61 protein-coding genes (1 of these 61 cut by a window edge) are annotated in these 55,496 nt (G+C 70.5%); 50 read left to right on the top strand and 11 right to left on the bottom strand.

The window, feature by feature from the left end; genetic code table 11:
• The first annotated feature begins 130 nt into the window (after positions 1-130).
• Both ABZ906_RS43115 and ABZ906_RS43110 read left to right on the top strand, forming a co-directional pair.
• Positions 131-751 carry a hypothetical protein gene (locus ABZ906_RS43115; protein ID WP_361392439.1) on the top strand — a complete coding sequence of 207 codons (621 nt, stop codon included), beginning with the start codon at positions 131-133 and terminating at the stop codon, positions 749-751.
• 208 nt (positions 752-959) lie between these two features.
• The gene (locus tag ABZ906_RS43110; protein WP_361392436.1) at positions 960-1,886 is read left to right on the top strand and encodes a DNA-3-methyladenine glycosylase 2 family protein; all 927 of its coding nucleotides are present in this window, start codon (positions 960-962) and stop codon (positions 1,884-1,886) included.
• Between the two features lie 133 nt (positions 1,887-2,019).
• Here the strand turns inward: ABZ906_RS43110 and ABZ906_RS43105 are convergent, their stop codons facing one another.
• Positions 2,020-2,253 carry a hypothetical protein gene (locus tag ABZ906_RS43105; protein WP_361392433.1) on the bottom strand — a complete coding sequence of 78 codons (234 nt, stop codon included), beginning with the start codon at positions 2,251-2,253 and terminating at the stop codon, positions 2,020-2,022.
• Positions 2,254-2,511: 258 nt separating this feature from the next.
• Here ABZ906_RS43105 and dnaE point away from each other — a divergent pair, with 258 nt between their 5' ends.
• The 5 genes from dnaE (at position 2,512) to ABZ906_RS43080 (ending at position 8,948) form a co-directional block, all read left to right on the top strand.
• Positions 2,512-6,003 (top strand): DNA polymerase III subunit alpha, encoded by a 3,492-nt coding sequence (gene dnaE, locus ABZ906_RS43100; protein ID WP_361392430.1) that lies wholly within the window; start codon positions 2,512-2,514, stop codon positions 6,001-6,003.
• A gap of 5 nt (positions 6,004-6,008) precedes the next feature.
• A complete protein-coding gene (locus ABZ906_RS43095) occupies positions 6,009-7,046 on the top strand; it encodes a hypothetical protein (protein ID WP_361392427.1) in 1,038 nt (345 codons plus the stop codon).
• 1,140 nt (positions 7,047-8,186) lie between these two features.
• Positions 8,187-8,354 (top strand): hypothetical protein, encoded by a 168-nt coding sequence (locus ABZ906_RS43090; protein WP_361392424.1) that lies wholly within the window; start codon positions 8,187-8,189, stop codon positions 8,352-8,354.
• 38 nt (positions 8,355-8,392) lie between these two features.
• Positions 8,393-8,578, top strand: a complete 186-nt coding sequence (locus tag ABZ906_RS43085; RefSeq protein ID WP_361392421.1) for a hypothetical protein — start codon at positions 8,393-8,395, stop codon at positions 8,576-8,578.
• Positions 8,579-8,660: 82 nt separating this feature from the next.
• A complete protein-coding gene (locus tag ABZ906_RS43080; protein ID WP_361392418.1) occupies positions 8,661-8,948 on the top strand; it encodes a hypothetical protein in 288 nt (95 codons plus the stop codon).
• 40 nt (positions 8,949-8,988) lie between these two features.
• On the opposite strand, the gene ABZ906_RS43075 is transcribed toward ABZ906_RS43080, so the two are convergent.
• Positions 8,989-9,642, bottom strand: coding sequence for a hypothetical protein (locus ABZ906_RS43075; RefSeq protein WP_361392415.1), 654 nt, complete (start codon positions 9,640-9,642; stop codon positions 8,989-8,991).
• Positions 9,643-9,735: 93 nt separating this feature from the next.
• Here ABZ906_RS43075 and lexA point away from each other — a divergent pair, with 93 nt between their 5' ends.
• Entirely contained in the window at positions 9,736-10,395 is a 660-nt protein-coding gene (lexA, locus tag ABZ906_RS43070; RefSeq protein ID WP_361392412.1) for a transcriptional repressor LexA, read from the top strand.
• A gap of 98 nt (positions 10,396-10,493) precedes the next feature.
• A complete protein-coding gene (locus ABZ906_RS43065) occupies positions 10,494-11,579 on the top strand; it encodes a hypothetical protein (protein ID WP_361392409.1) in 1,086 nt (361 codons plus the stop codon).
• 209 nt (positions 11,580-11,788) lie between these two features.
• Here the strand turns inward: ABZ906_RS43065 and ABZ906_RS43060 are convergent, their stop codons facing one another.
• Positions 11,789-12,028: a hypothetical protein gene (locus tag ABZ906_RS43060; RefSeq protein ID WP_361392406.1), complete on the bottom strand. Its 240-nt coding sequence runs from the start codon at positions 12,026-12,028 to the stop codon at positions 11,789-11,791.
• A gap of 927 nt (positions 12,029-12,955) precedes the next feature.
• On the opposite strand from ABZ906_RS43060, the gene ABZ906_RS43055 reads away from it, so the two are divergent.
• The 4 genes from ABZ906_RS43055 (at position 12,956) to ABZ906_RS43040 (ending at position 17,567) form a co-directional block, all read left to right on the top strand.
• Complete coding sequence (locus ABZ906_RS43055; protein WP_361392403.1) at positions 12,956-13,138, top strand: hypothetical protein; 183 nt, start codon at positions 12,956-12,958, stop codon at positions 13,136-13,138.
• Between the two features lie 387 nt (positions 13,139-13,525).
• Positions 13,526-14,155, top strand: a complete 630-nt coding sequence (locus ABZ906_RS43050; RefSeq protein ID WP_361392400.1) for a hypothetical protein — start codon at positions 13,526-13,528, stop codon at positions 14,153-14,155.
• 78 nt (positions 14,156-14,233) lie between these two features.
• Complete coding sequence (locus ABZ906_RS43045; RefSeq protein WP_361392397.1) at positions 14,234-14,761, top strand: hypothetical protein; 528 nt, start codon at positions 14,234-14,236, stop codon at positions 14,759-14,761.
• A 274-nt stretch (positions 14,762-15,035) separates the two neighbouring features.
• Positions 15,036-17,567 (top strand): Helicase associated domain protein, encoded by a 2,532-nt coding sequence (locus ABZ906_RS43040; RefSeq protein WP_361392394.1) that lies wholly within the window; start codon positions 15,036-15,038, stop codon positions 17,565-17,567.
• A 231-nt stretch (positions 17,568-17,798) separates the two neighbouring features.
• Here the strand turns inward: ABZ906_RS43040 and ABZ906_RS43035 are convergent, their stop codons facing one another.
• Complete coding sequence (locus ABZ906_RS43035) at positions 17,799-18,059, bottom strand: hypothetical protein (protein ID WP_361392391.1); 261 nt, start codon at positions 18,057-18,059, stop codon at positions 17,799-17,801.
• Between ABZ906_RS43035 and ABZ906_RS43030 the strand changes: the two genes are divergently transcribed.
• From ABZ906_RS43030 to ABZ906_RS43015, 4 genes are read left to right on the top strand one after another with little or no spacing between them, the layout of a single operon-like run.
• Positions 18,058-18,276 (top strand): hypothetical protein, encoded by a 219-nt coding sequence (locus ABZ906_RS43030; RefSeq protein ID WP_361392388.1) that lies wholly within the window; start codon positions 18,058-18,060, stop codon positions 18,274-18,276. The genes ABZ906_RS43035 and ABZ906_RS43030 overlap by 2 nt on opposite strands.
• 26 nt (positions 18,277-18,302) lie before the next feature.
• A complete protein-coding gene (locus ABZ906_RS43025; RefSeq protein WP_361392385.1) occupies positions 18,303-18,650 on the top strand; it encodes a hypothetical protein in 348 nt (115 codons plus the stop codon).
• 34 nt (positions 18,651-18,684) lie between these two features.
• A complete protein-coding gene (locus ABZ906_RS43020; RefSeq protein WP_361392382.1) occupies positions 18,685-18,873 on the top strand; it encodes a hypothetical protein in 189 nt (62 codons plus the stop codon).
• A gap of 27 nt (positions 18,874-18,900) precedes the next feature.
• Positions 18,901-19,290, top strand: coding sequence for a hypothetical protein (locus ABZ906_RS43015; protein WP_361392379.1), 390 nt, complete (start codon positions 18,901-18,903; stop codon positions 19,288-19,290).
• 189 nt (positions 19,291-19,479) lie between these two features.
• Here the strand turns inward: ABZ906_RS43015 and ABZ906_RS43010 are convergent, their stop codons facing one another.
• Together ABZ906_RS43010 and ABZ906_RS43005 are read right to left on the bottom strand one after the other, a co-directional pair.
• On the bottom strand, positions 19,480-20,925 hold the full coding sequence (locus tag ABZ906_RS43010) for a transcriptional regulator (protein ID WP_361392376.1): 1,446 nt from the start codon (positions 20,923-20,925) through the stop codon (positions 19,480-19,482).
• Between the two features lie 591 nt (positions 20,926-21,516).
• A complete protein-coding gene (locus ABZ906_RS43005) occupies positions 21,517-21,813 on the bottom strand; it encodes a helix-turn-helix transcriptional regulator (RefSeq protein WP_361392373.1) in 297 nt (98 codons plus the stop codon).
• A gap of 114 nt (positions 21,814-21,927) precedes the next feature.
• Between ABZ906_RS43005 and ABZ906_RS43000 the strand changes: the two genes are divergently transcribed.
• Positions 21,928-22,575 carry an HAD family hydrolase gene (locus ABZ906_RS43000; RefSeq protein ID WP_361392370.1) on the top strand — a complete coding sequence of 216 codons (648 nt, stop codon included), beginning with the start codon at positions 21,928-21,930 and terminating at the stop codon, positions 22,573-22,575.
• Positions 22,576-22,579: 4 nt separating this feature from the next.
• The gene (locus ABZ906_RS42995) at positions 22,580-23,419 is read left to right on the top strand and encodes a DUF1932 domain-containing protein (protein ID WP_361392367.1); all 840 of its coding nucleotides are present in this window, start codon (positions 22,580-22,582) and stop codon (positions 23,417-23,419) included.
• 7 nt (positions 23,420-23,426) lie between these two features.
• Here the strand turns inward: ABZ906_RS42995 and ABZ906_RS42990 are convergent, their stop codons facing one another.
• The 3 genes from ABZ906_RS42990 to ABZ906_RS42980 all read right to left on the bottom strand — a co-directional run bounded on the left by ABZ906_RS42990 (position 23,427) and on the right by ABZ906_RS42980 (position 25,966).
• Entirely contained in the window at positions 23,427-23,996 is a 570-nt protein-coding gene (locus ABZ906_RS42990; RefSeq protein ID WP_361392364.1) for a guanylate kinase, read from the bottom strand.
• Positions 23,993-25,033 (bottom strand): AAA family ATPase, encoded by a 1,041-nt coding sequence (locus ABZ906_RS42985; RefSeq protein WP_361392361.1) that lies wholly within the window; start codon positions 25,031-25,033, stop codon positions 23,993-23,995. The genes ABZ906_RS42990 and ABZ906_RS42985 overlap by 4 nt, the downstream gene beginning before the upstream one ends.
• 180 nt (positions 25,034-25,213) lie before the next feature.
• The gene (locus ABZ906_RS42980) at positions 25,214-25,966 is read right to left on the bottom strand and encodes a GntR family transcriptional regulator (RefSeq protein ID WP_361392358.1); all 753 of its coding nucleotides are present in this window, start codon (positions 25,964-25,966) and stop codon (positions 25,214-25,216) included.
• A 264-nt stretch (positions 25,967-26,230) separates the two neighbouring features.
• Here ABZ906_RS42980 and ABZ906_RS42975 point away from each other — a divergent pair, with 264 nt between their 5' ends.
• The 27 genes from ABZ906_RS42975 (at position 26,231) to ABZ906_RS42845 (ending at position 45,211) form a co-directional block, all read left to right on the top strand.
• Complete coding sequence (locus tag ABZ906_RS42975) at positions 26,231-26,608, top strand: hypothetical protein (protein WP_361392355.1); 378 nt, start codon at positions 26,231-26,233, stop codon at positions 26,606-26,608.
• Positions 26,609-27,959: 1,351 nt separating this feature from the next.
• Positions 27,960-28,166 (top strand): hypothetical protein, encoded by a 207-nt coding sequence (locus ABZ906_RS42970; protein ID WP_361392352.1) that lies wholly within the window; start codon positions 27,960-27,962, stop codon positions 28,164-28,166.
• Between the two features lie 107 nt (positions 28,167-28,273).
• Entirely contained in the window at positions 28,274-28,738 is a 465-nt protein-coding gene (locus tag ABZ906_RS42965) for a hypothetical protein (RefSeq protein ID WP_361392350.1), read from the top strand.
• On the top strand, positions 28,738-30,870 hold the full coding sequence (locus ABZ906_RS42960) for a hypothetical protein (protein WP_361392346.1): 2,133 nt from the start codon (positions 28,738-28,740) through the stop codon (positions 30,868-30,870). Before ABZ906_RS42965 ends, ABZ906_RS42960 begins: the two co-directional genes overlap by 1 nt.
• Before the next feature lie 170 nt (positions 30,871-31,040).
• Positions 31,041-32,519 carry a hypothetical protein gene (locus ABZ906_RS42955; RefSeq protein ID WP_361392343.1) on the top strand — a complete coding sequence of 493 codons (1,479 nt, stop codon included), beginning with the start codon at positions 31,041-31,043 and terminating at the stop codon, positions 32,517-32,519.
• On the top strand, positions 32,516-32,707 hold the full coding sequence (locus ABZ906_RS42950; protein WP_361392340.1) for a hypothetical protein: 192 nt from the start codon (positions 32,516-32,518) through the stop codon (positions 32,705-32,707). Before ABZ906_RS42955 ends, ABZ906_RS42950 begins: the two co-directional genes overlap by 4 nt.
• Before the next feature lie 145 nt (positions 32,708-32,852).
• Complete coding sequence (locus ABZ906_RS42945) at positions 32,853-33,353, top strand: hypothetical protein (RefSeq protein WP_361392337.1); 501 nt, start codon at positions 32,853-32,855, stop codon at positions 33,351-33,353.
• Entirely contained in the window at positions 33,337-33,756 is a 420-nt protein-coding gene (locus tag ABZ906_RS42940) for an RRQRL motif-containing zinc-binding protein (RefSeq protein WP_361392334.1), read from the top strand. Before ABZ906_RS42945 ends, ABZ906_RS42940 begins: the two co-directional genes overlap by 17 nt.
• Before the next feature lie 145 nt (positions 33,757-33,901).
• Positions 33,902-34,471: a hypothetical protein gene (locus tag ABZ906_RS42935; protein ID WP_361392331.1), complete on the top strand. Its 570-nt coding sequence runs from the start codon at positions 33,902-33,904 to the stop codon at positions 34,469-34,471.
• Positions 34,472-34,537: 66 nt separating this feature from the next.
• Positions 34,538-34,747 (top strand): hypothetical protein, encoded by a 210-nt coding sequence (locus ABZ906_RS42930; protein ID WP_361392328.1) that lies wholly within the window; start codon positions 34,538-34,540, stop codon positions 34,745-34,747.
• A gap of 107 nt (positions 34,748-34,854) precedes the next feature.
• Complete coding sequence (locus ABZ906_RS42925; RefSeq protein ID WP_361392325.1) at positions 34,855-35,433, top strand: hypothetical protein; 579 nt, start codon at positions 34,855-34,857, stop codon at positions 35,431-35,433.
• A gap of 107 nt (positions 35,434-35,540) precedes the next feature.
• A complete protein-coding gene (locus ABZ906_RS42920; RefSeq protein ID WP_361392322.1) occupies positions 35,541-35,921 on the top strand; it encodes a hypothetical protein in 381 nt (126 codons plus the stop codon).
• A 96-nt stretch (positions 35,922-36,017) separates the two neighbouring features.
• A complete protein-coding gene (locus ABZ906_RS42915; protein ID WP_361392319.1) occupies positions 36,018-36,722 on the top strand; it encodes a hypothetical protein in 705 nt (234 codons plus the stop codon).
• A gap of 88 nt (positions 36,723-36,810) precedes the next feature.
• A complete protein-coding gene (locus tag ABZ906_RS42910) occupies positions 36,811-37,446 on the top strand; it encodes a hypothetical protein (RefSeq protein ID WP_361392316.1) in 636 nt (211 codons plus the stop codon).
• Between the two features lie 87 nt (positions 37,447-37,533).
• On the top strand, positions 37,534-38,103 hold the full coding sequence (locus tag ABZ906_RS42905) for a hypothetical protein (protein WP_361392313.1): 570 nt from the start codon (positions 37,534-37,536) through the stop codon (positions 38,101-38,103).
• Positions 38,103-38,603, top strand: coding sequence for an AAA family ATPase (locus tag ABZ906_RS42900; RefSeq protein WP_361392310.1), 501 nt, complete (start codon positions 38,103-38,105; stop codon positions 38,601-38,603). The genes ABZ906_RS42905 and ABZ906_RS42900 overlap by 1 nt, the downstream gene beginning before the upstream one ends.
• Positions 38,604-38,642: 39 nt before the next feature.
• Positions 38,643-39,440 carry a hypothetical protein gene (locus tag ABZ906_RS42895; RefSeq protein WP_361392307.1) on the top strand — a complete coding sequence of 266 codons (798 nt, stop codon included), beginning with the start codon at positions 38,643-38,645 and terminating at the stop codon, positions 39,438-39,440.
• 87 nt (positions 39,441-39,527) lie between these two features.
• Positions 39,528-39,953 (top strand): NUDIX hydrolase, encoded by a 426-nt coding sequence (locus tag ABZ906_RS42890; protein WP_361392304.1) that lies wholly within the window; start codon positions 39,528-39,530, stop codon positions 39,951-39,953.
• A gap of 94 nt (positions 39,954-40,047) precedes the next feature.
• Positions 40,048-40,347: a hypothetical protein gene (locus ABZ906_RS42885; RefSeq protein WP_361392302.1), complete on the top strand. Its 300-nt coding sequence runs from the start codon at positions 40,048-40,050 to the stop codon at positions 40,345-40,347.
• A gap of 88 nt (positions 40,348-40,435) precedes the next feature.
• Positions 40,436-41,116, top strand: coding sequence for a GGDEF domain-containing protein (locus tag ABZ906_RS42880; protein ID WP_361392299.1), 681 nt, complete (start codon positions 40,436-40,438; stop codon positions 41,114-41,116).
• On the top strand, positions 41,113-41,574 hold the full coding sequence (locus tag ABZ906_RS42875) for a hypothetical protein (RefSeq protein ID WP_361392296.1): 462 nt from the start codon (positions 41,113-41,115) through the stop codon (positions 41,572-41,574). Before ABZ906_RS42880 ends, ABZ906_RS42875 begins: the two co-directional genes overlap by 4 nt.
• Positions 41,571-42,131: a WhiB family transcriptional regulator gene (locus ABZ906_RS42870; RefSeq protein ID WP_361392293.1), complete on the top strand. Its 561-nt coding sequence runs from the start codon at positions 41,571-41,573 to the stop codon at positions 42,129-42,131. Before ABZ906_RS42875 ends, ABZ906_RS42870 begins: the two co-directional genes overlap by 4 nt.
• 2 nt (positions 42,132-42,133) lie before the next feature.
• Positions 42,134-42,967, top strand: coding sequence for a histone-like nucleoid-structuring protein Lsr2 (locus ABZ906_RS42865; RefSeq protein WP_361392290.1), 834 nt, complete (start codon positions 42,134-42,136; stop codon positions 42,965-42,967).
• 1 nt (position 42,968) lies between these two features.
• On the top strand, positions 42,969-43,457 hold the full coding sequence (locus ABZ906_RS42860; RefSeq protein ID WP_361392287.1) for a hypothetical protein: 489 nt from the start codon (positions 42,969-42,971) through the stop codon (positions 43,455-43,457).
• Between the two features lie 10 nt (positions 43,458-43,467).
• Complete coding sequence (locus ABZ906_RS42855; protein WP_361392284.1) at positions 43,468-44,184, top strand: hypothetical protein; 717 nt, start codon at positions 43,468-43,470, stop codon at positions 44,182-44,184.
• Positions 44,185-44,246: 62 nt separating this feature from the next.
• A complete protein-coding gene (locus ABZ906_RS42850) occupies positions 44,247-44,846 on the top strand; it encodes a hypothetical protein (RefSeq protein WP_361392281.1) in 600 nt (199 codons plus the stop codon).
• Positions 44,816-45,211 (top strand): hypothetical protein, encoded by a 396-nt coding sequence (locus ABZ906_RS42845; RefSeq protein ID WP_361392278.1) that lies wholly within the window; start codon positions 44,816-44,818, stop codon positions 45,209-45,211. Before ABZ906_RS42850 ends, ABZ906_RS42845 begins: the two co-directional genes overlap by 31 nt.
• Positions 45,212-45,902: 691 nt before the next feature.
• Here the strand turns inward: ABZ906_RS42845 and ABZ906_RS42840 are convergent.
• Positions 45,903-46,523 carry a hypothetical protein gene (locus ABZ906_RS42840; protein ID WP_361392275.1) on the bottom strand — a complete coding sequence of 207 codons (621 nt, stop codon included), beginning with the start codon at positions 46,521-46,523 and terminating at the stop codon, positions 45,903-45,905.
• Positions 46,524-46,742: 219 nt separating this feature from the next.
• Between ABZ906_RS42840 and ABZ906_RS42835 the strand changes: the two genes are divergently transcribed.
• The 4 genes from ABZ906_RS42835 to ABZ906_RS42820 all read left to right on the top strand — a co-directional run bounded on the left by ABZ906_RS42835 (position 46,743) and on the right by ABZ906_RS42820 (position 51,732).
• On the top strand, positions 46,743-48,020 hold the full coding sequence (locus tag ABZ906_RS42835) for a ParA family protein (RefSeq protein ID WP_361392272.1): 1,278 nt from the start codon (positions 46,743-46,745) through the stop codon (positions 48,018-48,020).
• Complete coding sequence (locus ABZ906_RS42830) at positions 48,017-49,084, top strand: ParB/RepB/Spo0J family partition protein (RefSeq protein WP_361392269.1); 1,068 nt, start codon at positions 48,017-48,019, stop codon at positions 49,082-49,084. Before ABZ906_RS42835 ends, ABZ906_RS42830 begins: the two co-directional genes overlap by 4 nt.
• A 261-nt stretch (positions 49,085-49,345) precedes the next feature.
• On the top strand, positions 49,346-51,166 hold the full coding sequence (locus ABZ906_RS42825; protein WP_361392266.1) for a DUF2637 domain-containing protein: 1,821 nt from the start codon (positions 49,346-49,348) through the stop codon (positions 51,164-51,166).
• Positions 51,167-51,279: 113 nt separating this feature from the next.
• A complete protein-coding gene (locus ABZ906_RS42820) occupies positions 51,280-51,732 on the top strand; it encodes a hypothetical protein (protein ID WP_361392263.1) in 453 nt (150 codons plus the stop codon).
• Between the two features lie 379 nt (positions 51,733-52,111).
• Here ABZ906_RS42820 and ABZ906_RS42815 read toward each other — a convergent pair whose 3' ends face one another.
• Positions 52,112-55,496 carry the 3' portion of a LysM peptidoglycan-binding domain-containing protein gene (locus tag ABZ906_RS42815; RefSeq protein ID WP_361392260.1) on the bottom strand. It continues 92 nt past the right edge of the window, so the window shows 3,385 of its 3,477 coding nt (coding positions 93-3,477); the start codon falls outside the window, past its right edge; it ends in the stop codon at positions 52,112-52,114.

Raw genomic sequence — 55,496 nt, 5'->3', positions numbered from 1 at the left:
ATCGTTTGGGCCCGCTGGAGCCGAGACGGCAGCCCGCGCGCACGGCCGTATCGTCACATCCCGTTGCCGCTGGCAGGCCATCGGTACCGGCCCCGATGACTGTCAGTGGCCGCGTCTAGGGTCAGGGCCCATGAGTTCTTCCCTGAGCGTGTACCTGCTCGACGTGGCCGCCACGCGCGCCCTGATCGGTTCCCGCGACCAGCAGCTGCTTTCCGTCATCCGCGACAACTACGGTGCCCAACTGGCCCATGCCGACGACGAATTCTCCTCCGCCGTCAAGGAGGGCGCGCCCACCGCGCTCGAGGCACTGACTGCCGTCGTCAACGGCGGGCCCTTCAGCGACAACCCGGACCACGCCTTCCAGTACGGCTACGCCTATAAGCGCCTGTGCGACCTCACCGGCTCGTTCCTCGACAACCACTGCTTCACCCCGCACCGCGGCGACTGGCTGTCCGACGTCGATGCCGGGCTGACCGCGCTGGGCGTCACCGCCGTATCCCCGGAAGACTTCTGGTTCGGCTCGCTGCCCTCCCCCCTGCCGCGGGCGCACACCCCCGACTGCGGCCAGTGGACCCACGAACAGTGCGTCAAAGCCCTGGAACAGTACGAGGCCGCCAAGACCGCTATCGACGCGGGCGGCCGGGCCCCGACCCTGGAGCCCGAGGTCGAACAGGCCGCCCTGCAGTGCATCGGCTGGATACGGCACGCGGCAGGCCGGCCGGGCTACGGCGTCATCGGCTTCCGCTTCTAGGTTCCGCCGCGGGCCCCGGGGCGGGCTGTGATCTCCTGCAGCACCGCGCTCCGTGGCCGGCGCTACGGCTCTATTCGTTGCAGTGGCAGCCCGCACGCACCAGGCAGCAGCGGCACGAGGGGCGCTGTTCTTTCGCCAGGTCGCCGCACGGCTGGAACCGGTCGTCCGCGGGCCCCGGGCGCCGGCCGGGGGCATTTAGTCTGAACGCATGGCCTCGCGTGTCTGGGCTCCCCCTGCCCCCTACGACCTCACGCGCACCCTGAGGGTGCTGCGTCGCGGCTCTGGGGACCCCACCTGTCGGCGCGAGGCAGACGGCACCTGGTGGCGCACTTCTCTCACCCCGCAGGGTGCCGCCACCGTGAAGATCTCCTGCCGTACCGAGGCGGGATCAGGACCGTTGGTCACCGGCGAGGCGTGGGGGCCGGGTGCCGACTGGGCGCTGGACTTCCTGCCTGCGCTGCTCGGCGAGGAGGACGACCCCTCGGCGTTCGTCCCGCGCCACCAGGTGGTCGCGGCCGCGCACCGCAAGTACGCGGGGCTGCGGTTGCCGCGCACCTCGCTGGTCATGGAGTCGTTGATCCCGAGCGTGCTGGAGCAGCGGATCACGACGGGCAGTGCGCACTATGCCTGGCGCCGTCTGGTCTCCCGCTACGGGCAGGAGGCGCCGGGGCCGGCGCCGGCGGGCATGCGGGTGATGCCGCCGCCGCGCGTGTGGCGCATGATCCCGTCCTGGGAGTGGCACCGGGCCGGCGTGGACCGTGCCCGCGCCGCCGCGATCCTGCGGGCCTGTCAGCGGGCCGCGCGCCTGGAGGAGGCCGCGGCCATGGAACTGCCCGACGCGATGATCCGCCTGCAGGCGATCCCCGGGATCGGGCCGTGGACCGCGGCCGAGACCCTGCAGCGCACCCTGGGCGCGCCGGACGCGCTCACGGTCGGTGATCTGCACCTGCCCGTGCAAGTCACCTATGCCCTGACCCAAGGGCAGCAGCGGGACGGCACCGACGAAACCATGCTGCAGCTCCTGGCTCCCTATGCCGGGCAGCGTCACCGGGCGGCGCGTCTCATCCTGCTCGGTGGCCGTCTGCCGGACCGCCGGGCCCACCGGGCACCGCACAGCCGCATCGCCCACCTTTAAGGCGCAGGGTGAGGACGCTTGGCCGCCCCGCCCAGTCGGTCGTCGGGCGCCGTATAGGTGAGGAGCGGCGTCGTCAGGAGTGAGGCGGGCCCGGTCGCTTCGCCGGGAAGCGGGCTTGAGTCGCCAGTGGCGTTCAGGGCCCGGCCGTCTCGCCGAGCCCGGCTGTCCAGGTCTTCAGCAGGGTTTCTTCCTCGGGGTCGTCTGCCTGCACCGAGAGCGTGATGACCACACCGGGGATGGACCCGTAGACGCCGATCTGGCCCTTGTACTTGGCTTCGGCGACTTCCTGCACGGTCCACCAGCCGGTCACTGCTGGGCCGTCCTCGCGGAACTGCAGTCGAACGATGTACGTGCCGGGTTGCGCCATGCCCGCAGCTTCGCACGCCTGGCCGAATCAGAGAGGGTCCGGCGGGGGCGGCTGCACTGCTGCGGCCCGCTGCGACGGGTATCGGCGCAGGTGAGGTCTACGCGGCCCCGCCGGGTGAGGGCTGCTGTAGCGATGGGATTCAGCCGTGATCGATTCGCCGCATTCACTCTTTCGAACTATTGTGCGAGTAGTGGTGATCGTGGCCCACTGGGACGGGACAGTCGGGCAGGGGGTGGGTTGAGCGGCAGGAGGTGCGTGATGGACGGCTTTGCGCATCTGCATGCCGCCTCCGGCTACTCGGCCCGCTACGGCGCCTCGCTCCCGCATCACCTGGTGCGCCGCGCCGCGGAGCGCGGTGTCGGCGCGCTGGCGCTGACCGACCGGGACACGGTGGCCGGCACGGTGCGTTTCGCGAAGGCCGCGGCCGCCGCCGGGGTCCGACCGATCTTCGGTGTCGACCTCGCGGTCGCCCCTGCCACGGACCGGGAAGCAGTGGGGGCGCGGCGCCGGTCGCCGGTGCGCGGGGGTGCGCATGTCGTGGAGGCGCGGTGGCGGGTGACGCTGCTGGCGCAGGATGCGGGCGGCTGGGCGCGGTTGTGCCGGATCGTGTCGGCGGCGCATGCCGGCCCGGTGGAGGGGGTGCCGGTGGCGCCGTGGCCGGTGTTTCAGGAGCACCTGGGCGCGGGTTTGGTCGTGCTGCTGGGTCCGTCCTCGGAGCCGGTGTCCGCGCTGACGGCCGGCCGTCCGGACCGGGCCGAGGAGCTGCTGGCGCCGTGGCGGGTGATCGCGGGCGCGGGGCTGCGGCTGGAGGCGGTCTATCTGGGGCGTGGCGGGACGGGGGCGGGATCGTTGCGGTTGGCGGCGCGCACGGTGCAGCTGGGCGACGACCTGGGCGTGCCCGTCGTGATCTCGGGTGCGGTGCGCTACGCCGATCCCGCACAGCACCGTCTGGCGGATGTGCTGGATGCGGCCCGGCTGCTGCGCCCCATCGACCGGCGGGCCCTGGACAGCGGCGAGCGGTGGCTCAAGGGCCCCGACGAAATGCGCGCGGTGGCCGCGCGGATCGCCGAGGCTGCCGGGCACGGCCCGCAGCGGGCGGCCGCGCTGCTCGCCGAGACTGACGCGGTCGCCGCCTCCTGCACCCTGACCGCAGCCGGCCTGGGCATGGGACGCCCGCACTTCCCCGAGCCGCACGTGGTCGGCGCGGACCGGTCGCGCGGCGGGGCGATGCGGCTGCTGCGCCGGCGCTGCGAGGCCGGCATGGCCGCCCGCGGCCTGGAGGGAGATCCGGCGGCGGTAGGGCAGCTGGACTACGAGCTGGAGGTGATCGGCCGGCTCGGCTTCGAGGGCTACTTCCTGGCGGTCGCGCAGGTCGTCGCGGACGTGCGGGCGATGGGCGTGCGGGTCGCTGCCCGCGGGTCGGGGGCCGGGTCCATGGTCGATCATGCGCTGTTCGTCGCCACGGCCAACCCCCTGGAACACCGGCTGTTGTTCGAGCGGTTCTTGTCGGAGCGGCGGACCTCGCTGCCCGACATCGACCTGGATGTGGAGTCCGCGCGCCGCCTGGAGGTCTACGACCGCATTTTCGAGCGGTTCGGGTCCGAGCGGGTCGCGGTGACCGGGATGCCCGAGACCTACCGGGCCCGGCACGCGCTGCGCGACACCGGCCTGGCGCTGGGCATCGCCCCGCAGGCCGTCGATCAGGTCGCCAAGTCGTTTCCGCACATCCGGGCCTGCGACATCCGCTCCGCGCTGGCCGAGCTGCCCGAGCTGCGCCAACTCGCCGCGCGGCGGAAGGAGTTCGGGCCGTTGTTCGAGCTCGCCGAGGGCCTGGACGCTCTGGTGCGCGGCTACGCGATGCATCCCTGCGGGGTCATCTTGTCCAATGCGTCGCTGCTGGACCGGCTGCCGGTGCAGCCCACCCCCGGCGGCAACTACCCGATGTTGCAAGCGGACAAGGAGGATGTGGAGGATCTGGGCCTGCTGAAGCTGGACGTGCTGGGGGTGCGGATGCAGTCGTCGATGGCGCACGCGGTCGGCGAGATCCGCCGCACCACCGGCCGCCAGCTCGACCTCGACAACCCCGACCACGTGTCCCTGGACGATGCGGCGACGTTCGAGATGATCCGCCGCTCGGACACGATCGGCTGTTTCCAGATCGAATCGCCCGGCCAGATGGACTTGGTGGGCCGGCTGCAGCCGCGCCACCTCCAGGACGTGATCGCCGACATCAGCTTGTTCCGCCCCGGACCGGTCAAGGGCGGCATGCCCGCCCGGTTCATCGCGGCTCGGCACGGCGCCGCCCCGCACTACCCGCACCCCGACCTGGAGCCGATCCTCGACGACACGATGGGCGTGGTGATCTGGCACGAGCAGATCATCGCGATCCTGTCCCGCATGACCGGCTGCGACCTGGCCGCCGGCGACGTCGCCCGGCGCGCCCTGGCCGACCCCGAACGCCTGCCCGCCCTGGAGGCCTGGTTCACCCGGTCGGCGACCGCGCACGGCTACAGCCCGCAGGTCGTCGCCGAAGTCTGGGACGTAATCAAGGAATTCGGGGCGTACGGGTTCTGCCGGGCGCACGCGGTCGCCTTCGCTGTTCCCGCGGTGCAGTCCGCCTGGCTCAAGGCCCACCATCCCGCGGCGCTGTATGCGGGGCTGCTGGAGCACGACCCGGGGATGTGGCCGATGCGGGTGATCGTCGCCGACGCCCGCCGCCACGGCGTGCCGGTGCTGCCCGTCGACATCTCCCGCTCCCGGGCCGAGCACCGCATCGAAGCCACCGGCACCGGCGGCCGGAGCGGGTGGGGGGTGCGGCTGGCGCTGTCCACCGTCAAGGGCATCAGCGAGGCGGAGGCCGCCCGGATCGCCGAACACCAGCCCTACGCCTCGCTGCAGGACTTCTGGCAGCGGGCCAGACCCTCGCTGCCGATCGCCGAGCGGCTCATCCAGATCGGCGCCCTGGACGCGGTCAAGGGCAACCTCACGCGGCGGGACCTGCTGCTGCAGGCCACCGAACTGCACCGGCACACCCGCAACCGGCGCACCGTCACCGGGCAGCTGGCGCTGGGCGGCGACCTGGTCACCGCCGAACCCAGCGGCCTGAAGGAGCTGTCCGGCCGCGAGCGGATGAGCGCCGAACTGGAGGTGCTGTCCATCGACGTCTCCCAGCACCTGATGGAGCACCACCACCGGCTACTGCGCGAGCTCGGCGCCACCGACGCCACCCACCTGCAGCGCCTGCACCCCGGCCAGAAAGTGCTGGTCGCCGGCGTGCGCGCCTCCACCCAGACCCCGCCCATCCCCTCGGGCAAACGCGTCATCTTCGTCACCCTGGAAGACGGCGCCGGCCTGGTCGACCTGGCGTTCTTCGAGGACTCCCACGACGCATGCGCCCACACGATCTTCCATTCCGGGCTGCTGTTGGTGCGCGGCAGCGTGGAGGCGCGCGGTCCGCGGCGCACCGTGGTCGGCGAGATGGTCTGGGACCTGGAAGCCGTGGCGGCCGCCCGCCGCGACCACGGCCCGCAGGCCGCCCTGGACCTGCTCGGCCACAGTGCCCCCTCCCCCACGCCCGCCCAGGCCTCCGCGCCCGCGACTGCGGGAGCGGAAGCGGCGAATCCGGGCCGCGTTTTGCAGGACGGCCAGGCCGGAGCGAGGCTGCATCCGTGGGCCGACCTCGAGCCCGCCGGCAGCCGCTCGGCCGACCTGCGCCGCCTGGGCCACCGCTCCGCCGGCTCGGCCGGGTGAGCGCCATGCCCGCACCCCCACCGCAGCACGCGGCAGGCCGGCGCCCGCGGTGGGTACTGCGCGTGCGCTTCGACCTCGCCGGACACCCGGAAGCGGATGCCGTGTTCGAGCAGCTGCTCACGCTGGTGGCAGACCTCACCCCCGTCTACCAGCCCTATCCGCAGGACTACAGCGTCGACCTTGATGTCACCGGTGCCCTGCGGGTTTTCGACCGCACCGCCTACGAGCTCGGACAGCTCCTGCAACTGCGGGCCATCGCCTGGTACGGGGTGCGCACCGCCGCGATCGGCGGCGGCCGCTCCCCGCTCATCGCCGCCATGGCCGCCGCCACCTCCCACGGACACGTCACCGTCATCGCCGCCGACGACGCATCGGTGGCCGCCTTCCTTACTCCGCAGCCGCTCACCGCACTGCCGGGCATCGGACCGGCCACCGCCAGGACACTGAACCGCTACGGCATCAGCACGATCGGACAGCTCGCCGCCACCCCCGCCGGCCCGCTGGCCCGCCTGCTCGGCGCGCACGCCGCCCGCGAACTCCACACGCGGGCACGCGGGCTGGACGACCGGACCGTACAGCGCACCGCCCTGATCCGCTCCACCAGCACCAACCGCGCCTTCGACCGCGACGAACTGGACCCGGCCGCGCACCGGCGCGCCCTGCTCGCCCTGGCCGACGAACTCGGCCAGCGCTTACGGGAAAGCGGCGAGGTCTGCCGCACCCTGACCCTCACCGTCCGCTACGCCGATCGCAGCCACACCACCCGCAGCCGCACCCCGGCCGAACCCACCAGCCACTCCCCCGCCCTCGCCCGCACCGCCTACGACATCTACCAGGCCCTCGGCCTGCAGCGCGCCCGCGTGAGGTCCCTGGCCCTGCGCGCCGATCTCGTACCGGCCGCAGCCGCCCACCACCAACTCAGCCTGGACGCCGGCGACGACAAGGCCCGGCGGATCGAGTCCGTCGCCGACCGGGCCCGGGCACGCTTCGGTCCGCACGCGGTCAAACCCGCCACCCTCGCCACCCGGCGCCCGCCCGATTGATCAAGCGTTCCGTTCTGGGCCGACGCGGCAGTAAGTCGCCGATCGCGGCAACGCATCGGGGCATGGGACCCGTCCGGGCGGCAAACCCGCGCACCCTCTTTCGCCGCGGCGTCGGCCCGTGACGGCATCGCGGCGATAGTCCGTCGCTGCGCTCTATGCGCCCCCGTACGGCGAGGAGGGGCGCGGCCACCGGCAGCCGAGCCCTGTGCCGGGCGCGGGAGAACGCAATCCGCGCTGCCTCGGGGCCGACCGGTCATCCCCATGACTTGCGCTACTGACCTGCAATTTCATGCAGCGGAGCGAAACAGAAATGTACCCGCCCCGGGGGTATTGGACAGATTAAAAGGGTCACGCCGCAGCCCGATTTCGGCAGGCGCCGCGCGACTCCTGAATGGTGATAGTGTGCATCCCGCATTACCTTCCCTGCGGTCGTGGGTTACGACGGCCGTGTGACCCACACACGGGAAAGGAAGGGAATGATGCACGGCCCGCAGAAAAACCCGCAGGGTGAGGAAGGTTCACCTTCCGAACGGGAGGGGAAGACGCCGCCCCCGTGGGTACAGAGGACTCAACTGGCCGCCAGCCTGGCCTGCACGGTCCTCGAAGCCGCTACGGCAACAGTGACGCTGTGGCAGGCAATCTGGAACCGGTAAGGGCCCGCTTTGCACGCCAGTGACGTGCAAGGCAGGCCCCTCGGTTGCATGGAGGGCTCGCGTCTTGCTTTGGATGGCGGCGCGGGCCCTCTCTTGTTTACGCTGCGAGGCTAGCACAAATCAATTGCGCTAGCTCAAGCGACAAATCAAATGGTTCCTGGAAACTCTCCGAGCGTTTCGTGCGCAGCCATTTGATTTCCGCCATTGAAGCGCCTGAACAATTTGGCGCGGGTTCCGCAAAATACAGGCGGGGGATTTCGTCGACGCCGCGGGGTATTTGGTGTACCGGCATCACGGGGCGCGGGCTTCTGCGGGTGTGACGGGAGCCGCGCAGGAGTGGGTGAGTGCGCGGGTGAGTAAGTGAATATAGTACGTGCGCTTGTGAAAACCGCACGTCAGGGGCCTTTGCCGCGCTGAAGCCTGATCGATGCGGGCACCCGGGGTCAGGCTCCGCGCCTGATTTCCCTGGAGAGAGCCGCAGCGCGCAGTGCGGACCCATCGACGCGTCGTGGTCGGCGGCGTGTTCGCCCTGGCGCTGTTCGTCGTCCTGGCGGTGATGGAGATCAGAGCGGCAGTCATCATCGTCGCCCTGGCCCTCTTCACCGCGCTGGTCCTGCTCGTCGGCAGCACGGTCAGCAGGCACCGCCACCTGTAGCCGCACCGGTTGTCAGTGCCACCGGCCATGATGGCGACATGTCGATCACGATGAAGAACTACGGCCTCACCTGGACCAGCGCTGACGGCCGGAACCGCGCGTCCGTCTGCAGCTACGACACCGGCAGCGCCCAGAACCGCAAGGCGAGGCTCGAGGCCGACGGCTGCACCAAGGTCCAGATCCACGAGACGAAGCCGGGCCAACCGGTCGAACCGCGGCCCTGACGCCCGCGCACAGGTGCGAGCCGGGCACCGAGGCGGGCCTGCCAGCCCGGCGCCACCGCCGCCGTCCCGTACAGGAGCAACCGTGACCAGCGAGCTTGAACGCTTCATCAGGATCTACCTGCATTACGAGCAGGCCCAGGATGTCCGGGGAGATCTGCGCTCCACGCTGCACGCCTTCAATGCTTCCTTCGTCGCCGGTGTCCGCGACGGCCTCGAGAAAGTACTGCGCACCCGGGAGCTGTCCGTGGCCGGCTACGAGCGGCTCACCGACGTGGAGTTCGGTGACGAGGACGCCCTGTACGACTACCTGGACCAGATGCGCCAGTACCTCTTCGCCGACCGGGCCGATCAGCCGCTTCCTCCCGAATAGCGCGCCCGGCGGCTCCGGCACTTGGCGGCAGCCCAGGGAGTCAGCCGGTGATGGAGAAGAAGATCGTGTCCTGGCTGTACCAGTCGCATTCCTGGGTGCTCGATTTCCATGCGTCGTGCTCGACGTCCAGTCTCTCGATCAGGAGCAGGAGGTCATAGGTGAACTCGGGGTTGATCCGGTCCAGCACCGCGCGGTAGGTGTCGGCGGCGGGCTTGGCCCTGTCCAGCGGCCACATGCCGATGTGGGGCCCGTCCACGGGATACGGGATGTGGAAGGGGATCTCGGCAGGCGGACCGGAGAACAGGCGCGCGTGGGGCAGCAGGTCGGCGCTGACGCCCAGGCGGCGCAGTTCGTCGTCCAGCGCGCTGAAGAAGGCAGCGGGCCGGGAGTACACGCCCAGTTCCTCGGGATCGCAGGCGTTGACGTCGATGAGGCACTGCAGGGCCCGGTAGTAGGCGCAGGCCGCATGGGCGGCATCGGAGTCGGCGTGGCCGGCTATGAGGTGCTCCAGCGCGTCCGGGACGGACAGGCCTGGGTTGAGGCCCTCGGGGTCGATGTCGGACTGCTGGGTCCGGGCCTTCTCGCGAGCCCGGGCCAGCGCGCGCTGCTGGTCCTCGGTGAGCCGGTCCGTGGCCCCGAGGAGCCCCGCGACGTCGGCTCGTTCGGCAGTGGCGTAGGTGATGATGCTGCTCATGCACGTCATGCTGCCAGCCGCCGCGACAGTGCCTGCGACCAGGCGGGTCCGGGGACTTCTCCCCGGGGTGGCGGGGGTGATGCAATGCGCGGTGTGTCCGACGGATCCCTGCCCAGCGCGCTGCCGTCCGGCCCGGCTGATGGCCTGACTGCCCGCCAGGAACGGGTTTTGCGGGCGATCCGGGACTCGATCCGTGTGCGCGGATACCCGCCGTCCCTGCAGGAGATCGGTGCGGCGGCCGGGCTGACCAGCACCTCCTCGGTCAGTCACCACCTTGAGGTGCTGTGCAAGAAGGGATGGCTGCGCAACACCCCTAACAGGGCGCGCTCCTACGTGCCGGCCGACCTGGTACCCGAACCTGATGCGGCTGCGCGCGAGACGGGCGTGGTCCGCGTCCCGCTCGTCGACGTCGCCTCTGGTGGGGGCGCGGCCGCGGTCGAGCTGGTCCTGGAGGTGCTCGACTTCCCCCGCCAACTGGTCGGGGACGGGGAAGTGTTCGCGACGGTCGTCACCGGCCGCCTCATGGAGTCCGCGGGCGTGCTGGACCAGGACTTGGTGGTGGTCCAGCGCCACGAGCCGGCGCAAAGCGGCGACCTGGTGGCCGTGGTGCTGGACGGTCAGCCCACGGTGCGTCTGGTGAAGAGGGACGGCGCCGACGTGTGGCTGCTGTCCGCCAACGGCGCCGACCGGCCGCTCTGGTGCGATGAAACTGCCCTCCTGGGCCGGGTGGTCACCGTGCTGCGCTGCCTGTGACCTAGGGGGCCCGAACGGACCAGTGGAGTTGGCCCCGAGGATCTGCGGGCTGTGCGGACTCACGTGCTCATCCCTGACAGAGCCGGGATCATGAGCGCATGAAGGACGACGACAACGCGGGCGCAGAAGAACACGATGACGAGAACGCGGAAGCAGACGGTACGTCGGAGGCGGAGTCGGGGCAGGAGGACCCCGTCGGCCTCGCTACCGGGAAGGCGCTCCGAGGGGCCGCGGCGCGGATCACCTCCGTCAACCGCGCGCTCACCCCCGTGAGCCGCCAGATACTGCTGTCGGAGGACACCCGGCGGAGCATCGCCCACATGACGGGTGCACACGCCGCGACCGTCCGGGCCGCTCTGGACGCGCGACGGCTCGTATCCACCGGATACGGCCGGGTGTTCCAGGATCTCTTCACTGACACGTATGACTGGCCCAGGCTCCTCGGCGCCGCCGTAGGAAGGGTGTCTCTCCCCCAGTCGCTGCTGGACCAGCTCGGCGCGACGGCTGCGATGTTCCTCCCCGCGAACCTCCGCGGCCTCGGTCCCGCGGAACTGGACACGATCCTGGAATTGAGTGCAGCCGATGGGCTGTCCCTGGGATGGGCACCGCGACAAGAGATCGTCCGAACCCTTGTCTCGCTCCGTACACGGGACGAGCGCTCCGCACTCCTTGCCGAGCGCCGCGCCGACGTCCTTGACGACACCGAGACCAGTCTCAAGATCGTCGAGCATCCCGAACTCGTCGGGATGGTCGCCATCTTGAACGCTGCGGTTCGCACCGCCCGAGCCGGCCTCGATGAAGGCGCGCAGGCGCTGGCAGGCAACGTGCTGGAGACCGCGATGAAGCAGCACGGCAACCTCTGGATCAGGCGCTCCTTCCCTCAAGTGACCTATCCCAAGGGCAATCACCACAGCACCATCAGCAGCGTCCTGGACGACGCGAACGATTGGGGCGACCTCACACTGCTGCAGTTCAAGCACTTCTTGGTGCTCGCCGGCATGCGCAACGCGTTCTCCTTCGACGACACGCAGGACACGTTCAACCGCCATCTCGGAGCACACCGTGCCTCGCCCGACACCTACCGTCCGCAGTTCGTTCTGCCGGCCATCCTCCTCGCCCACGCCCTGCTGCGAGCTCTGAACCAGGACCTGGCGCACTCCGGCGGCGCTGTGGCCGACGCATAGACAGCTCCGCAGTATCACTAGTCTGCGTCCGAGGCTTATGAGTCAGCTGAGGGAGAGGGCCAACGCGTGGCGGCGCTGATTGCACAAGTCCCGCCCGGAATGACACCGGGCGGGGCTCTGAGCGGCTCGGTACCGGAACGGCCCCTGCCCAATGAGCGGCCGGACCCGCTGCGCCTTCCGGTGCGACCGAGAAGGCCGGGTCCGGCCCTCTACGGCGTGGGCTGTTCCGACTGGGCGGGCGGCGCCTGCGGCGGCGCGAATGTCGACGCAGGCGGGGACGGGCTCTCGGGCTGCGGCCTGGCCGCAGACGGGTCCTTGTCCATGAGGAGGACGAAGACGGTCACCACGGAGAGGCCGACGACTATGGCCGTCCCCAGCTTCTGGTCTCGGTAGGCCATGTAGACCGCGGCCCCTCCGAGCGCGAGGCCGACGATGAGAGTGAGCATCATCGGGCACCGCCGGAGGGGGGCTCGGCCGAGGGCATCGTGCGGGGGCAGGAGCCAAATGAGGTCCCCCCATGTGACTTTGGGGCGCGCGGCCCCTTAGTCTCGGTTCCAGCGCTGATGGCTTCGATCCAATCTTGATGTCGGCTTCTGGCAGGAGCACGAGTCGGGTGGCGGGCTGTCGGACTACGTGAGCGGCCCCCCGTTGGCGCGGGGGGTCGCTGTTTTTTGCCTCCTGGTGTCGAAGGGCGGCTTGTCGGACTACGTGGTGACCCGCAGCGTCCCGTTGGCGCGGGTGGTGAGACGAGGCCACCCGGGTCGGCGTAGAAATCGACCCGGATGACTGTGTTTCACCGTGCAGTTGGTCAGAGCAGAAGAGTACGCAGTGAGGACGGGCCCGTTGTAACACCACCCGTACGGGAGGCAGCCCCCGGCGGATCGCCGGGGCTCCGTGCGCGGTTGGTTGGCGTCACGTGACCAGTTCTCCTCACAGCAGGACGTCGCTTCGACGGAACGCGCGGGGCCTGCGGAAGCCGGATGGGGAGCCCGTCGTCGCGCCGAAGAGACTTCGTGGGGAAAACCCTACTCAGCACGCCGACACCCGAGACCCGGGCCATGCACGGCTCCGGCGTACTGGCGCCCCGTCAGGCCAGGGCGGAGGGAACGGATTTCCGGCGTTTGTGTAGCGTGGTTGTTGCGCTCCGTCCTTCGCGCCGTCGGTCGGCATTCGTGCAGCTCAGAGCCGTGCCGATCGTTCGCCTCAATGCTCCCTGGGGTGACTTTGCGCCGTGCGCGGTGTGGCACAAGTCACCTCGCGGCGAGGGTGCTTCTCGTGGCGATCCTGGTGGGAGAACTTCGGCATCTGCATTCACCACGGGGGCCGCGGCTGGCGAAGCAAGACGGCTTCCTTCACAGGTGAAATCCCCTCCGCCCTTGTCCGCGACCAAAGGCATCATGTTCGCGAAGACGCGGTTGTCCATCTCGTCCTCGACCTTCCGCCGCCTCCGCCTTCTGCTTCTTCCGCCAGCTGATGATTCTGGCGAACCGGTTCGTGAACTCGACGAGCAGTACATCGATTCGGCGATGAAGTCGATGAAGAAGTCGAAGCGGTGCTGAACACGTGCCCTTCGGCACACCGGACGATGACGCGCTCCGTCAGGCCCTCGAACTTGCCGCCCGCGTGCAGGACGCCGGTCGTCTCCCGCCTCGTTGTCCGACGAAGTTGTCGTTGACCTCGCGAAGGCACCTCGATGGTGCTACCGGGGTCGCTTTCAGCGGCGTGTCCAGAAATAGATCGGTTCCCGGATACCCCGTGGGGCCGTTCAGCCTGCGGCCCGCCCGCGTGCACTGCGGCCCGGCGCGGAGCGGCAGGCCGGAAACTTACCCCATGGGGTTGCACTTACCCCTTGGGGTAAGTATGTTGTGGGTGTCAGAGGGGTCCAGCCCTCTGACACCCGGCCGGGCGGCCGTCTGAGTGCCTCCCGACAACATCGGAGGGTATCCGTGAACGACGTACAGATCATCCGCTGCACCGAGCCGACCGAGCTGTACCGCCACTACGACGGTCAGTCGGAACCCCAGCCCGCATACATCGAACTCGACACGCAGCACGGCACGCTGCTCGCCGACTACGACTCCGAGGTCGGCGGCGCCGTCCCGTTCTCCGTCCACCACGGCCTGGAGCGGCGCTACGGCATCCCGATCCTCACCGCCGACGCCGCGAACCGCGTTATGCAGGAGATCGCCCCGCTCGCCGAACGCATCATCGCGGGCACCGAGGCGAAGTGGGACGGCAGCAACACCGTCGCGGTCCTGGACGAGGACGCCGGGGCCGCGGAGGAGGAACTCAAGGAGCAGCTGGGCTGCAACATCGGCTACGGCGGCCTCGGCGAAGATAGCCAGGGGTTCCCCGAGAGCGATCTGGTGGCCGTGTGGGACACCGACGGCGCCACCAACGGCAGCGAGGTCGACGACTACGCGATCACCGGCGCCACCACCAATGAGCGTCTCGATGAGATCGAGGCGCAGATCCTGGCCGATCTCGCCGGATGCGGGGACAGCCCGGTCGCCGCCTGCGATGGCCTGGGCGCATACCTGCGCTCGCTGCGAGACGACCTCGCGCAGTCCGACTGACATCCCGTTCACGCCCACTCGTTCACACCCCGCCCCACGCCAGTGGGAGCGGGGTGCCCGGCCGCAGGAGCACCACCGATGCAATCCGAATTCCAGCGGCAGCTGACCGCTGCCGCCGCCCGCATCCAGTACGGCAGTGACGAGCGCACCGCCGGCGCCGACGACAAGGCGCGGGCGATCGCGCAGGAAGCGGCCCGCCGTGGCCGCGGCGGGGCCAAGCAGCTCGCCGACGAACTCGGGGTGAGCGAGAAGACCGTCTCGCAGGCCATCGCCCGCGCCCGCATGCTTCCCGCTGACCCGGGCCGCACGCTGCCGTCCGACACCCTGGAGCGGCTGCTGGCAGCCGAGTTGGAGTCGCTGGCGCCCCTGCCCCTGCTCCAGTGGCAGGCGCTGGCCTTCCTCGTGCGCGGCACGGTCATCGACGTCGTCTGGGTCGAGCAGCCCGGCGAACTCCTCGCCCAGGAGGTCGAGGACGCCGAGCTGGACGACGCCTGTGAGCCCGCCGCGCTGGCCCGGTCCTGCCGGGGCTGGAGCCGGGCGCAGGGTCTGGCGGTCATCGACGCCTGCCAGCGCGGCGACATCGAGGCCCTGCCCGCCCGAGGGTGAGGCGCCGGCCCGAACCGCGCGCCGTGCCGGTTCGGGCACACCGAGACCACCACGGAGGCATGTGTGCGGGGAGCGGTGCGAGCAGGTGCGCGGCCGCGATGGCAGGCGCAGGAGGAACCCCGACAGCAGCGCGGCAGCATCGCCCGGCTGCGCAAGAGCACGCCGTGCGGCCGGACGTGGTCCGCCCGCACGCCACCCCGGCCCGGCATACGGCCGTCTTGCGGTTACCGGCGCCCGGGCGTCACGACGCAGTTCCGGAAGGGATGAGCAGATCATGACGGCACCGGCCCGGGGTGTTCCCCCGCTGCGTCCCTATCAGCAGGAAGCGGTCGATGCGATCACCGCCGTGCTGCACGAGGAGGGCCGCGGACAGCTGCACGCGGCGTGCGGATCCGGCAAGACCCTCATGGCCGCCATGAGCGCGGCCCGACTGGTGCCCGGCGACGGCCTGCTCGTGGTGGTGGCGCCGTCCCTGGCCCTGGTCGCCCAGACCATCCGGCAATGGGAGGCGTTCTGCCCCGCGGACGCGGTGCTGGCGGTGTGCAGCGACGACACGGTCATCGACTCCCCCGCCCGCCTCGATGACATCTGCGCGCAGACCACCACCAGCGCGCAGGACGTCCTCGACTGGCTGCGCCGCACCCGCGGCCGGTGTCTGGTGGTGGCCACCTACCGCTCCGCGCACCGTCTCGCCGAGGCCCTGCGTACCGCGGGTGTGACGGCAGACCTGGCCGTGCATGACGAGGCTCACCACCTGGCGGGCCGCGCCGACTTCACCACGCGCCGCATCCTGGACTCGGCCTTCTTCCCGGCCCGGCGCCGGTTGTTCATGACCGCCACCCCGCGCGTCGACGACGTGAGGGCCGAAACCAGCAGCGGCCTGACGATGTCCGACGCCACCCTCTTCGGGCCCGTCCTTTACCACTACCCGTGGGCCAGGGCGATCAGCGAAGGCCACCTCAACGACTACCGGGTCGTGATCATGGGGGTCACCCAGCACCAGATGCTCGAACTGCTTCGCGACGACGAACACCATCACGTCGAGGCCCCCGGCGCCCCGGACCTGCGCACCCTGGCCGCCCAGACGGTCCTCGCCAAGGCCGCCCGCCAGTACGGGCTGCGCCGCGTCCTCGTCTTCTGCCACCGCCTGGACACCGCCCACGAGTTCGCCCGCTCCCTGCCCTCCACCCTGGACCGCCTCGATGCCGGCAGCCGCCCGGAGGGCAGCGTCCACGCCGAGCGGATCACCGGAAGCCACACCCACGCCCAACGCGAGCGCATCCTGGACAACCTGCGCCAGCCGCCCGGCGCATGGACCGCCCTGGCCAACGTGCGCTGCCTGTCCGAGGGCGTAGACGTCCCGGCCATCGACGGCGTGCTGTTCGCCCACCCCAAGAAGTCCCAGGTCGACATCGTGCAGGCAGTCGGCCGCGCGCTGCGCCGTGCCGGCACAGGCCAGAGCACCGCAACGGTGATCCTGCCGCTGGTCGTGCCCGACTCCACCGAGGAGATCGGCGACCTGGAACCGGGCGACTTCCGCACCCTGTGGCAGGTGCTGCGTGCGCTGCGCGCCCACGACGAGACCCTGGGCATCGAACTCGACACCCAGCGCTCCTACGAGGCGACCTCCAGCCCGCAGCTGCCCGGCCGCATCACGCTGTGCCTGCCGCCGGGCTCCACCGACGGTCTCCTGGCCCAGCTCACCGCCCTGACAGTGCGGCAGACCACCTCCTCCTGGTGGGCCGGCTACGGGCATGCCCGCGCCCACGCCGAAGAGCACGGCCACCTGTCCGTGCGCACCGACCACGTCACCGCGGACGGATTCAACCTGGGGCGCTGGATCATCAACGCCCGCCAGCACCGGCGCAAGGGATGGCTGCGGCCCGACCGCATCGAGGCCCTCGACAAGCTGGGCATGCTCTGGGACACCCCCGAGCTGCCCTGGCACCGGTTCCTGGACGAACTGCGCGCCTTCCACACCCAGTTCGGTCACGCCCTGGTCCCGCAGAACTACACCAGCCCCGGCGGCTACCGCCTCGGCAGCAAGGTCAACACCACCCGCACCAGGCCCCACCGGGTGCCCGAATTCGTCCGCCGCACCCTCGACGACCTCGGCATGGTGTGGAACACCCGTGACCTGCGCTGGCAGCAGCTGCACACCGCATGCCTGCAGTACGCCGCCGAGCACGGCCGGCTCCTCGTGCCCCCCTCCTACACCGCCCCGGACGGCTATCCCCTGGGCGTGCGTCTCAAGCAGGTCCGCCGCGCTTTCGTGGAAGGCCGGCTGGATCCCGCCGAGCAGGTCTCCCTGGAGGAGCTCGGCATGGTCTTCGCCACCGGCAGCGACCGGGCCTGGGGCGAGTTCCTCGCCGCCTGCGACCGTTACACCGCGGCCCACGGCAGCCTCGCCACGGTCGAGAAGGCCTACGTCGACGACACTGGCTACCGCCTGGGAGCCACCGTCTCCTACTACCGCAACCTCAACAACGGCACGAAATCCGGCGGCATCCCGGCCCAGCGCCGTGCGGCACTCGACGCCCGGGGCATGGTCTGGCGGCGGGCCCCCGTACGCGACGTGCACCCCGGTGAAGCCGAACGCCTGCGAGGCCTCGCAGGCTCCGCACTCGGAGCCGCCATCGTGCAGCTGGTCGACAAGGAGGGGGTCACCCAGACCAGCATCGCCGGCGTGCTGGGGATCAGCCCCACCTACATCACCACCAAGACCAAGCTCTTCAGGCAGACCGGCCGCTGGCCCCAGCGAGCCACCCGGCCGGCGAACCGGGACACCAGCGGCACAGAGAGCTGACACGGCCACGCGCGGAAGTTCCCGGACATCGACGCGGGTGATCTGTGGCCGTCGAATCCTTTCGCGGGCGGGCGCTGAGTGCCGGATCCGGACAGTCGATTGCCGCTGACGGGAATCGCGCCAGGCCAAGAGAAGGGCGTAAAGAATCATGGCGCCCCCCTTCCCTAGGTGTATTAGATTTCATACAGTCGCTTGTATTGAAGTTCATACCCCAGGGAGAGAGTCACCGTGTTAGCCACCCTCGTCAGCGCCGCCCTCGCCATCCTCGCCACGCTGCTGGGTGCGATCGTGTCCGGACGGTTCCAGGAGCGCGCCGCCGAACGGTCGGTGCGTGTGAGCCACGGCGAGGCGATCCGCCGCGACCGGTTGGAGGCCGTCACCGCCCTTGCCTGCGCCGTCAGCGACCATCGCCGGGCGATTGGGATGCGCGCCCATGCCGTCCTCACCGAGGCCGGGTCCGAGCGGATCGAGGCCTTGCGCGGCGAGCCACATGACCCGGTCCGCCGTCAACCGGCCGTGTCTCGCGCTGCGGGTGCTCATCGAGGACCAGGCAGTGCGCGCCGCGGCCGACGAGATGATCACGCTGACCTACGCGCTGCGCGACCCGTACGCCACCAGCCAGGACCTGGACGCCGCCCGCGAGGCGGCCAAGGTCGCACACGATGCCTTCGTCGACACCGCCGCCGGCTACCTCGGCCGGACCGCCTGAGCCCCGACATTCGAGAGAGGCCCGTCATGGAGCGCACGTCCACGGAGATCGTGAAGGCCGCCGACATCACCGCCATCGAGACCAGCACCGACCGGGGTGCCGTCGACAGCGAGCTCACGTACCTGGCGCCGGCGGCGGCCGCCGCGCTGGGGTTGCTCGCCGACGCCATCAAGCGGGGCACCGCCGACCGGGAGACCGTCGTCCGGGCCCTGAAGGAGGCCGCCGTTCACGAGCGATTCGCCGACGTCCTGGAGGCCGCGTCCGAGGACGTGATGCACGGGGCCGAGGACCCGTACGACTGCGACGCACGGCTGGATGCCGACAACTTCTCGGGCGCGGCCTCCGAGGTCCGCCGCCTCTTCCGCTGGCTGTAGCCCGCCGCCGCCCGACACCACCGAGGGAGACACCGTGTTCACCGGAACCGCCGAAGAACTCCGCGCCCGCCAGACACAGGCCCGGGAGCTCGCGCAGGAGGCTGCTGCCCTGCTGAACCAGATCGACGCCCTGGGCCTGGGCGCCTGCGCCGGAGAGGTGACCACTCCTGGCGGCGTCATCCGCAGCTGGCCCGATGAAGGCTGGACGGTCACCGACCGCTGACCGATCCACCAGAGAAAGGAGACCGCGGTGAGCACCGATCCCGCGCACCCCGACGACCACCAGGAGCAGCTCCTGGTCCCGCTCGCCGCCGAGGACGTGGTCGCACTCGGCAGCGACGGCGAGCAGCTGGCCGCGCTGTTCGCCACCGCGCTGCACGGGCTGGCGCTGCTGCGCACGGGCCGGGCGAGCGTCGCCGAGCTCGAGGCCGCCATCGACGGCACTACCGGGCTGCTGGAGCGGCTGGAGGCCGTACGGGACGCCTCGCTGCGCCAGCCTGCCGCCAGGCATGTCTCGCACGCCGCCCTGGCGAAGGCGATGCACCTGGAGAGCCGTGCGACCGCGCAGTCCCGCCGCCGCACGCTGCTGAACAAGCCGGTAGGCGACCTGGAACGGTGGGCCACCGGCACCACCGAATGATCGTGCAGCGCAGCCCGCTATCCGTGCAGCGCCCGTATCCCGACCGGGGCCGGCCTTCGCCGGGCATCACTGTCTGGCACCCCCGAACCGTCCGCACCCGCTCCCCGCCGTGCTCGGCCAGCTGCGGCGCCCTCACGCGTTCGCGCGGAACCGGCTGGCGGGGCTGCCAACTCGCGCAGTAAACGCCTCCTACCGCCCCACGGCCATCAGCGAGCTGCGGCTGCCGCTCGCCAGACGACGAGCACGCTGCACCAAGCCGGCGCCGTAGATCCGCTCAGCGGCCGCCTGCCCGGAAGCGTCGACCGTGGACGTGACGAGCGTCGTCTCGCCCCGCATGAATTCGCCCCACGCAGTCGACCTGAGATCCGCACGCTCCTCCGCACTGAGATCATCTACTCCGGTCACGGAATCGGCGCCCACAAGGACACCGTCGCCCTCGAACAGCCGCGGGCGAGGCGCGAACGCCTCAGCGACCATGCGGCGCACCGACTCGCTGCGCGGTGCCTGCCAGGCGCCCTCCCACTCCTGATGACGGGCCCGCCCTGCCCGCCGGGAGTCCCGGTATGCCTGGACAGCACGCTCCCGGCCCTCCTCCGTCGGCCACAGCGCCACCGCACCGGCCAGCCGCCCGGCGAGGAAACCCGACGGACGGTGCACGGTCCCCGGGACATCGGCGCAGTCCAGGAACGCGATCACCTGGTCGGCCGTCCAGCCCGCGTCCGAGACCTCCTTGAGGATCCAGGCGATCCGGGGCACAAGAGCCCGGACCATCCACGGCACCCGGCGGATCAGCTCCGAGGCCAGCTGGTAACGGCGCCCCACCGCGTTGAGCTTCCGGCGGCCGCGCTTGGGCTTCTTCGGGGCGGGGGAATCGTTCTGCCCGCTTGCGAGCTTGCTCTCAGGGGGGAAGGAGGTAGTTCCCGCAGAAGAAGCACTGCGGGAACTACCCCACATTGGGGTGCAACGCCCACCCGGAACAGCCGTCGCAACACCCAGGCCAGCACCCCTGCGGGCACCCCTCGCCGGAGCCTTCGAAGATGACTTCGCCCGCCGCTTGCGCACCTTCCGGGCAGCCTTCTTCGCCAGCGCGGCCAACAGCTTTCGGCCGGCCTCCGCGATCCCCGTCATCCGCCGCCCGGTGCCCTCCCCCGCCGTACGGACGCCCAACGCCACATCGAATTCCGGCGGCACCATCCGCGCGAACTCCGACGCCTGCGCGGGCGCACCGCGGATCCGCGTGCCCCGCACCACGTACGCGAGCAGCCCGGACTCCCGAAGCATCCCCAGGTGGTACTCCACCGACCGCTCCGACAGCCCGGTGCGCCGCACCAGGTACTCGATGCCCGGGCGGCACGGAGAGAGCCGTGCGAGCTCCTGGGCGACAAGCACGGTCGTTGGCCCGAAGGAGCGCGGCCCGTGCGACCGGTGCCGCCGTGGCTCGTACAGCCCGGACCCCGCCACCCAGTGCACCGCCTGCATCCAGGAATAGCCGTCCGGCGCGATCCGGCCCGTCGATGCGGTCAGCCACTGGCTCGCATCCGGCACGTACAGGACAGGCAGCACGGGGAGCGCATCGTCGATCGACGGACGCGGGGCAGGAAGCAGTGCGGCGACCGGCGCCGCCACGCCGCTCACCGGTTCACCATCCCGAAAGCGCTGCTCTGGTGGCTTCCTACCGGAAATCCACCATCCTGATTAAAACGCGCATAGCTAAATGAACCGGACGCCGATCCCGTCACACGGGAAGCCCGAGGGGGCCGAACCGGCGTGAAACGGACAGGGTCAAGCTGACAGAAGACACCAACCTCGTGCACTATGAGAAAGACCTGCCTCCATACGGCTGGACCGACCGGAGCCCTCGGGCCCGGACGAACCAGATGTGCGGATGTGTCGGGTAGCCCCCTTCGCGAGAAGCGGGCGGAAACCGATCGGGCTGGGGGAGATTTCTCCTCTCTTCTCGGTTCCGGTGAATCGCGAAGCCCCTGTGGTGGGGGCCGTGATGAAACCGGGGTGCTGTCTACGGCTGTGGTGGCCGTGGTGAGTGGCCGGTGGTGGCCCTGGTAAGGGGCCGGTATAGGAATGTGCGGCTCAGTGAGCCGCGGCTCAGAACCAGCGGTAACTGGGATCTGAGCAGCCGACGCGGGTGGTTAATCCGGTCGGTAGACGGGCCGCGCGAGGCCGGCGGGTGGTAAATCCGCCCCTGGCGCGCGGCCGATGGCCGCTAGGTCATCCCGACCCCCTGGAATCAGAGGCCGGCGTCGGCATGCCCTCATCCGCTTTCGCGGCCCCGGGAAAGCGTTCCGCAAGCCGTTTGAGGAAGTGCGCGTACCTCAAACGGTTGCCGCGGTGGGGCTTGGTGAGCCCTGCCTCCCACCGTGCGACGGCGACACGCTGCACGCCGATGGCGTCGGCGACCTCCGCCTGGGTGAGGCCAGCGGCAATGCGCAGCTGCTGCCGAACAGAAGGCGGCGGGAGCGTGGCGTCATCCACCAGAGCATCAACTCGACGCAGCGGATCCGACACCGCAGCCTCCATCCTGAGAAACAGTCCCTGAAAAGATACATGAATTGATCTCTGCGGGGGGAGCGGCCTCGCCGGGAAGAGCGACGTGTTGACCGGCGGGTAGGGTCCGTGACTGTGTCCCGCCTCGTGTTCTTCGACCTGGACGGCACGCTGACCGACCGTCAATCCGCGCTCAGCGATGCCGTGGCCGTTCTGTGCCGCGCGCACACCTTCGCACCGGACATTGAGCGATGGCTGCTCACCGAGCTCGCCGACCGCGCAAGCGCTAACGACTTCACCCGGCTGAGGGACACCTTCGACCTGCAGCAGTCCCCCGTGTTGCTGTGGCAGGACTACGTCAGTTTCATGGCTGGCGCCGTCACCTGCCGACCCGACGTCATCGAGGGCCTGGCCCAACTGCACGCGGCCGCGTGGACAGTCGGCGTCATCACCAACGGGGCCAGTGACATCCAGCGAGCCAAACTCGCCGCGACCGGTCTTGCCGACCTCGTCGATGGCGTCGCCGTCTCCGGTGATCTGGAGATCCGCAAACCAGACCTGCGTCTCTTCCAACTTGCGTCCATACGCTGCGGCGTGAACCTCGCAGACGGCGGCTGGATGGTCGGCGACAACGCGACCGGGGACATCGGCGGCGGCCATGGGGCTGGCCTGCGCACCATCTGGCTGCGCGGCAGCCCCTGGCCCGACGGTGTTCCTGCCGCTGACCACGTCGTTGATGACGTCACTGACGCCATCAACATTCTGCTCGAGGAGACGGAGTAGCACTATGGACCAGCCGACCGTTGGCATTCTCCACCCCGGCAGCATGGGCGCTGCCGTCGCCGCTTGCGCCGCGACCAACGCGTCCCAGGTCCTGTGGTGCGCAGCCGGGCGCAGTCCCGCATCTGCGGCACGCGCCGACCAGTTCGGACTGACGCCCGTGGCCACACTGGCCGAACTGCTGGACCGCGCCGACGTCGTCATCAGTCTCTGCCCGCCGGCTGCAGCCGAGGAGCTCGCCCGCGAGGTCGCGAGGCACCGTTTTGTCGGGACGTACGCGGAGGCGAACGCGATCAACCCCGAGCGGACGCAGCGGATCGCCACGCTGCTCGAACCGGCCGCGACCGTCGTAGACGGTGGGGTTGTCGGTTCTCCGCCGGTGCGCGGCAAGACACCTACCCTGTACCTGTCCGGCCCGCACGCCGCGACCGAGAGGATCGCGACGCTGTTCACGGGCACCGCCGTCCGGACGGAGGTGCTGGGTACGGAGATCGGCAAGGCATCCGCGTTGAAGCTGGCGTACGCCAGCTTCCAGAAGACCTCGCGCGTGCTGGTTGCGCTCGCGGTCGGCATGGCGCGCGAGCACGGTGTCGACCAAGAGCTCGTCGAGGTCGCATCCCGGCGCTCCGACTCGTACCTCGCGGAACCGCAGTACGTGGCCAAGACGGCGGCACGAGCCTGGCGCTGGGGCCCGGAGCTGGAGGAAGCCGCCGACACGCTCGCGGCCGCCGGTCTCCCGCCTGAGATGTTGCGAGCAGCCGCATCCACGCTGGAACGGTGGCACGACGTTAAGGACGAGGGCGAGCTCACGCTCACCGACGCTCTGGACCGACTCGCCCGGCCGTAGCCCACGCTCATGCTTGCGCCGCCCCCGCCCGCTGCGCCAGCAGCTGGTCGATTAGCCGCGCCGCTTCCTGTGGCGCCGACGCTGTGGTGTCCACGGTCAGGCCCCAGACCATGTCCGGGTGTGCGCCCAGGTCCGCGCAGGTCGCGTCCCACGCCGCCAGCCGCGCCGTGGTGTCGCTGTCTCCCCGGTCCGCGGACCGCTCAGCGGTCGTCTCGCGCGGGCACCACAGCAGCACCTGAGACCAGTTGGCCGGGTAGCCGTCGACCAAGGCCCGGATGCCGTCGACCTGCCCGATGTGCACCACCGGCACCCCGGCCTCGAACGCTGCATCCAGGCCGGGCTTGTCGATGACGTACGTGTTGCCGTAGCGGCTGTTCGCGTAGAGGACGCCGCCCGCGGCCTTTAGCTCGTCCAGCTCCTCCGCTGTGCCCATCCGGTAGCCGACTGACTTGCCTGTCCCCACCTTGAGCCGCGCGAACTGCGTGTACTTCGAACTCAGCTCGGCCAGCGCGGTGGTGACGGTGTCCTTGCCCGACGCTGGAGGGCCGTACAGGATCACGCCCTGCTTCGACTTCACGCGTACATCGCCCTCATCGCCTGCCGGGCTTGGTCCGCGAGTGTCACCGCGGTGCCCAGCCGGTTGTCGACGACCAGGTGCGGCACCGCCGGACGTAGCTCCAGGTCGATCGTGGCCATGTATTCGTCCCACCGCGTCAGCTTCCAGGCGTCTCGGGCCGCAGAGCGGAATCCGATGTACTCGCGCATCGACTCCTCGTCACAGCTCACCCACACCGGGAAGACGTCGACACCCATCGATCCCGCGCGATTGGTCAGGCGCTGCATCCACGCCGGGTCGGTCATCTCCGCGATGAACGGCGCGGTCAGCACGGTGCTGATGCCGCACTTGATATTGGCCATGGCCGACTGCATCAGGCAGTCGTACTCCACCGGCCGGGCCTGCTTCCGGTAGAGCTCGGTGTGCCTGTCGTTCGCGTCACCGCCTAGGGCGACTAGGAGGCGTTCCACGAGTGGGCGGGTAAGCGGGTCCTTGTCGAGCAGAGGCCAGCCGGTGAGCTGGACGAAGAAGCGGGCGAGCTCAGTCTTCCCGCTGCCGGCGAACCCACCGACCAGGATGAGCACTGGGCGGTGCGGATCCCCGCCCGTGTGCCGACGTTTCCACGCGTCGATGATGCGTTGCTGCAAGTCGAAGTGGTTTGCCTCGCCTGAGCCCCCTGGGGCGATGCGATGAATCGCCCGCTCAACAGCCAGGACATGTGCGCCGTTGAGGCGGTCGTCCATCGGCGTGATCTTGAACGACGATTCCTCGCCAGGGAGAGCAGTGCGAAATCCCAGGTCGGGCTCCGTGGCCCGATAGAGAAGGCAGTAGGCGCGCCGGTAGTGCGGGCCAGGGAAGACCTCGCCTTGCTCGTGCTGCCACAAGGTCTGGGGGTTCGCGGCAGGGATGCCCTTGAGCTTGGCCTGCTCGGCTACCTCCCGGAGGCGCTCTCCAGCCTTCTCCAAGGTCAGGCCATGGGCCTCGCGTTGCTCGCGCAGCCGGTCCGGCCTCCACCCCGCACGTTGCTTCCCCACCCTCTGCCCCTCCGTCATCGTCATGGCCGCGAGCCTAGAGCTCAGGCCCCAAACCCCATGTGTATGTGGATGTTGAAAACCCGTGAACGAAAGTGCGCACGGGCTTCGACAAGGCTCTGTGATGTTCCGTCGCACTCGGCGCGACTGTGATGGCTCCCACACGACGAACAGTCATGAGGGGGCATCGTGGTCGACTTCGATGGCTCATGCATCGAACGCGTATTCCAAGATGTATGCCGCGCTGTCCAGCGTCATTTCGTTGACTTCGACCGCTTGAAGATCCGCGTCGTAAGCCGTTCGACACAGCTTGATGACCGGTCGCTCCAACGGCATACCGAGTCCTTCGGCTTCTTCGGCGACGGGAAGTCTGCAGCGGATTTCCTCGCGGAAGTGCACGGGGCTGTGGCCAAGCTCAGCGAGCCGGGCGTACGTACCGCCTTCACCGGTGTCGACACGCATGATCGCCGTGCCTTCGACCAGTCCGAGGGGGAGGTAGGAAGTCGCGAGCATGACCGTCCTGTCGGCCAGAACGAAGCGGCGGGATCGCGCGCACACGGGCCCGGCCTCATCGAGCTCCAGCATGCGGGCGATGTGCGCTGGAACCGGAACGGTGTCGACTCGGACATCAATCGTGACCGGGCGCTCTTCGTCGGCGGACCAGATGGATTTGCCAGCCCCCCAATGCTCACGGGCGAGCCGCTGGATGCCGTGACGCCGGATCGGGCGGAACTCGATGACGCGGGCGCCAGCGCCCCGCTTCGATTCCACCAGGCCCTCGATCCGCAGGATCTTGAGCGCCTGACGGGCGGTGAGAACAGCAACTTGGTACTGAGCGGCGAGCGCGCTCTCGCCCGGAAGCCGATCACCGGGCCCGTAGTTGCCGGTCTCGATCGCCGCCTTCAGGTCGTCGGCAATCCGCTGGTATTTGGGCCGCTGCGCGCCCGTCTCACTCGTCATGCATCTCCCTACCTCGTTAGCGATCCTACGGCCGCTGGCTATCGAGGAACCGGCAAGGGCGCCCCGAAGGGTGGGGAAGCCGCCGAAGGAGCGTACCTCGTTAACGTGCTTCTTGACATCGCTAACGAGCAGCGCTCTACTGAAGGCGCACCAAACCTCGCTAACGAGGTTGGCGCCGGGGTGCCGAAGAGGTGCTGCTGCGCCCTGCCCGTTCGCCATCGGGACGCCTCCCGAGATCAGCATGTCCGAGAGGGAATCCACCCCATGAACGTCACCCACCGCCCCTCCGCCAGCCTCGCTACCGAGACCTTCGACGCTGAGACGCTCGCCCTCCTGAAGGCGGTCGAGGTTCCGCTCCCCCCTTTCGCCGGCCTCGACCTGGACGTCGCCTTCGGTACGCCGCTCGAGATGTACGCCGTCGGCCCCCTTCCCCACGAGCGGCTGGACGGCCTGGACATCACCGCCGCTATCGCCGCGATCGAGGCCCGCGAGAACCGCATGCTCGCCGCCCGCGACATCGCCGCCACCGACCCCACCGCCACCGAGCTGGTGCGCGAGCGCCTGGTCGACGTGCTCCTCCCCTACGCCGCGCAGCTGCGCACCGTGCCGCCGGCTGCCGCGCTCCTCCCGGTCGCGGCCTGACTCTCCCCTGCACCACCCGCCGGGTCTTCGGACCCGGCTCCTTCACCCGGAACCGCCCTGGGGCGGCGCCGGATGTGGGAGCCGGAACCTCGGTGACCAGCACAACTCAACAGCGTGATCCACCACGGATACGACGGCTGTGACCACACCGGCCGAGGTGAGTGGAGACCCGTCGTGAGGCGTCATCACCGAGGTGGTGGCTGTCAGCACGTGCGAGGACCCATCTGGCGCCAACCCTGGTTGGCGGCCTGGAAGCAGTAAACGGCCGGGCGATTTTTACGGATGGAGAGCGCGGGGGGCTGACCCCCTTACGACGCAAAAGAACGGACCTGGCCAAGGGAACGGACGCCGGTGGCGCGACGACCCCGGGAGCGATAACTCGGGCGAGCGGGACAGAGGCACAGGTTCATATCGCACAGCACCGCAGGGCACGTCGTCTCCCTGTCTGGCACCACCGGACACGCCTTCGGGCCGTGTCGGAGCCGAGGTTCCGGCTTCCGCAAGACGATCACGCAGCGGCGGAAGAGGCCGCGCATCCAAGCACTTGCAGCCCCGCGCTGCCCAGACGCTCACCGTTCGCTTCGGCGCCCGGTGAGCGGTGGAGAGCGCGGAGAGCCCCGCTCCACCATCCACTGCGGAAGGAGAGCCGAACAGCCTGTCCCGCACTACAAGGACGGCCCCGGGGATCGCACCCCCGGGGCCGTCAGGACCTGATGTGGAGGCCCGATGAACATCATCACACGCAACAACCAGGCCGACGAGGCGCTGCGCAGGGCGCAGGAGGCAGACCGCCGCAACGCTCAGGGCGGTGCCAGCGATGACTGACGCCGACCGCGAGGAACTCCACCGGAAGCTCGCCGAGCAGAATCGGCAGTCGACCGGATCGAACGCTGGCAAGAAGTGACCCACTTGATAAGCCGGGCCCGGGCCGCGCAGCACAACGCGGCCCAGGGGGCCCTGGCCGCTCACGGCATACATCACCCGCTCGCCCAGGCCCTGCTCGTTGCCGCTGCCTCGGCTGCCGCCGGGGCCTGGGCGGCCGGCCATCCGGTGCACCGCCTGCACGGCCCCGCGGTCGTCCCCGGCCGACATCGTGAACCGCCCTCTGACCCCGCCAACTGACCACGGAGGACGGCGCGATGTGCTTCTGCCTGCTCGGGATGGCCAGCCCGCTGATCGTCGTCGCGGTGCTCCTGGCCCGCTGACTGCGCTTCCTGTGTTGCCCAGTCGCCACCGGCCCGCCCCGCGGCCCGGTGGCGGTGGAGAGCGAAGGAGCACATCGGCGTTTCGCTCGGTTCGGCTCTCGCGGCCGGTGAGCACTTCCCCGATTCCCCGTCCATTGGAGGACCCAGTGATTTCACTGCCCCTGTTCCTGATCGCCGGCGGCGCCACCTGGCTCTGCTGGCGCGCCGAGATCCAAGCGGGCGTTCTGATCTGCGCGCTCGTCTGCGGCTACGCCCTGGCGACGTCGCCGCTTCAGACCGCGATCAACGGCATCGGCACCGGCATCGGCGCCGCGATCTCCAGCGCCAACGACAGCGCCGCTGCCAGCAAGTGACCGTGTGCCGCTTGCCCGTGGCTCCGCACCGCAGGGTGCGGACCCGCGGGGAGGTGACAGCCCCCGAAACCGGCATGACCCCCTATCGGAAGGACCCGACCCCCGTCATGAGCGACAGCGACAGCGGCAGCGGCGAGAAGCTCGGCTCGAACCTCACCCAGCTCGTCCAGCAGCTGGAAAAGATCGAGTTCCAGACTGACCGCGACCTCTACCAGTACGCCCGGATCCTGCGGGCGCTCGGCCTGGAGCTCCACATGCGTGTGGCCATGGACGCCGATGTGATCGGCGCGATCCTCGCCCAGTACAAGGGCAAGTGGTACACGTTCGGCGTCCAGTCCAAGGTCCGCTCCAAGCTGGTGGCCGCCCACCTCAAGGGCGGTGCCTCTGCCGCGAAGGTCCTGGGCCTGAGCGGCATCAAGATGTACGCGTCCTTCGTCCGGCACTTCATCCAGCCCGAGATCGAGGCCGAGCGGAAGTCACGCGAGGGCAAGGGCAAGAAGCCCGGATTCTCCATCGGTGACAAGCCCAAGGGCGCCCCCGGCAAGCCCGGCGAGGGCGGGAAGGCCGCGTGATGGCCCGCCGTATCTCCGCACGAAGCAAGAAGATCTCCACCCGTACAGAGGAGCAGTCCTCAAGGAACGCGTGGGTCACCTACGGCGGACCGTGGGGCATCAACGTCGGCGGCTGCATCGTCGCCGAGACCGCCCACGTGCTGCTCGCCACCACCCCGGCCTCCCTGGCGCTCGCCGCGCTGGGGCTGGCCGGGACCGGCGCGGCCCTGTCCAAGTTGATCCATCACATGGACGTGAAGGCCAAGCGGGAGTTCGACGTGCGGTGCCTCCACCAGGTCAACGCCGTTGCCACCACGACCGGGATCACCCTGGGCACCGTGGTGGGCCTGGAGTCCGGCGCCACGATGGGCACCTGGACGCTCGCCGGGGCCGGCCTGTGCATCGCCAATCATTTGTGGTCGGCGCTGTACAAGAAGGGCAGCGAGAAGGGCGACGGCAAGTGGGCCAAGCTGGAATCCGAGATCGGGCTGGCCAAGCACGAGTTGAAGGAGGCCAAGTCCAACGGCAAGGGCACGGTCGTAGCCAAGGTGGAGGCCAAGGACGGGGCGACGGCGGAGGATCTCGCCCGCCGCATCCCCGCCATGACGGCCGCGCTCAAGCTCGGCCGGGGGCGCATCACCCACACCGTCGACGATGACGACGACTCCGACATCACCGTGCGGGTCCAGGTCGCCGACCTCCTCAAGGAAGGCGTCGCCTGGCCCGGCCCGTCCGCGTTCGGCGCCGGCTTCGGTGATGTGCCGATCAACGTCGGCATCTACGAGGACGGCGAGACGCTCAAGCTGAACCTGCCCGGCGTCCTCAACGACCCGCAGGAGGTCGAGGGCGGCGGCAATGTCGAGCATGCCATCGCGCAGGGCACCAACGGAGCGGGCAAGACGGTCGGCAACTCGATCATCGTCACCGAGGCCTCCACCCGCACCGAGGTGTCCGTCATCGTCATCAACTGCTCGAAGTTCATGCAGGACTACGGGCACGTCCGGCACGCCGCAGACATGGTCATCACCACCGAGAAGGAAGCGCGCCGGTTCTTCAAGCAGCTCCACACGGTCATCAAGGCCCGCGGCGATTTCCTCGCCGCCAAGGGCCTGTCCAAGTGGAAGCCCGGCTGCGGCCTGAACTTCCTTCTGATCATCGGCGAGGAAGCCGCGGACTTCGCCGACGGGGACGAGTACGCCAAGGTGCTGCGCACCCTGCGGTCCACCGGCGGCTGGTTCCTCTCCTCCATCCAGCGCGCCACGCACGACCAGATGGACACCACGGCGCGCTCCAACCACCCCGCCGGTATGGCTTATGGCCTGTCCGACGGGGCTGAGGCCCAGTACATCCTTCCGCCCGAGGCGATCGAGGCCGGCGCCTTCCCCGGCTGGGCGAACAGGAAGCCCGGCTACCTGTACGCGGCCGGGATGGGCATCGCCCAGGAACGCTGGGCCGTGACCGCCCGCACCTACGGCGCCGACCGCCCCACCCTGGCGGCCGCCGTCACCGCAGGCATGAACGTGCGCTCCCCCATGGACGAGACGACCGCGGCCGCGTTCGGCGCGCTGTGGACCAACCGCACCTTCTACACCACCCCGCTCCTGGAGGGCGACGCCGACGGAACCGGCGCCTTCCCCCAGCAGCCGACCGCGCCCGCCGCCCCAGCAGGCACCACGGTCTCCGAGGACGACGCCGACGCGGACGAGGAGGACGAGGACGTGGAGATCGACCCGGACCTGCTCGCGAAGGAGACCGAGAACTTGGACGAGGAACTGCGGCAGATCCTGGCCGCCGACCCCGAGCCCGGCGCGTACGACCACCTGGACGTCGAGTCCGAGATCGAGGCCCCGCCCGGCGACGCCCCGGTCTTCTCGCTGCCGGACCTGGTGGACGACAAGGAGAAGCTCTCCCCCGACGACACCAGGGCCGCCATCTTTGCCCGACTCGATTCATGGGTGCGCGAAGGCAAAGACAGCTTCGAACCCAAGGAGCTCAACGACCTGTGGATGCGGGTCGACAAGAAGGGCGCCCGCGACTGGTGGAACCGCCTGAAGAAGCAGCTCCTGGACGACGGCGTCATCGCCAAGGACACCTCCGACGAGGGCTACGGATCGTACGACCTGATCCGCTCCCCGCTCGACGAAGGCAACTGAAAGTAACCACCTACGGGAGGGGTCGCACACCGCACAGCGCACTGTGCGGCCCCCTCCCTCCCCTTAGGAAACCTCCAGTGTGCAAGCCCACACACATGTGATTGATCCCGGTTTGCGCCCTGTGCAGTGTGCGCCGCACACTCCCCCGCACACTACGGAAGGTAGTCACCATGAGCCCCCCGCCCGTGCCCCGGCAGACACCGGCCGGACCGCCCGAGCCCCCCGCGCCCGCCAGCGCGCACGACGCCGCCAGGGCTCGCAAGTCCATCGCCAAACTGGACGAGGTCCTGACCATGGTCACCAACGCGCTGCTGACCCTCGGAGGCGGCGCCCTGATCTTCACGTGTGTGAATGTGACCCGGTTCGGTGTTTCCCACGAGATCCCCTGGTACATCGCCTGGATGCTGGACCCCCTGGCCAGCCTCGCCCTGATCACCGTCCTGTACGTCGACGGCGTCCTCGCCGAGCACGGCGGCGACTACAAGCCCGGCGGCTGGCCGTTCCTGCTGCGCTGGACCGCCGGCCTGTCCACCTGGGTCATGAACTGCTGGACGTCGCTCTACCCCGACGGGCACTTCCACTTCGTCCCGCAAAAGCCCGACGCCGGCGGCATCCTGCTCCACTCCGTCGCCCCGGCGCTGCTGATCCTGCTGGCGGAAGCCGCCACCGGCTACCGCAAGTACGCCACCCGGCGCCGCGGCGAACTGAACGCGATCATCGCGCAGTTCGAGAACGCGAAGGCCGCAGAACGCGAGGCAGCCCAAACGCGAGCCCGCGCAGAGGCAGAACGCGAGGCCGCCGCCCAGCGAGAGGCAGCAGAACGCGAGGCCGCCGCGAAGCGCTCCCGCGAAGAACGCGAGGCCGCCCAGCGCGAACGCGAGGAAGACGCGAGGCGCGAAAACGAGCGGATCGCCGCGGAAATCGAGGCAGCCGAACGTGCCCGCCGCGCAGAAATCGAGGCCGAACGCGAGCGGATCGAGCTCCGCGAGCGAGCGGCCGGAATCGAGGCGGCCCAGCGCAAGACCGACGCCGAGATCGCGACGCAGCAGCGCCGCGCCCAGTGGGAGCTGGAACAGGCCGAACGTGACCGCGAGGCCACCCGCCAGGCCGAGATCACGACGGCAGAAGCGCAGGCCGAGGCCCTGCGCACGGAGGCAGCAGCCGCTGCCGAGACCGAGCGGATCAAGGCCGAAGCCGAAGCCCGCGCCCTGGAAGAGGCCGAGCGGTCCAAGCGGCAGCGCGCCCTTGAGCGGGCCACCGCCAAGGCTCGCAAAACCTCGGAAAGTGCGGGCGATCGCGACGCCTCGATTTCTGCGGGCCGCGCCTCGGAAAACGGCGCCCCGCTCAGCGCGGTACCCGCCCTGACCGCCGCCGCCCCCTCGGAAAACGGCGGCCGCGTACCTCGCGAAGTGCGCGAGAAGCAGCGCGACCAAGCCGAGCGGTACATCGCGAAGTGCTCGCTGTCCGGCATCGCGCCGGACCTGGAGCGCCTCGGAATCGAGTACGGCAAGGCCGAGACATGGGTCGGAGACCGCGTCCGCGCCGCCAAGAAGCGCCTCGCGGAAGAGGACGGATTCGAGGAGTCGGTCATCGCCGACGCGCTGGACGTATTCGAGGACGACAACAACGACAGCGCCGGTGCGGCATGACCCACCGGCCCGACAAAGAGAAAGAGGACGAGGAAACCGTGGACACGGACGTCGAGTTCGACTTCACCCACCTGGGCACCGAACCGGTCGCCCTGCTCCCCGCAGAGACCGGCCCCGAGCACCCGCCGACGATCCTGCCGCGCCGGGAAGCCCTGCTGCCCACACGATGGCGCCAACTCACCGGCTGAAGCCGCCGCCCTCAAGCTTCGGCTCCACCGGCACCCGAGATGTTGAAGCCACCTCGGGTGCCGGTGAAGAGGCCGAAGCCTCCCCAGGCGAACCTCACGCCAAATGACAGCTGCCCGAGCTCCCCAACAGAGGAGAGAACCCATCATGCCGTCTCGCGGCGAGCAGCCCCAGACCACCTACTACCCCACCCCGCTGCCGCCCCAGCACGGCCAGCCGCCCCTCCCCGCCCACGGGCAGCACACCGTCCCGCTCCCCCCGGGCACGGTCGTCTACCCGCCGACCGCAGGCATCGACGGAGTCGTGACCATGCCCGGCCCGAACGGCCAGCCGGTCGCCTACTACACGCCGCCGCCCGCCCCGGCCCCCGCCCCGCTGGTGTCCCCGCTGCTCGTCAAGGTCGCCCTGGGCGCACTCATCGCCGCCTGCGCCTCCGTCGCCCTCTACTTCCTCGGCCAGTTCGTCCTGGCCCTGGCCGCGCTCCTCAAGGCCCTGGCCATCCTCGCGGCCGTCCTGCTGGGCGGCGCCGTCCTCATCCTGATCTTCGGCCGCCCCGGCGGCGGCCCCCGCATCAACGTCCAGGCCCGCGGCCGCGCCAAGGTGCAGGTCCACACCGGCCGCGGACACAACCGTGGCCGCCGCCGCTGACCCTGCGTCCCCGCCGGCCGTCCGGGACGTCGACCTCTACGACAACGGCGACTTCCCCGTCTACCGCTGGAGGCAGGCTCCCCACGGCCTGGCCACCCGGCGGCAGTTGCGGGAGCGGCGCCTACGGCCCGGCGGCCAGGACCCGGTCGCCGCCATCGAGTGCCGGGGCGGCAAGCGCACGGCATGGCTGTACGACATCGAACTGGCCCTGCCGATACGGCCGATGACCCTGGCCAAAGAAGCCGCACTCGACAAGGCCATGGCCAAGCGACAGACCTGTCCCTCCTGCAGGAGGCGCTACCACCGGTGCCTGCCGCTGCGGAGCCTCGGCTCCTGCCTGGAGTGCCACGACGGCACCCCGGCCGACCCCGGCAGCTACATCCGCCCGCCGCAGATCAGCTGACCGCCACGGCCTGACACCTCCTCTGACGGCTGCCTGAGCCACCCGTGCCACGCCGCGAGCCGGGTCGTCACGAGCCGGACAGCCCGACCCCGCGCACAGCACCGCCCATCCACAGCGCCATCGACAACCACGAAGGAGACGACCGGTGAGTGAACCCGAGATCCCGCCGCTGGAGACCCTCGACGACACCCGACGCAAGCCCCCGCCCCGGCGGCCCGACGCACCCCGCCCCCGCATCGGCCCGATAAGGACCCTCGACGACATTCCGCCCGCCGCCCTCGCCCTGCTGGCGGCCGTCGCGTGCCTCGCGGTACTCCTCGCCCTCAAGTGGGGGCTCTCCCACGGCCTGGACTGGGGCCGAGAGCAGGACTGGGCATGGGCTACCCAGTGGAGCGCCACGATCACCGACCCCGTACACGCCTACCTGCGAGCGCACACAGTCGGCCTGCCGGTCACGGCAGGCACGGCGATCGGCATCTGGCTGTGCGTCGGCGGCGCCGCACTGATCGGATCCTGGATCTCCCCCGGCTTCGGTCCCCGTCTCACCTGGCTCTGCCACGGTGCGGCCACCGTCGCCATGGTGTGGGACGCCTCCCCCGCCGCCGGACGCACCGTCGCGGCAGGCCTCGCCGTCCTCGCCTGGACGGCCCTGTCCACGCTGGCGATGCGCGGCTTCTCCCTGCGGCCCGTGATCAACGTCCTTCACCGATCCTGACGGCTGCCTAAGCCACCCGCCCCGCCAAGCGGGCCGGGACAAGCCCGGCCCGGATGGCAGCCGCACGTGACCACAACCCCTCTCACCCTCACCGGCGACCGGAATCTGGACGCCGCCTGCGCCGCCGTCTCCGGCGAGATCGCCCGCATCACCCGGATCACGGCGCTGTCCCCCATTGCCGTCGGCAAGCTCGAACGCCTGTCCCGCGCGGTCGACGTCAACCTCGCCGCGCTCGCCCTGCTCCTGGTCGCCGCAGTCCTCGCGGTCACCGGATGAGCAGCTGGCCGCACGCGCTCGCCCTGGTCCTCATCGCCGTGGCCGCCATCGCGGCCCGGCGTCACCACCCCGCCGTACGACCCGACATCGACAAGGAGCAGTAGCCCATGGCGCTCACCCTGTTCGCCCGCCGCACCGAGCCCGTCGAACCGCCGGCCCCCGAGGCGTGGCCCGAGACCGGCGAGACCTGGAAGCCCGAGGGCGTCACCATCGCCGAGCGGTACTACAACCAGGCGAGCTCGGTCGTCCTCGTCTACACCACCGACGACGGCGGCCCGTTCGGCACCTACTACTCGGTCGCCTGTCTGGGCTGCCACTACGCCACCCGCGAGAACGGCGAGCGCAGCTACAGCACCCGCTACAGCCTCGCCGACGCCGCGAAGGTCGCCAACGAGCACGCCACGACCTGCCGGGCGCTGCCCCGCGACATCCCCACCCGCCCGGACGACGACACCGTCCGCGAGCGGCTGCACTCCTGGGTGCGCGGCGCCCGCCACAAGGACAAGGACGTCCACCTGTGGCTGCCCTACCTGGACCTGATCCGCCTCACCCTCCAGCGCACCAACGCCTGGATCGAGGCCGAACTCCAGCAGCTGGCGGCCGACCAACCCGACGTCCTGCGCACCGAGCGCAGCGAGTACAGCGACTCCGTCTCCTACTACGCACGCCGCCTCCCGGAGAACTGACCGGCGCTCTCCGCCCGTCCCCGCCCGCCGCACGTCGGCGGCCGGGGACGGGCGGTGTCCGCCCGGTCAGCCGAGACCAGGCGCCCGGCCCTCCCCCGGAGGTCACCGTGTCCCTCGCCCGCCGCTCCCTCATGGAGGCCGCCGCCGCCCGCTTCGGCTGGCGCCGCGCCTACGGCGACACCACACAGGTTGAGGAGCTGCTCACCGAGCAGACCGAGACCGCGTACACCGAGGCCGCCGACCACGCGGCCCTGGCGACCGCGAAGAACGACGACGCCCTGGCCGTGCAGCCCGGCGTCCTGGACGTCCGCGGCCGGATTCTCGCCGACGTCCTCTACATCGAGGGCGTGTTGACCGGCGCCCGCAACCGCGCCCTGCCGAAGGAGCTCATCGAGCGCCTGGCGGACGCCGTCGACCACGGTCACGAGCTGACCGTGCTGCTCGCGGACACCGTCCGCACCACCGCCGCCGTCCACGCGGCGAACTGAACGCCCGGGGCGGCCGCAGGCATCCACACCCGGCCGCCCCGGTGCACGCCCCTCCCCCACCAGAGCGCACTGACAGGAAGAAGGAGCCCCATCATCATGACCGCAAATCTGCGCCAGACGGCCATCACCGTCGCCCACACGGTGATCGACGGCGCCAGCACGGCGGCCGCGCTGATCGGCGGCGCCGCCGGCGCCTCCATCGGCTACCAGATCGCCCCCGCCAGCTGGAGCGACGCGGCCCGCATCGGCTTCGCCGGGGCGGCCGCCGTCGTCGGCGCCGTCGCCATCGACGGACTCGCCGAACTCGTCCTCGCCCCGCTGCGCCGGCTGATGCGGACGCGCAGCCCGCTGCCCTCCACCCGCCGGTCGGCCCCGGCCCCGGCCGCCACGCTGGACGAGGCCCTCGCCCAGGTCGTCGTCGCGACCGAGGAGGACGCCGCACACCGTGCCGCCAGCGCATCCTTCCGGATCGACGACGGCGACAACTTCCTGCGGAGCGAGGACCGGTGGCGCGGCTACGAGGACGGCGAGGCCAGCTTCTACCTCGCCCCCGGCGTGGTGCTCCAGCACCGCACGGAGAAGAGCAAGTACGGCCACCGCGAGCCCCGCTTCACGCTGCTGACCGGCGACGGCGAGCAGCCGGTGGCCATCACCGGCATGGAGCAGATCCGCCACCACCTCGCCGCCCGTGCCGCCGGCCTCCCCGCCGCCCCGGCGACCGCCGCCACCGAGGACGGAGACGACGAGGACAAGGTCGCGATCACCGAGCTCGACAACCACTTCAAGGCCCTCGGAGCCTGACGGGCTGCCCGTTCCGCCCCGGCCCTTCCCGGCCGGGGCGGTGCGGCGGCCAATCAGCCCCACCTACCGGCCTTTCGAAGGAGACGCAGTGTTCCGACGCAAGACGAAGCTCGACCGGGTCAGCATCGGCAAGGCCGGGCTGTTCATCCCGCGCCGGGTCCGTGCGGATGTCGAGGCCACGGTGCCCATGGCCCAACGCCTGGTCCAAGACCACTTCGGGCAGCGCCCGTTGGGGGCCGTCACGGTCATCGTGGCGAAGCCCAGCCGGATCCCCGGGCTGGCCGCCTCCGCACAAGGGCCCGCCGCAGGGGTCCCCGAGACGGTCTGGCAAGAACGGGACCTCAGCATCACCGCCCGCCCCAACACGATCTACGTCGTCACCGTCGTCGCCCCGAACGGCGAAGTCTGGATGCTGCTCAACAGCCGCCTGGCCAGGACGAAGCCCCAGGAGCTCGGCGCCACCCTCGTCTACGGCTTCGTCGAAGTCGACCAACTCTCCGAGAAGGCCGCCATCCAGCGGCGCCTCGCGCTGACCCGGCACGAGATGGGGACCAAGACCCTGCCGAACAGCAAGGCGCGGCGCCTGTACCGGGACGAAGAAGACATGGAGTACGAAGCCGAGCAGATCACAAAGAAGATCGTCGGCAAGGTCGTCCAGAAGCACGAGAAGGCGGAGAAGGAAGCCGGCCGCGAAGTCGGCCAGGCCGAGCAGAGCGCCGCCTGACCAGAACCCGTTTCGCCCTGTCCCGGCCCTGCCCCCGCCGGGGCGGCCCCTTGCCCGTCAGCCCGCAGTCACCATCAGGAGGCCCCCATGCAACACCCGGCCGCGCAGGCCCCCGAACGCTTCATCGAGATCGTCGCTCAGAGCGCCGGAAGCGAGTGGACCCCGCCCAACATCCTCGACTGGCCTGTTAACTTCACCCGCACCGCCGACCGCACCCTCACTATCTACCCGGACCGGAACAACAACCGGATCATCTTCACCACCACGGCGGCGACCGCCCCCGCCCGCGAGTGCCACGCGAAGTACACCCCCGACCTGGCGGGCCACGACGGCATCGACGGCTGGCTCGCCGACGGCGACCTGGACGCCGTCGCCGACGCCCTCGCCGTCGTCGTACGACGGCTGATCGACCAGCCGCTCCCCCAACCGTCCGCTCCGCACCCCGACCCGGTCGGACGGGAGATGGAACAGCTCGCCCGGCATGCCCAGGAGCTGGCCCGGCTGACCGCCCGCTTCGACGCCGACCTCATCCGCGGCGAACCCGTCGCCGACAAGGCCAGCCGGATCACCCACCTCGCCCAGCTGGCCGAGCAGTCCGCCACCCGCGTGGACGAGTTGCGCGGCCCGGCTCGTGCCCGCACCGCCGGACGGCTCTGATGGACCTCCCCGCCGGCGCCCTCTGCGCTCTGATCGGCCCGCCGGGCAGCGGCAAGTCGACCTTCGCTGCCCGATACCCAGACAGTTGGCGCGTGTGCCTGGACGTCTACCGGCGCCTGGCTACCGACTGTGAGGCCGACCAGTCCGCCACCCCGGTCGCCGCCGAGATCCAGAATCTGCTCCTGGACGCCCGGCTCTCCCGGGCCCTGATCGTGGTGGTGGACTCCACCAACGTGCTCCCGCACGTCAGGGCCGGGCTGCTCGCCCGCGCCCGCTACTGGAGGCGGCCCGCCGTTGCCGTCCTGTTCGACGTTCCGCTGCCGACAGTGGAAGCCCGGAACGCGGGCCGCGACCGCGTGGTCCCGCTGCACATCGTGCGCGAGCACCACCAACTGCTGCCCGACGCCGACCAGCTCCACCGCGAGGGCTTCGCTGCGGTGCACCTGGTGTCCGAACTCCCGGCCACCTCCGGCGCCCTGCAGCAGGGAACCCGCCGCTGACCTCGCGCACCTGCGCACCGACCCGACCTGGAGGAACCCGTGGCACGCAGCGCCCGGACCGTCGTCCATTACATGGCGACCCGGCCCGACGGCACCGTCCCGCCCACCGACATCTACCTTGCCCGCTCCTGCAGCGGCCGGGGCGAGACGATCCCGACCGTCAACCTCGCCGACCACATCGGCCAGATCGTCGACCACCCCAGCCCCGGCCAGATGTGGTACACGGACAAGCCGTTCAGCTACTTTCACTCGTACACCCGGCCCGGCGAGATCCTGGAACGCATCGAGGACGGCTGGCCGGTGCGGCTGTTCGTCGTCGAGCCGCTCGGCGAGACCGGCAACTGGGGCGGTCACCACTACCCGTACTGGCTGATGTCCCACCAGATCCGCGTTGTGGCGGAGACCGACGGCTGGAAGGTGTTCGGGCACCGTGGCGCGCAGGTCCTCCAGGTCCTGGCCCACCTGCCCGACCTGGCCCGGCAGTGGGCCGATCAGTGGGCCGCCGACCCCCAGCGCACGCGCCACATCTACACAGTGTGGGAGAAGCGGGTCGAGCACACCCACGCCCTGAGCTCCTGGGCTTTCCGGCGGGCGCAATGCTCCCGCCGTTCGGCCGGCCTCCAAGCGGCCACCCAACTCGCCGGGAACGCCGCCGGGCAGGCCGCGACCGTGGCCGGAGCCACCTCGCATGCCGTCGCCATGATCCAGCTGCGGGCCCGCTGCCTGGCCGCCGGTCAGCTCATGCACGACCGGATCTGCTCGGGCGAGTACGAGCAGTCCGTGCGTGGCCTGCTGCTCGGTGCCGGACTCGACACCCCGGCCCCCGTCACGGGCTGAGCGCACACCCCGATCAATCCCCCGCGCCGCCCCGGCCCACCGGCCGGGGCGGCCTGCTTCATTCCCTTCGAGACCAGGAGGCACCCGATGCCCGCCACCACGACCGAAACCCCCGACAAGCCGATCCGCCTCACCGCCGACGTCGTCCTGCTCGCCGCCCGCCACATCCTGCTGATCGAGCGGAAGTGGGCCCCCTTCGAGGGCCGTTGGGCCCTGCCCGGTGGCCATGTGGACAGCGGAGAGACCAGCCGGGCCGCTGGTGCCCGCGAACTGCAGGAGGAGACCGGGATCACCGTCCCGGCCGCCGACCTCAGGCTGGTGCGCACCTTCGACGCCCCCGGCCGCGACCCGCGCGGCCGGTACGTCAGCGTCGCCTACACCGCCACGCTGCCCTCGCTGATCCAGCCGACAGCAGGCACCGATGCCGCTTCCGCCCGCTGGTGGCCCCTGGACATGCTCCCGGACCTCGCATTCGACCACGCCGAGATCGTGGCCGCTGCCAGGAACCGCTGACCACGGACGCGGCGCTTCTCCGTGCCGCCCCGGCCCACCGCCGGGGCGGTCGCGGTGTTCCGCCACGACCAGCACAGGAAGGAGAGGGACCGTCATGGCACACCCGACGCTCTTCGAGGTGGACGTCCCGATACACGACACCACCGGCATGCACGGGCTGCACGTGTTCACCGGCCAGGCCACCTCGCGCAGCGAGGCCCTGACCCGCGCCCACCTGGCCTACGACGCGGCCCTTGCCGCACAGCGGGCCGGACTCAAGAACCCCGGCCGTCAGGAAGGAGGTTGGGGAGCGCGCGGAGTGCGCGACGGCTGGGAGCTGGACTGGGCGGCGGCGACGGCCGGCCCCTGGACCAACCCGTTCAGCTGGACCAGCAAGAGGTCCTACGAGCTGTAGATACGCCCCGAGGCAGACGCAAACGGCCTGGTAACCGACGCCTGCCTCGGGCCACCCGTCCCGTACAAGACGAGAGGGAGTCACCAGTATGGCCTCCACCGCGCGCCGTCAGGCCCCGATCGGGCCACGTTCCCTGTTCCTCACCACGCTCGCCGTACCGCTCACCGGCTGGACCGTGCACGCGCTCACGCTGCACCGCAAGCTCGCCGCCGCCCGCCGCGACCCGCTCACCGGTCTGCTCGGACGAGACGGCTACACCGCCAAAGCCCGGCAGATCACCGACCGGTACGGAGATCATGCCCTGGTGGTCCTGGTCGACCTGGACCACTTCAAGGAGATCAACGACGGCCCCGGCGGGCACGCCGCCGGTGACCGCATCCTGGCCGCCACCGCGAACCGGATCACCGCCTGGGCCGGCAGCCGCGGCGCCGTCGGACGTCTGGGCGGCGACGAGTTCGCCGCAGCGGTCCGGACCGCACCCGCCCGCCGCGAACTCCGCCTCGCCCAGCTCATGCAGCTGCTCGCGCAGCCGGTGGAAGCCGACGACGGTCTCCTGGTCGACGTCTCCGCGTCGATCGGCGCCGCCTGCCCCGACCTCCTCGACACCCGCGACCTGGGACTGCTCCAGCGCGCCGCCGATGCCGCCATGTATGCGGGCAAGCACACCGGTCGTGCGGTCCTCGCCGGGCCGCAGCACGCCGCCGTGCCGTCCATCAACGGCCGCCGTGCCGGACGGCCGGGCACCAGCATCCGGGGACGGGCGGCATGAACCAGCCCCCCGCCACCGCAGACCCGGGCACCTGGATCAGGGGCATCACGATCCGCCAGCCCTGGACGACCTGCATCCTCGCCGGGAAGAACGTGGAAAACCGCCCGGCCCCCTGGTCCTGGCGCGGCTGGCTGCTGCTGCACGCCGGGCAGACCACCGAACGGGCCCCGCTGCGCGACCCGCTGGTCGCCACCGCGATCCGCGGCCGCACCCTGCACACCCGCGCCGTCCTCGGCGTCGCCCGCCTCGCCGACTGCCACCAGGACGCCGCCAACACCGCCCCGTGCTCGCCATGGGCGCAGCCGGGCGCGTTCCACCTGGTCCTCACCGACGTCCAGGAACTCGCGCTGCCCATCCCGTGGCTGCACGGCCGGCTCGGACCGTGGCGCCCGACGCAGGACCTCGTGAACCAGATCCGCCTCCAGCTCCCCCATCTCTCCCCGGAGGGCACCTCATGAGCGGCCACCGCAGCGGCGTCCCCAACGCGCCGACCCTTATCTCAGCCGACGACCGGATCCCCTTCCCCCACACCGACCAGCGCCTGCGCTGCCGCACGGAACCCGCCCTGTTCGCCATCGAGGACGTCCACAACACCGAAGACGACTCCCACGCCCGGGAAAAGGTGCTCATCAAGGCCAAGCGCGCCTGCTCCGGCTGCCCCATCGTCACCGGCTGCCTGAAGTGGGCGCTGGCCAACCCCGACCTGACGAAGACCGGGGTGTGGGCGGCGACCACCGCCCGCGACCGCAAGCAACTGCTCGCGCAGCTCACCGACCGCCTCGGCGAGGACTGGATCGGCGTCGTCGCCGAACAGGACCGCCGCCAGCGGGAGAAGCAGCGCGCGGCACGCAGCATGCCGCCGACCGTCCGCGAACTGGCCCTCGCCCGGCTGGAGCTCGAACTCAACCCCACCCGGCCCGAACCGTACGACCGCTGGAAGGAACCGATCACCCCCCAGCAGGCGGCGGCCAACCGGCGCGTGCTGCAGCTGGCCGTCAACGGCAAGGCCGCGTAGCCGTGTTCAACGACTGGACCGAAGCCCTCGAAGCCGAGTCTCTGCCGCTCGACCCGACTTCGACGCAGCAGCTCGCCGCCGCAGCCCGGGCCACCGCCCGCCGCTCCCACGACAAGGACGACATGGCGCTGCTCCTGGACGTCCTGGGGCTGCCCACCGACGAAACGACCCTGACCGCCCTGCTCCCCCTCATCCCGGAAACCGGAGACGCACCCACCATGACGAACACCCCCGACCCGGCCCTGTCCGCGCACGAGGCCATGGCCATCTCGATGCACAACAACGGCGACACCGAGCAGGTGATCTGCCAGGCCACCGGCCTGAGCAAGACCGAGCTCGGCGACCTCATCGCCGAGCAGGTCCTCGGACTGCCCGGCGAGGCCGCCGACGCCCCGGACATCAAGCCGGTCACGCCGGCCGCCTCCGCCGACTTCCAGGAGCTGCTTGCCTGGGCGACTGCGCACCCGGCCGCCTCGGTCCGTAACCGCGCCGCCCGCATCACCGCCGACCTGTCCGAGCTGACCGACCGCCGCGACAGCGAGGCGGCACAGCGCGAGGCCGAAGACAAGGTCGCCAAGGCCAAGGCCGAACTGGAAAGCGCGCAGGAGCACTTGCGCAATGTGAAGACCGGCACCCGCGCCACCACAGCGCCTGCCACCGCGCCCACCCCGATCCGGGCGGGCCTGGGCAGCGGCCGCACCCGGGAGGAGCTCGCCGCCATCCGGACGTGGGCGCGCGCCAACGGCCACCAGGTCGCCGACGCGGGCATGATCGCCAAATCGATCCTGGCGGCGTATGACGCCGCCCACCAGACGCCGGTCCGGAAGGCCGGCTGACATGGCCGCCGACGACGAGATCTGCCTGGACGGGTTCGTGGAAGAGCCGGCCGTGCCCGGCGACCCGCACGACTGCACGGCACGGTTCCGCCTCACCGTCTCCCCCACGGACGAGCGCGCGGACGAGATGATCATGCCGTGCAGCGTCACCGACCCGCAGCTCGCGCACCAGGCCATTCACGAGCTGGGGCCCGGCGACGAACTCCGCGTCACCGGCCACCTCCGGCTGCCCCGCACACCGGACGAACCGATGATGCTGGTCGTCATCACGCTCGCCCTGCTGGAGCCCGCCCCCGTGCCGTCCGAGCCGACCGCCACCGGTCACCTTGAGCGGCACGGGCCCTACGTCTGCTGGTTCGATACCGAGAACCCCGGTGAGGTGCCGGTGTGGACCGAAGCCGGGGTCTGGGTCGGAACCGCCGGTGATCCGGGAACGCTGGGCAAACTGATCGAGAGGTTCGAGCAGCGCCCGGCCGCCGGCGGCGAGTAGCGCAGCCGCTATGCCCATCCGCCCCGAGAACCTGCACCGCTATCCGCACGACTGGAACGAGATCAGCGCGCGGATCCGGTTCGAGCGGGCAGACGGCCGCTGCGAGTGCACGGGCCACTGCGGCCTGACGCACCCCGGCGGCCGCTGCCCCGCCGTCCACGAGGAGACCCACCCCGACACCGGATCCCTGGTCTGCCTCACCACCGCCCACCTCAACCACACCCCCGAAGACGTGCGCGAAGCCAACCTGCTCGCCGCCTGCCAGCTCTGCCACCTGCGCATCGACCACGGACACCACCGGGTCACCCGCTCGATCACCCTCGCCCGCCGCGCGGCCGCCGCCGGACAGCACGGACTCCTCCCCGAGACCGCGCTCACCCGCACCGAGCCACCCACCCCACCACGCCCCGCCCCGGGCCGCGCCCCCACACCCCTGCATCACCAACTGCCCTTCCCCGACCCCGAACAGGAGACGACCCCCATGGCCCGCATCAGCGTGAAGATCATTCCGCTGCACCCGGACGGCACCGAATGCACCGACCCGGTCCGCCCCTCCGGCAAGCCCCGCGACCCGGACTCCGGCTGCGCCGGCCGCCGCAACTACGCCGTGGTGTGCAGCGCCTGCGGCCGGGTCGATGAGCCGCACACCCTCCGCGTCCTCGCCGAACCGGCGCAAAGCGCGCACCGCGACAGCCACAGGGCCGCCCTCACCCCGGCCACCAGCTGACCCCCACCCGCCCGGCCGCCGGGACCACCCGGTCCCGGCGGCCCCGTCGAATGAGAGGTCCGATGCCCACCACCGCCTTCGATCAATTCACCCAACGCATCACCGACGTCACCGCCCAGCTCGCTGCCCACGGCCTCCCGCTCACCGCGCCTCCCCCGCCGACCGCAGCCCCACCCGACCCCACCGATCCGTGGGCCAGCAGCCACTCCGCTCCGGTCGACCGTTCCACCCTCGCCTGGTGCACCGCCGCACAGATGCTCGCCGAGCACCACGACACCGGCATCGACCGCCAAGTCCTCCCCGCCGACGCCCTGCTGCGCGAGCTGGGCATCCGCGGCCTGGCCCAGCTCCACACCGACCTCCACCACGGCGCCCCCATCGACTACCGCGCCACCCGCTGTCCGTACTGCTCCGGCATCGGCGAGGACCCCACCCTGCCGACCTGCAAAGACCTCGGCTGCCCGCCGTGGCACGAGTTCGACGGCCACGGACACTCGTGCCCGGTCTGCCGCGGCGAGGACTACCAACCCGCGTGGTTCGCCGAAGAGCACATGCAAAAGCTGGAGAAGCTGCTCGCCGACGCCATCGAGGAGAGCGAGGAACGCGGCTCGCTCCGCCGCCGGCTCGGCACATGGCTGCACACCCGGCGACCGCGCCCGTGACCGCCCGCTTCCGCCGCTGCGGCCACGGAACCGGCCCCCTGCACCCCGGCGACCACAAGGCCGTCGCAGAGTTCACCGCCATGCTCACCGCCCGCCGGCAACCGGCCCCCTGGACCGGCCGCGGCGACGTCGCCGTACGGATCGGCAAGCACGGCCTGGAGCGCGGACGGCCGCTCGCCGGAGAAGAGTCCGGCGCCGATCCCCTCGCCCTGGTCCTCATCCACCCCGACACACAGACCGCCCTGACCGCCACACTGCACTGCACCAGGGCCCGCATCCACGGCGCATGGGCCGAGCCCTACCGGCTCCTCACTCACGCCGTCACCGGAAGCCACCTGCCCGTCGGCATCGATCTGAGTACCTGAGCACCCTCGAGGCGGCCCGCGTCGCCCGGACCTCGATCCGGGCGACGCGGGCCGCCCTTTTGCGTTTCTGTGCAGTGCCCGACTCCCGATCGATAGTGACGGGTGCGCGTTCGGCAGGCAGGAAGCCCCCGTTCTGTTCTGCGGTGCCGCTGATAGGTCTTGGTCACCAGGGCGGCGTGCCTCAGAGCGCTTGAGGTGGGACAACGGGTGTCCCACCTCAACAGCCGTGGGGTGTAAGTGCCTGGCGTGCTCGGCATATCCGACGGGCTCAGCCTGGCGCCTGTCCCGTCTCGCTGAACCGATTCGACCGCGATCCGTCTCACTCAATCCAGTCGCTGCAGGCCAACGCGCGAGGGTTGGCGTGATACTCGTCGGGCAGGCGTCTCACCGAAGTTTGTCCGCCCAGGTCAGCGGATCGCGGTCGACTGGGTTGAGTGAGAACGGACAGCGCCGCTCGACTCGATGTCGTCAGATACCGCAACGATGGCGAGACTATTACGTCGTAATGCCCTTGGAGCGACGATGGTGCTGCCGGGGCGAAGCTATTACGGCGTAATAGTCGAGAGGTGTCCTGTCTCAGGTAAATCGGGGTAGTGCGAGTCGGTGACCTGCGGTGCCCGGAGATCAGTGAGACGGTTCAGCTTGTGTCCGTCTTGGCTGACTCCGGGCATGCCGACTTGGGGCATATGCCTCAGCTATCTGCGAGATCCAGCGCCTTCTTGGCCTGCTTGCGGAACTCGCCGCAGAGCATCCTGTAGCGGTGGACCTCGACGCGCAGAAAATCCATTTCGGTTGCGCTGCCGCCCTCAGGGGCTTCCTGCTCAGCTTCCTTGGCGAAGAGCTCGGAGCCCTCGATCAGGCGGTGTGCTGACTCAATGATCGCGAGCCCGGGGGCGATGACGTCCGACGGCCCCTCCAGGTCAATGCGATCGAACGCGGTGGTCAACGCGTGCAGTCGCTTGGGTGCCCTCTTGCGCCAGGCTGCACTGGGCTCGGCCGGGAAGGGCGTCCAGAGTGTGTCCGCCCAGGTGATCGTCTCCTCTAGAGTCTCGGTTTCCAGATCGGCGCCGTTGGTCTGATGGGCGACGGAGTCGCGTTCCTCGGCGCGGAACAGTTCCTCAGTTACGGGTATGAACGCCCGCGCTGCGTCGACGTAGGCCAAGTAGGCGTCCTTGCGGCGGTCGTGTCTCCAGGTGTCGCGCTGTGCCTGTTGCTGCTTTCGTTGGTTGCTGATGGTCGCCCAGAGCGCGCCGGAGAGACCGATGAGCGCCGCTAAGAGGGCGCCTGACGCCGTGATCACGGAGTTCTGCATCCCCGCATTGTGCGATGTTCGGATCGGTGACGGGCGGTGGTTTCGTGGTGCGGTCACCCGTGCCGCGATGACCTGAGGTGCCCGGAGACGACTGAGACGTCAGCTAACTTGCCCGGAGATCTCCGAGACTGCCCGGACATCGCAGAGGCAGGACAAGAGGCGTGAAAACTAACGTGTCGAAGTCTCTATGGGGTGACTGGCGTTAGTAAGGTTCCTTCCATGAGCTCGCCATCCAACGACCGCGAGAAGGTCGTCTCCAAACTCCCCAGCCAACTACGGCACGATCTGAAGATCCGAGCCGCCCAGCACAGGATCGACGTCCAGGACGCGGTAGAGCAGGGCGCCACCGCCTGGATGAACCTCGCCGCCGCGCCCCCGACCATCGATACCGCTGGCGCGGCCCCCTTCTCCACCTTGCTTCCCACGGGACTGTGGCCCGCCTTCACTCAGGTCGCCAAGGACCGAAGGCTCTCGCTGATCCAGGGACTCGCCCAGTCAGTGCAGCTATGGATCGACAGCAACCCGCCCCCCGCCGTGCAGCGTCGCACGCACCCCAAGCGTCGCATCGTCTGCAACCAGAAGGGCGGCGTCGGCAAGACCGCCGTCACCTCGGGGCTCGGCTCAGCGCTCGCCGAGGACCCTGACTCGCTGCACCCCGTGCGGATCTCCCGACACCTCGCTGACATGGTCGCCGCCCAAGAGGCCGCCGCCCTCACCGAGGAAGGCAAGCGCAGACCGCACAAGACGGAGCTGAAGGTGGAGGAACTGCCCGGTCTGGGGCGGCGTGTCCTGTTGGTCGACTTCGACCCGCAGCGACACCTGACCAAGCAGCTGGGGCAGGAGGAGATCCGGATGGCCCCCGACGTGGACAGCCTCAGCAAGTTCATGTCCGGTGAAGCCAAGGGCGACATCCGCGATCTGGTCGTCACGCTTGAGGACGAGCGGTACGGCGGCCGATTGGACTTGCTGCCGGGCTGTAAGGATGCCTTCCTCCTGGACGTCGCCCTGTCCAAGGTCCGCTTCCGCGAAGCAGCCCTTGAGCGGGCCCTGGCACCGCTGGAAGCCGACTACGACGAGATCATCATCGACTGCCCTCCCAGCCTGGGACTGAGCATGGACGCCGCGATCTACTACGGGCGGCGTCGCGATCAGGAAGACACCGGCGTCTCCGGACCACTCATCATCGTGCAGGCCGAGGACAGCAGCGCCGACGCTTACGACCTGCTGACCGAGCAGATCGAAGACCTCCGCGACGACATGGGCATCGAGCTCGACTACTTGGGCATCGTCGTCAACCTCTACGACCCGCGCCGCGGATACATCGCCACCTCCTCGCTCGACGCGTGGATCGCCATAAAGGACCCGCGGGTCGTCGCTGTCATCGGCGACCTAGGCGACCAGCGCAAGGCGGTCCGCATGAAGCAGCCGCTGCTGACCTACGCGCCGGGCGGCGAGCAGGCCATCACCATGCGCGCACTGGCAAGGGAGCTGCCGTGAGCAAGATGTCTGAACAGCTGGGCACCGGGGCGTCCTTCGGCCGGGCCCGTCCCGTCAGCGACCGCCGAAAGGCCGTGGGGGCAGCGACGGGCGTGCCCACCGAAGGAGTGCCCGATCCGACCGCACTTCCCGTCGGCCGCATCAGCCCCAACCCCGACAACCCGCGAACCGAGTACGGGGACCTGACCGAGCTGGGCGCAAGCCTCCGGGACCACGGACAGAAGCAGGCTGTCACGGTCATGAACCGTGACGCCTACGTGGCGGCGAACCCTGCTAGGGCGGACAAGCTGGAGGACGGCGCCACGCACGTGGTTGTCGACGGCAGCAGCCGCCTATGGGCCGCCCGTGAGGCCGGCGTCGCCGAGCTGAAGGTGATGGTCGACGACACCCAGGGCAGCACCGAGGAGGAGCTTCTTGAGTCGGCTCTGGTCGCCAATGTGCACCGTGCGGCGCTCGAACCGATGGATGAAGCCCGCGCCCTCCAGCGGCTGCTCGTCATCCACGGCACACAGAGCAAGTTGGCCAAGCGGCTGCACCGGTCGCAGGGCTGGGTTTCTCAGCGCCTGGCCCTGCTGGGCCTGACTCCCGAGCTACAGGAGAGCCTGGAGCGCAAGGACGAACCCGTTGACCTCCTGCGGGCTGTGGGCAAGAAGCCCCACGGCGAGCAGCAGAAGGCGCTGGACGAGCTTAAGAAGCAGAGGGCGGCTGAAGAGGCGGAGAAGACAGAGAGGCGACGCACTCAAGGCAAGCCGGGCACCAAGAGCAAGGACTATTACGCCGTAATAGAGGACGACGGCCCGAGCAGAGAAGCGGCGTCCTCCGGGAGTAGCCGCACTTCGCGGAAGGGCGGCCGGGCGCCCGTCAGTGGCGAACCGTTTGACGGCGACAGCAACACGGGGGAACACGAGGGCCCGACGCACCGTGAGCGGCTGCCCGACGTCGTCACAGTCGGCATGATGCCTTGGAGGGACTACCGGTCAGTGCACAAGACCATGCAGCACTGGATGACACCGGAGGACTACCAGTCACTACGCAAGTTGATGATCGCCGAAGACGACAACTGACTTGTGGCGCGGCCCCGTTCCCAGGGAGTGGGGGAGCGGGGCGCCGCACGGCTGGTGGGGTCCCGCGGCTGACTCGGTCCTCCCAGAGCGCTGGAAGCGATCACTTGAGGCGATCGCTTTCGTTGAGGAATACCGGCGCTCAGCCACCGAACTGATCCAACCCGCCACGCAACGTGAGATCGTGAAATCCACTCAGGTGTGAGGGCAGCAACGGAGGAGGGGCGGCAGTACGTGAGTGCGGCTAGGGGAGGGGCGCCGGTTGTGCTCGGTCGGACTCATCGGATCCTGATCGGCGTGGTCGTCGCCGGTGCGGTCGTCATCGCCGGTATCGGTTTCGCGGGGTCGTACGCGGCCGTGCGCGAGCTGGCCGAGAAGAAGGGCTTCGGCGGCTTCTCGGTGGTCTTCCCCATCGGTATCGACGCGGGTATCTGCGTCCTGCTGGCCCTCGACCTCCTGCTGACGTGGATCCGCATTCCCTTCCCGCTCCTTCGTCAGACGGCGTGGCTCCTGACGGCGGCGACGATCGCCTTCAACGGCGCCGCCGCCTGGCCGGACCCGCTGGGCGTGGGCATGCACGCCGTCATCCCGGTCCTGTTCGTGGTGGCCGTGGAGGCTGCGCGCCATGCGGTGGGCCGGATCGCTGACATCACGGCGGACAAGCACATGGAGGGTGTCCGGCTCACGCGCTGGCTGCTCTCGCCCGTGCCGACGTTCAAGCTGTGGCGCCGGATGAAGCTGTGGGAGCTGCGTTCCTACGAGCAGGTCATCAAGCTGGAGCAGGACCGCCTGATCTACCAGGCCCGCCTCCAGGCCCGCTTCGGCCGCTCCTGGCGCCGCAAGGCCCCGGTCGAGTCGCTGATGCCGCTGCGCCTGGCGCGGTTCGGCGTACCGCTTGCGGAGACCGCTCCGGCGGGCCTCGCCGCGGCGGGGATCGAACCCGCATCGCTCCCGCTGCGGTCGCAACCGCGGACGGCGGACGAGGTTGAGGTGGAGTGGGGGGAGCGCGAGGACACGACCCCCAGCCCGGCCCAGCACCCGCCGTTGAGTCTGAGCAAGGACCCGGCAGACTCGCAGCCCGCCGGCGGCAGCGCACGGCTCGACACCCACGGACCGCGCAGCGTCCCCGCACCCCGAGCCGAGGGTGCGCAGCGGCAAGCCCCGCACGTCGACAGCGCGAACGCGGACATGGCAGCGATAGAGCAGACGTACGCGGACGACACCGAGGACACCGGTCACGGGGGAGAGGACCAGCCGGCGGCGAGCCCTTGGTTTAGTGCGCAGACCCGGCCCACGGCACAACTCGAAGACGAGCAGTACTACTTCGCGTACTGCGCCTACGTCGCCGAGCTCGGCGACTATCCCAACGCCCGGCAGTTCGGCCTGTTCCTGCTGGACGTGTACGGCGTGACCGGCCGCGGCGGCGGCCCGCTGGACGAGCAGACGCTGGCCCCCCTCCTGCCGGGACTGCAGCAGCGCTATCAGCAGGACCTCCACGCGGAGACCGCCCGCCTGGAGCAGGACGAGCTCTTGCCCCCGGACTCCGGCCACGTCCTGGACGAGGCCGCAGGCGTACCCGCCCCGCGCCCCGCAGCCGAGCCGGAGGTGCAGCACCCCGCTGCGTCCGGTCGTCTGGAGGAACAGCACGAGCCAGACGCGGGCGACGGCCCGCCCCCGCACGAGCCGGCCCCGCACCAAGAACAGCCAACCGCCGTGGATCGCTACTACCTCGGCTACGAGAGCTTCCTGCACAGCCACGGGCGCGAGCCGAGCCGCGAGGAACTGGCCGCGCACCTTGCCGAGCAGGGCATCACCAACCCGCAAGGCCGGCCGGTGAAAGCCGCTGCGGTCGGCCGCTACCAGCTGGAATTCCGCACCTACGCGGTGTGGGCCGAGATGTACGAGGCCAGTGACACCGAACCCGGCCTTGATGCCCTGCTCGCCGAGGTCGACGGACGCGGCATCCGGGGCCTGCACAACAAGCCGATCACCACGGAGTGGATGGCCGGACGGATCGACGACTTCCGGCGCCGTCGCCAGGCGATCGCCCCGTCCCTCGTCGACTGGTCATCGGTCACCGGGTAACCGCAGCGCCCCGGAACGGCCGGCCATCGGTCCGCTGCGCACCACCCATCGCTGCACAGCAGCCACCGGTTCGCTGCGCACTGCGCACACGACAGCAAGGGGAGGGAGAGACGATGACCAGCGCACTGCTCATCGCTGCGGACGCGTCGGTGACCGATGTGGAACTGCCGGGCGATCGGACTGCGCAGCGCACGGCACTGACCGATCGGGTCGGAGGCGAGACAGAGGCGGTCTACTACCATCGCTCGACCGTGCTCCACCTGAACAGCAGCGGCGCCCGGCTGCGCCTCCCGCCGAACATCACGGCGTGGACGCTGGCCTGCGTCTGGCGCCGGATGACGCTGCCGGCCGACTACCTCCTGCATGGCCCGGTCGTCGTCACCGGCGCGTACAGCGATGGCGGGGAGCTCGATGCGCTGCCGGACCAGTTCGCTGCGCAGGCACGCACGGCCGCGGCCACGGTCCGCGAAACGATGACCGCCTGGCGACAGCGGCCGCCGGTCTCCGATGAGGCGGCACTGGCCGAACTCCTCGCTTACGTACGACGCGACGTGTCGTCGCTCTGACTACGCAGCCAGGCGAAGTGCCGCCCCCTGGGTGGGCAGGGGCGCTGCGCACTGCGCAACGGCCCTCCTGTGCGCACTGCGCAGACGATGAGTGCATCAGTTGGTCATCGGTGGCGACGATCGCCGAGTGATGACACCCATCACCCCGGCCGATGACATTGGCGATGGCACCGATGACACGATGACGCCGACCGATGACACGTCTGCGCCTTCACGGCTGCGCAGTCGATACGTCGGCGTCACGCGCTGTCCGGACAGCCGCATGCGGGACTCACTACGCCGCCCCCGTAGGCATTGCGCAGCAGGGACCCCCGGATTGGCAGCTTCATCTCTGCGGACCGGGATCCGCCGAAGCCGCCCCCCTGGGGGGAGGGCCGGGTCAGCTGGTTGAGGCCGGGCTGGTCTGGTCAAGAAGCTTGCGCATGAGCTGCTCGGTCTCCAATTCCATGGAAAGCCCCAGCGACCGGTTCACCTCGTCAAGGCGGGAGATCGCCGCATTCAGGCCGCTGCGGTTGCCCGCGGCGGCCTCGACCTGGAACCAGTCCCTATACAGCAGTTCGGCGGTGTCATCGACTTCCAGCCCGGTGGCGGTGGCCCGGCGGGCCAGGGTCAGGTCGTGGCCGGCGCCGGGGGCCAGGCGGTAGGTGGCCACGGTGTGCGCCACGCTCACGATCCGCATCACCATCTCCTGTTGCAGCGGCTCGCTCCAGGGCAACGGCTGTGTGCCGAAGGGCCGTCCGCGGACCTCATCCAGGGCTGCTTCGAGCCGGCCGAGTTGGGCCGGGCCGTGGGGGAGGGCCGCTTCGACGCTCTGGAGGAAGCGGTGCCAGTCACAGCAGACCTTCTCCGAGAGGGCGTAGGGGTCGGACTTGACGGCCCGGCGCGGCACATAGGAGTTGCCCTCCTCGTCTTGGCCGAGGCTGCGGCGCAGTCCGCCGAGCCGTGCGTTGAGGGTGTCGTTCGACCAGGGGCTGGCCGGGTCCATGTCCGTACACAGGGTGTCTGCGCTGCGTCCGGGCTTGAGGTGCAGCAGCGCGGCCAGTTGGGCTTCGCGGGTGCCGTGCCGGGAGGCGGAGGCACCGGCGATGCTCACGGGCCCCAGCACCCGGATGAAGGGGGCGCCTTGGGTGTCGAGCGCGGCGGGGACGCCGGGCGCCGCGTCTGGGTCGGGCGCGTCGGCCTGTTCGGGAGCGGGCTCCGGCTCGGGGGAGGGGCCGGGAGCGGCGTCGGCCTCTTCAGCCTCGGGTGCGGGCGGAGTGCTTGCCGCCCGGGGTGTGTCCGGAGGGATGGGCAGGCTGACGGCTGCGGGGGACTGCGAGGCCGTCAGCAGGGCCGGGAAGACGCCCAGTTCCTCGCCGGTGGCCGCGGCACTCGCGCCCTCCTCCCGGGGAGCCGCAGGCTCCGCGGCCGGGACACCGGCGGAGGGGGCGGGGATGCGGACGGCCGCGGGCGTCTGCTCCGTGTGGGCGGCGGCCGCGGCGCGGGCCGCGTGCGCCGTCTGGGATTCGGAGGGCACGTGCTGCCAGGCGCCCTCGGCGGGGCGGGCGTCCTGCCCGGACACGGCCAGCGCGGCGGTGATCTCTTCGACGCTCTCGCGCTCCAGGCGCTGCAGGGTGAGGTCGGTGCCCAGGAGGTCGATGCGCTGCGGCTCACTGCTGCCGGCGTCGATCATTTCGCTCTGCTCGAACAGCAGGCTGGCGGACGATGCCGGGGCGATCAGCGCCACCTGCATCACGTCGGCGGCTTTGTCGACCGTCTCGGCGATCTGCCAGGCGCTGTCCGCGGTCAGTTCGGACGCACACAGGATGAGGTAGGGGGGCCGGGCCTCTTCGCGCTCCTGGTGGGCCTCCAGGAGCCGTTCGGCGAAGTCCCGGGCGACGTGGCCGCTTTCGCGCATGTAGGCGATCGTGGAGGTCGGCAGGAGCTGGTTCAGTCCCTCGCCGAAGCCGACCACGACGACCTCCGCCCGGGCGGCCCACGGGCTCATGCCCGCCTCCAGGGCCAGGGAGGTGAGGACCTCCTCGACCTGTTCCGGCTGACCGTCCAGCAGCAGGACGCCGGCCTGCGGCAGGTTCAGCAGCACCAGGTGCCCCGCCTGGTCGGCGCCGATGGTGACCATCCCCGGATACGGGGCATCGACCCGCGCCGCGTCCTGCTCGTTAAGGAGCTCGGCGCCGTTCTCACACACCCACCAGCCCCCGGCACTGGCGGTGAACGGAGGTACGGGCTCAGCCTGCAGGTCCTCGGGCAGGACCTGCACCCCGTGGTCGGTGATGCGCGCGCCGCGCAGCTCGGGCAGCGGCTTGCCCTCGCGGGCGGTGTGGGCGGCCAGCGTGCGCAGGGCCCGGTCCAGCCGCAACGGGCCGCCATCCCCGGCCGGCTGCGCCATCTGTGCCTCGGCCGGGGAGATTTCCTCGGGCATGGCGATGAGCTCGCCGGGCTTGGCGCGGCGGCGCTGCAGGATGCGGCGCACCGACAGGGCCAGTGTCACCGCGGCCGCCAGCGAGGCCAGCACCCCGATGGTGCGGGTGTTGAGCGCGCTGGAGGATTCCCCGTCACCGGCCGCAGGTGCGGCCGGGTCGGATGGCGCGGGGCTCGCGGGCGCGCTGGGCGTATCCCGGTCGGGGTCGGTCGGCGGGGCCGTCGACGGCTGGTCCGTGCCGTCCGGAGCGGGGGACGGCGTCGGCTTGGCCGATTCGGCGGGCTTGTCGGCGCCGCCCGCCGGACCGCCCCGGTCCTTGTCGCCGTCCTGGTCCTTGCCCGTGTCCCGGTGGGGCGCGTCCTTCTCGTCCTCGCCGGGCGCATCTTCCGCACGGTCGGGCTGCTCGTCCCGGTCTCCGTGCGGGGCCTTGGGTGCTCCGGTGGCCGGGACGGTGATCTGCTGGCCGGGGTAGATGAGGTCGGGATCGCTCAAGCGGGGCGTCGAACCGGGCTGATCCGTGTCTTTGCTGGCTTCATACAGCTGCGGCCACCGGCCGGCGTCGCCGGTCTCCTCCTCGGCGATGCTGGACAGCGATTCTCCGGCCTTAACCGTGTGCGTGCGTTCCTGCTCTTCGGCCTCCGTCTTGCTGTCCGCGGCATCCGCGGCGGCGCTGATCGGCTGCGCGTCGGCGGCCAGTTGCACTTGTGGTGCCGCCTTCGTGGGCGCCTCGGCCGGCGCAGGCGGGGTCGGGGTACGGGCGTCCGGGGGCAGCTGCACCGCCAGCCCCGGCGGCAGCAGCGCCGTATCGGGCAGGTGGGGGTTGAGGGTGCGGATCTGGTGGGCGCGGGAACCCGAGCCGAGATACTCCACCGCCAGGTCCCACACCGTTTCGCCGGTCTCGCCCACCACATGCACCGGCCCCCCGGCAGCGGCAGCGGCAGCCGCAGCCGCAGGGGCCGAACGGCCGGCGTCATCGGCGGAGTCGCCGGCGTGCACATCCGGCTGGACGGGCTGAACGGGCGCGGTAGCGGCGAGCGCCGGAGCCGGGGCGGCCATCGCGGTACCGGCGGGCAGTATCAGCAGCCCGCCCAGGAGGAACCCGGCCAGCCGCTGCGGCGCACCCAGCAGACGCCGCCTGCGGGCCGGGCGGCGCCGCCGCACCAGGCCGGGCAGCTCGGCGAGCACCCCCAGCGCGAACCACCCCCACAACATCCAGGCGACCAGGGTCAGGACGGTCAGCAGCAGGTGCCCGTCGTCGGGCGACATCAGCGCATCACCGATGTCCCCACCGGTGGGGATACCGCCGGGCAGGGTTCCGGCGGCGGCCAGCACCCAGGGCACC

Source organism: Streptomyces sp. NPDC046925 (genome assembly GCF_040644915.1).
Taxonomy (GTDB): Bacteria; Actinomycetota; Actinomycetes; order Streptomycetales; family Streptomycetaceae; genus Streptomyces.
This window is presented reverse-complemented; position numbering and strand designations above follow the sequence as displayed.

Excerpts from the sequence above, each read along its gene's own strand:
- ABZ906_RS43115 (WP_361392439.1), top strand. The coding sequence starts at position 131 with ATGAGTTCTTCCCTGAGCGTGTACCTGCTCGACGTGGCCGCCACGCGC.
- ABZ906_RS43110 (WP_361392436.1), top strand. The coding sequence starts at position 960 with ATGGCCTCGCGTGTCTGGGCTCCCCCTGCCCCCTACGACCTCACGCGC.
- ABZ906_RS43105 (WP_361392433.1), bottom strand. The coding sequence starts at position 2,253 with ATGGCGCAACCCGGCACGTACATCGTTCGACTGCAGTTCCGCGAGGAC.
- dnaE (WP_361392430.1), top strand. The coding sequence starts at position 2,512 with ATGGACGGCTTTGCGCATCTGCATGCCGCCTCCGGCTACTCGGCCCGC.
- ABZ906_RS43095 (WP_361392427.1), top strand. The coding sequence starts at position 6,009 with ATGCCCGCACCCCCACCGCAGCACGCGGCAGGCCGGCGCCCGCGGTGG.
- ABZ906_RS43085 (WP_361392421.1), top strand. The coding sequence starts at position 8,393 with ATGTCGATCACGATGAAGAACTACGGCCTCACCTGGACCAGCGCTGAC.
- ABZ906_RS43075 (WP_361392415.1), bottom strand. The coding sequence starts at position 9,642 with ATGAGCAGCATCATCACCTACGCCACTGCCGAACGAGCCGACGTCGCG.
- ABZ906_RS43065 (WP_361392409.1), top strand. The coding sequence starts at position 10,494 with ATGAAGGACGACGACAACGCGGGCGCAGAAGAACACGATGACGAGAAC.
- ABZ906_RS43060 (WP_361392406.1), bottom strand. The coding sequence starts at position 12,028 with ATGATGCTCACTCTCATCGTCGGCCTCGCGCTCGGAGGGGCCGCGGTC.
- ABZ906_RS43045 (WP_361392397.1), top strand. The coding sequence starts at position 14,234 with ATGCAATCCGAATTCCAGCGGCAGCTGACCGCTGCCGCCGCCCGCATC.
- ABZ906_RS43040 (WP_361392394.1), top strand. The coding sequence starts at position 15,036 with ATGACGGCACCGGCCCGGGGTGTTCCCCCGCTGCGTCCCTATCAGCAG.
- ABZ906_RS43030 (WP_361392388.1), top strand. The coding sequence starts at position 18,058 with ATGACCCGGTCCGCCGTCAACCGGCCGTGTCTCGCGCTGCGGGTGCTC.
- ABZ906_RS43035 (WP_361392391.1), bottom strand. The coding sequence starts at position 18,059 with ATGTGGCTCGCCGCGCAAGGCCTCGATCCGCTCGGACCCGGCCTCGGT.
- ABZ906_RS43025 (WP_361392385.1), top strand. The coding sequence starts at position 18,303 with ATGGAGCGCACGTCCACGGAGATCGTGAAGGCCGCCGACATCACCGCC.
- ABZ906_RS42995 (WP_361392367.1), top strand. The coding sequence starts at position 22,580 with ATGGACCAGCCGACCGTTGGCATTCTCCACCCCGGCAGCATGGGCGCT.
- ABZ906_RS42985 (WP_361392361.1), bottom strand. The coding sequence starts at position 25,033 with ATGACGATGACGGAGGGGCAGAGGGTGGGGAAGCAACGTGCGGGGTGG.
- ABZ906_RS42980 (WP_361392358.1), bottom strand. The coding sequence starts at position 25,966 with ATGACGAGTGAGACGGGCGCGCAGCGGCCCAAATACCAGCGGATTGCC.
- ABZ906_RS42975 (WP_361392355.1), top strand. The coding sequence starts at position 26,231 with ATGAACGTCACCCACCGCCCCTCCGCCAGCCTCGCTACCGAGACCTTC.
- ABZ906_RS42965 (WP_361392350.1), top strand. The coding sequence starts at position 28,274 with ATGAGCGACAGCGACAGCGGCAGCGGCGAGAAGCTCGGCTCGAACCTC.
- ABZ906_RS42960 (WP_361392346.1), top strand. The coding sequence starts at position 28,738 with ATGGCCCGCCGTATCTCCGCACGAAGCAAGAAGATCTCCACCCGTACA.
- ABZ906_RS42955 (WP_361392343.1), top strand. The coding sequence starts at position 31,041 with ATGAGCCCCCCGCCCGTGCCCCGGCAGACACCGGCCGGACCGCCCGAG.
- ABZ906_RS42950 (WP_361392340.1), top strand. The coding sequence starts at position 32,516 with ATGACCCACCGGCCCGACAAAGAGAAAGAGGACGAGGAAACCGTGGAC.
- ABZ906_RS42945 (WP_361392337.1), top strand. The coding sequence starts at position 32,853 with ATGCCGTCTCGCGGCGAGCAGCCCCAGACCACCTACTACCCCACCCCG.
- ABZ906_RS42925 (WP_361392325.1), top strand. The coding sequence starts at position 34,855 with ATGGCGCTCACCCTGTTCGCCCGCCGCACCGAGCCCGTCGAACCGCCG.
- ABZ906_RS42915 (WP_361392319.1), top strand. The coding sequence starts at position 36,018 with ATGACCGCAAATCTGCGCCAGACGGCCATCACCGTCGCCCACACGGTG.
- ABZ906_RS42905 (WP_361392313.1), top strand. The coding sequence starts at position 37,534 with ATGCAACACCCGGCCGCGCAGGCCCCCGAACGCTTCATCGAGATCGTC.
- ABZ906_RS42900 (WP_361392310.1), top strand. The coding sequence starts at position 38,103 with ATGGACCTCCCCGCCGGCGCCCTCTGCGCTCTGATCGGCCCGCCGGGC.
- ABZ906_RS42890 (WP_361392304.1), top strand. The coding sequence starts at position 39,528 with ATGCCCGCCACCACGACCGAAACCCCCGACAAGCCGATCCGCCTCACC.
- ABZ906_RS42885 (WP_361392302.1), top strand. The coding sequence starts at position 40,048 with ATGGCACACCCGACGCTCTTCGAGGTGGACGTCCCGATACACGACACC.
- ABZ906_RS42880 (WP_361392299.1), top strand. The coding sequence starts at position 40,436 with ATGGCCTCCACCGCGCGCCGTCAGGCCCCGATCGGGCCACGTTCCCTG.
- ABZ906_RS42875 (WP_361392296.1), top strand. The coding sequence starts at position 41,113 with ATGAACCAGCCCCCCGCCACCGCAGACCCGGGCACCTGGATCAGGGGC.
- ABZ906_RS42870 (WP_361392293.1), top strand. The coding sequence starts at position 41,571 with ATGAGCGGCCACCGCAGCGGCGTCCCCAACGCGCCGACCCTTATCTCA.
- ABZ906_RS42860 (WP_361392287.1), top strand. The coding sequence starts at position 42,969 with ATGGCCGCCGACGACGAGATCTGCCTGGACGGGTTCGTGGAAGAGCCG.
- ABZ906_RS42855 (WP_361392284.1), top strand. The coding sequence starts at position 43,468 with ATGCCCATCCGCCCCGAGAACCTGCACCGCTATCCGCACGACTGGAAC.
- ABZ906_RS42850 (WP_361392281.1), top strand. The coding sequence starts at position 44,247 with ATGCCCACCACCGCCTTCGATCAATTCACCCAACGCATCACCGACGTC.
- ABZ906_RS42845 (WP_361392278.1), top strand. The coding sequence starts at position 44,816 with ATGGCTGCACACCCGGCGACCGCGCCCGTGACCGCCCGCTTCCGCCGC.
- ABZ906_RS42840 (WP_361392275.1), bottom strand. The coding sequence starts at position 46,523 with ATGCAGAACTCCGTGATCACGGCGTCAGGCGCCCTCTTAGCGGCGCTC.
- ABZ906_RS42835 (WP_361392272.1), top strand. The coding sequence starts at position 46,743 with ATGAGCTCGCCATCCAACGACCGCGAGAAGGTCGTCTCCAAACTCCCC.
- ABZ906_RS42820 (WP_361392263.1), top strand. The coding sequence starts at position 51,280 with ATGACCAGCGCACTGCTCATCGCTGCGGACGCGTCGGTGACCGATGTG.